This is a genomic window from Streptomyces canus (assembly GCF_041435015.1).
Lineage (GTDB): Bacteria > Actinomycetota > Actinomycetes > Streptomycetales > Streptomycetaceae > Streptomyces > Streptomyces canus_G.
On record NZ_CP107989.1, the window covers coordinates 7,245,981 to 7,301,478 of the forward strand.

The window sequence follows — 55,498 nt, forward strand, 5'->3', positions numbered from 1 at the left end:
CGTGCTCGACAGCCCCTCCCAGGCCCGCACCCGGGAGTTCCTCGCGTCGTACGGAACCGCGTCATGACCGGTACGCCGGCTCTCACCGGCGACGGACCCGTGGTGGTCGTCGGGGGCGGTGTCGTAGGACTGTGCACCGCGTACTACCTGGCGGCGGCCGGGCTTCCGGTGGAGGTCGTCGAGCGGCGCGGGCTGGGCTCGGGGGTGTCCCGGGGCAACGCGGGCTGGGTCTGCCTCAGCCACTCGACGCCCGTGCCGTCCCCAGGAGTGCTGCGCTACGCCCTGCGCTCCCTGGGCCGTCCGGACTCGCCGCTCTATGTGCGGCCCCTTCCCGACCCGGCGTTCCTGCGCTGGCTGTGGCGGTTCTGGCGCAGCAGCGCACCGGCCGCCTTCCGGCGGGGCTACGCGGCGATCGCCGACCTGAACCACGACACCTTCGACCTCTTCGACGGGCTGCGCGAGGCCGGGGTGGCCACCACCCTGACCCGGCCCGGCATGGTGCACGCGTTCCTGTCGGCGGCCGAGGCCCGTCATCACCTCGCGATCCAGCGGGAGATGGCGGAGGGCCACTATCCGATGCCCGACGACATCACCACGGGCGACGAGGCCCGGCTGCTGGACGGCGCGCTCTCGTCCAAGGTGCGCGCGGCCTACCTCGTCGAGGGCGAGGGCGTGGTCGATCCGGAGGGGTTCGCCCGCGGGCTCGGCGAGGCGCTCGCCGCCGCGGGGGTGAAGGTCCACGAGAACGCGGAGGTCACCGGATTCCGGTCCGGGACGGGGCGGGTGACCGCACTGAGGACCGACCGGGGCGAGATCCCCTGTTCGGCCGTCGTCGTCGCGGCCGGAATGCGGTCCCCGGCGCTGCTGCGCGCGCTCGGACACCGGCTGCCGCTCCAGGCCGGCAAGGGCTACAGCTTCGCGGTGGACCTGGACCCGGCACCCCGGCACACCCTGTACTTCGGCGAGCGCAGGGCCGTCGCCTCACCGATCGGCACCACCACCCGGATCGGCGGCACGATGGAGCTGAGCGGCAACAACAACCGTCTCGACTGGCGCCGGATCGTCGCGGTGGCGCTCGCCAGCCGCCACTACCTGGGCCGCTGGTTCGACGACCCCGACGACCTGGTGAGCCTGATCCGCGACCCCTGGGTCGGCGGCCGGCCCTTCCTCCCGGACGGCCTCCCGGTGATCGACCGGCTGCCGGGCCTGGAGAACGCCTTCGCGGCCACCGGCCACGGCATGCTCGGCGTCACCCTGGGCCCGGCCACCGGCCACCGGCTCGCCGAGTACATCCGTACCGGCCGCCGCCCCGAGGTCCTCGCCCCGTTCGGCTTCGACCGGCTGCGCGGCTGAGGAGGCACGGCGGCCGGAGCTCTCACGCCACGATCGCCATCCCGCGATCCGTGGCGTTGAGCCGCCTCCCCCCGTCCGCCGTGCACGTCACGACGTCCGCGACCCGTACGCCGAAGCGGCCCGGCAGCCGCACCCCGGGGCCCATCGAGAAGCACATGCCGGGAACGAGGAAGGTCTCCTCGTTCCCGGTGAGGTACGGCGGCTCGTGTGCGGTGACTCCGATGCCGTGTCCGGTGCGTTCGGCGGCGTAGTCGGCGTACCCCGCGTCCTCGATCCACCGGCGTGCCCCGCGGTCGATCTCCTGGCAGGTCGCTCCGGGGCCGATCGCCTCGAAGGCCGCCTGCTGGGCCGTACGGACGAGGTCGTGGACCGTGCGTTCCTCCTCCGTCGGTTCGCCCACGTGGACCGTGCGGGTCAGGTGTGAGGCGTAGCCGTCCTTCAGGCCGCCGAAGTCCAGGATCACCATGTCGCCCTTCTTCAGCGTTCGTTCGCCCGTCCGGTGGTGCGGGTCCGCGCTGTTCCGGCCGGAGGCCACGACCGTGACGACCTGGCTGTGGCCCTGTTCGTGGAGCAGGCGGGCCAGGTCGGCGGCCACTTCGGACTCGCGGCGGCCGGTGAATCGTACGGAGAGGATCTCCTCGTACACCACGTCCGCCGCCGCTGCCGCCGACGCGAGGCGGGTCACCTCGTGGTCGTCCTTCACGGCGCGCAGTAGCGGGAGTACGACGGTCAGGGGGCGGTAGGTGGTGAGGGGGAGGGCTTCCTGGAGGCCCAGCAGGTGCAGGGCCCAGGTGGTGTCGGCGACGCCGTAGCGGCCGTTGGGGAGCAGGAGGCCGGTGGCTGCGGAGTAGGGGTCCTGGCCGTCGCGCCAGTCGGAGATGCGGACGGCGTCCGCGCCGGGTGCTGCCTCCGCGTCGGGGCGTTCGAGGGACGGGACCAGCAGACGGGGTTCGGATCCGGGGGTCAGGACGAGGAGGGTGAGGCGTTCCGTCGTCGCGGTGGGGCGGTAGCCGCAGAGCCACGTCAGGTCGGGGCCGGGGGTGATGAGCAGTCCGGACAGGCGGGTCTCGGCCGCGTCCCTGGCCGCCCTGGTCATACGGGTCGCGTAGTCCTCTTCCGTGAAGGGGGCGGGGGTGTCGTCCATGGGGCTCCTCCGACCGCTGCCGTCGTCCGGTTCATCGTCCGAGGAGTGAGGTGCGGGGTGCCCGGGGGCGTAGGCCGACCGGGTGAGGGTTCAGGCCGCCCCGGGGCCGAGTGAACGCTCCGTCACCCGGGCCAGATGGTGGTGGAGGACCTCGCGGGTGTCCGGGGTCAGCGTGCGCAGCGCCACCAATGCGGTGATCACCACGTCGCACAGCTCACCCTGCACGTCCTCCCAGGTGTGGCTGACACCCTTGCGAGGGTTCTGGCCGATCGCCCCGATGACGGCCTCGGAGACCTCGCCGACCTCCTCGGAGAGCTTCAGCATGCGCAGGAGGAGGCCTTCGCGGCCGCTCACCGGCTGATCCGTCTCCAGCCAGGCCCACAGGGCGTCGACGGACTTCCAGAGGTCCGGAGAGGGCATGCCGTGATCACTCATGCGGAGCAGCTTCCCACGGCGCGGGGTCCCGCTCGGCTACTCCCCGAACAACGCCTCCTCCTCGTCGAACAGCGCCGTCTGGGCGTCATCGCCCCCGCTCTCCTTCTCCCGCAGTCGCAGACCCCGCGCCCCCACCACCGCCGCGGTCACCAGCCCCGTCGCCGCGAGGGCCACCGGCACCATCCATCCCCGGTTGACCGTGTGGCCGAGGGCGTGGTCCAGGGAGATCCGGCCCGGCCCCGTCACCGCCAGGCCCGCCGCCGTGAGACCCAGCGTGGCCGCGTACTCGTAGCCGCCGCCCGCGTTGAAGAAGCCGTTGGGGGCGTGTACCGCGGACGCGCCGGCCATCGCGCCGGCCGCCGCCGCGCCCGCCGCCGGGGTCGCCAGGCCCAGTGCCAGCAGGGTGCCGCCGCCCGCCTCGGCCAGCCCCGCCGCCGTGGCGCTCGCCCGGCCCGGTGTGTAGCCGACGGACTCCATGAACTGGCCGGTCCCCTCGATGCCGCCCCCGCCGAACCAGCCGAGCAGTTTCTGCGCGCCGTGGGCGGCCAGCACACCCCCGGTTCCCAGCCGGAGGAGCAGCAGGCCCAGATCACGTCGGTCGTATGCGGTCACGATGACTCCCAGCGCAAGAAGTGGAACGAGACCCCCCTCGCGTTTCCACCGTCGCACCGCTCACACCTGTCCGGAATGCTCGAGCGGCCGTTCGGGTGGCGGCCCCGGGGGCGCGGTGTGAGTCTGGCTGGCATGACGATTCAGACCGCCAGACTCAGCGACCCGGCCGTCCGCGCCTTCGTCTCCGCCGTCAACGCCCATGACCGCGAGGCCTTCCTGTCCCTGCTCGCGCCCGGCGCGACCATGGCGGACGACGGCAGCGACCGTGACCTCGACGAGTGGATCGACCGGGAGATCTTCTCCTCCCACGGCCACCTCGACGTCGACAAGGAGTCCAACGGCGGCCGTTCCCTCCTCGCCCACTACAGCAACGACACCTGGGGCGAGATGCGCACCCGCTGGGACTTCACGGTCGCGGAGGACGGCAGGATCTCCCGCTTCGAGACCGGCCAGGCCTGAAACCCCGAGAACCCCCTTGCCGGACCCCTTGCCCTGAAGCGCACTTCAACTCCTAGCGTTCAGGCATGGAGATCACACGCACTCTCGGTCGCTCCGGCATCGAGGTCAGCGCTCTCGGCTTCGGCTGCTGGGCGATCGGCGGCGAATGGCAGGACGCGGACGGCCGGCCCCTCGGCTGGGGCAAGGTCGACGACGAGGAGTCCGTACGGGCGGTGCACCGCGCCCTCGACCTCGGCATCACCTTCTTCGACACCGCGGACACCTACGGCGCCGGACACAGTGAACGGGTGCTCGGACGGGCGCTGGGCAAGCGCCGGGACGACGTCATCGTCGCCACCAAGTGGGGCAACGTCTTCGACGAGGAGACCCGCACCCGCACCGGCGTCGACGACACCCCGGCCCACGCCCGCCGCGCCCTCACGGCGTCCCTCGACCGGCTCGCCACCGACCATGTCGACCTGTACCAGCTGCACCTGAACGACCTGGACCCCGAGCGCGCGGCCGAACTCCGGGACCTGTGCGAGGAGTTCGTGGGTGAAGGGCTGATCCGCGCCTACGCGTGGAGCACCGACGACCCGGCCCGCGCCGCGGTGTTCGCGCAGGGGGAGCACTGTACGGCCGTGCAGCACGCGCTCAACGTGTTGCAGGGCACGCCCGAAATGCTCTCCCTGTGCGAGAAGTTGGGCCTGGCCAGCATCAACCGCAGTCCCCTCGCGATGGGGTTGCTGGCCGGCAAGCGCCAAGGGCCCAAGGACGCCGGCGACATCCGCAGCAAGCCCCCGGCCTGGCTCCAGGGCTTCGGCGACGGTACGTCCGCCGATCCGGCGTGGCTGTCCCGCATCGACGCGCTGCGGGAGATCCTCACCAGCGAGGGCCGCACCCTGGCTCAGGGCGCCCTGGCCTGGCTGTGGGCCCGGAGCCCGCGCACGATCCCGATCCCCGGCTTCCGGTCGGTGGCCCAGGCGGAACAGAACGCGGGGGCGATGGAGAAGGGGCCGCTCACCGCGGGGCAGCTGACCGAGGTCGACAGCCTTCTGGGACGGTGAGCGGCCCCGCCTCGAACGGCTCCTACCTCTGAGTCAACGACTGTTCGGTCAACGTGAGTTGCCCGGCCTTGATGGTCGCGAGGCGGGGTGCCCGACGAGCGATCGACGAGTCATGGGTGACCAGGACGAACGTCAGCCCGTACTCGTGCCACAGCCCCTCCAGCAACGCCATGATCTCGTCGCGCATCGACTCGTCGAGGTTGCCGGTGGGCTCGTCGGCGAGCAGCACCTTCGGCTTCTTGACCAGTGCACGCGCGATGGCCACCCGCTGCTGCTGGCCGCCGGACAACTCGGAGGGCGCGTGGGTGAGCCGCTCACCCAGCCCCACCGAGCGGAGCGCCTCCGCCGCCCGCTCACGCCGTTCCGCCGGCTTCACTCCCAGCGGGACCAGCGCCGTCTCGACGTTCTCCTGAGCGGTCAGGGTCGGGATGAGGTTGAACGACTGGAAGATGATGCCGATCTTCTCGGCCCGCAGCCGGGTCAGCCTGGCCTCGCTGACCTTCGCCAGATCGACGCCGTCCAGTTCGACGCTGCCCTCGGTCGGGCGGTCCAGGCCGCCGATCATCTGCAACAGCGTGGACTTGCCGCCACCGGTGGGGCCCTGGATGACCAACTGGTCGCCGTCCTCGATGGTGAGGTCGACGCCCCGCAGCGCCTCCACCGTCTCCTTGCCGCGCGAGTAGCGCTTGGTGACGCCGGTGAGTCTGTACATGAGAACTCCGTAGAGAAGAAGAAGTGGGGAAGGCGACAGCGGACGGCGCTCGGGTCGCGCAGGCCGACGGTTTCGTCTACGACACGCTGCGCAGCGCGTCCGCGGGCCGCATCCGCGAGGCCCGCCACCCGCCCATCGCCCCGGCGATCAGCCCGCCGGTCACCGCGAGGCCCACCGCGAGCGCGATGGTGGTCATCGATACGGGCGCGGAGAGCGCGATCTCCATGGTGTTCCGGGTGGCCTGCTGTCCGGGGCCGCCGCCGCCCGGGCCGCCGCCCATGCCGCCACCGCCGCCGGTGCTGCCGAGCTGCGCGGTCAGCTTGGGGCTGATCGCGGTCACCGTGTACGCGGCCGCGAGGCCGAGGCCGATGCCGAGGGCGCCGCCGAGCAGGCCGTTCACGATCGACTCGCCGACGACCTGCCGGGTGACCCGGCGGCTCGGCCAGCCGAGCGCCTTCAGGGTGCCGAACTCGCGCACCCGGCGGGAGACCGCCGAGGAGGTCAGCAGCGCGGCGACCAGGAAGGCGGCGACGAGCACGGCGATGGACAGCCACTTGCCCACGCTGGTCGCGAGGTTGGAGGCGGTGGACAGGGACCCGGAGACGGTCTCCGCGAGATCGGCGGAGGTCGTGACGGTCGTACCGGAGATGTTCTTCTGGATCGCCGACTTGACCGAGTCGATCTGCTGGGAGTCGGTCGCCTTGACGTAGATCGTGGTGACCTGGTTCTTGGCGTCGGCCAGCGTCTGCGCCTGCTTCAGCGGCAGGTAGACGTCGGTGGTGGACTCACTGCTGTCCGGCGTCGCGATGCCGATGATCGTGTACTTGGTGCCGGAGATCTTCAAAGTCTTGCCGACCTTGAGGGAGTTCTCCTTGGCGTACGCCTTGCTGACGACGGCGACCTTCGCGTCGGTCTGCGCGGCGGTGAAGGTCTTGCCGATGGTGATCTTGGAGCCGGCCAGCGGGCCGAGCGTCTGGTCGGTGACGTCCACGCCGGCGACGGAGTAGGAGTTCACGTCGAAGTTGGCGCCGCCGCCCTGGACCTGGGGCGCGGCGGTGCTGGTGCCGCCGGAGCCGCCGCCCGGACCGCCCTGGCCGCCGTTCCCGGTGTTACCACCGGAACTCTGCGCCTTGCCCTGGGTGAAGGAGCCGTCGACCTTGGTGACGTTCAGGGTCAGCGCGCCCACCGCGCTCGCCACGCCACTCTGCCGGGAGACCTTGGTGACCACGCTCGACGCCAGGGCCTGACCGCCCTGGGTCATCACGCGGTCGGAGCTCTGTGTGTCGTCACTGTCGTTGGAGTTGGCGTCGAACCGGAAGTTCGGTCTGCCCGAACTTCCGGACGTCGGGGCCGACCTCGCCTTGGTGACGGTCATGTCGGTGCCGAGCCCGTAGAGCGACTTCAGGACCTTGTCCTGAGCCTGTGTCATGCCGGCCGACACCGAGTTGACGGTGATGACCAGCGCGATACCGAGCGCCAGACCCAGAGCGATGACCAGGGCCGCCTTCTTGCGCCGGCCCAGCTCGCGCTTGAGATAGATGCCAAACATCCCGTTCCTCGAGGTTCTTGGCGCCCGCTGTGGGCGCGCCCTCAAGGTAGGGACGCAGCATTGCGGGGCCGTGAGGAAGGGATATGTGCCGGCTGAGAAGGGATGTGCGCGAGCTGAGAATGTGCGCGGCGGCCGTCCACGGACCGGTGCGTACCTCGCGGTCCCACGCGAGATCCACCCCCACCCGGTCCATGGATGGCCGCCGCGCTCCCCCCTCGGATGCGGTCGGCGGAACGCCACCCCCCAAGTGTGAAGCTCTTGTGGAGGGCGTGTGATGAGCATAAGCCGCCAACCGGCCGCAGTGGGGGTGGAAGCAGATATTCCGCTTGGGGAGATCGGCTGCTCAGCCGCGCCCCACATACGGCATCGCCGTCGCCAGTACGGTCGCGAACTGCACGTTCGCCCCCAGCGGCAGCTCCGCCATGTGCCGCACCGTGCGCGCCACATCCGCCACGTCCATCACGGGTTCCGGCGCGACCTCCCCGTTGGCCTGCAACGCCCCGGTCCCCATCCGCGCGGTCATGTCGGTAGCCGCGTTCCCGATGTCGATCTGCCCCACCGCGATGCCGTACGGCCGCCCGTCCAGCGACAGCGACTTGGTGAGGCCGGTGAGGGCGTGTTTGGTCGCGGTGTAGGCGACGGAGTGCGGCCGGGGTGTGTGCGCCGAGATCGAGCCGTTGTTGATGATCCGTCCGCCCTGCGGGTCCTGCTCCTTCATCTGCCGGTACGCCGCCTGCGCGCACAGGAACGCCCCGTTGAGGTTGGTGTCCACCACATGCCGCCAGGCGTCGTACGGCAGCTCCTCCACCGGCACCCCGCCGGGACCGAACGTCCCCGCGTTGTTGAACAGCAGATCCACCCGCCCGAACCGCTCCACGGCGGCGGCGAACAGCGCGGCCACGTCCTCGGGCCGCGAGACGTCCGTCCGTACGGCGAGACAGGCGCCCTCGGGCACGAGTGCCGCCGTCTCCTCCAGGGTCTCGGTCCGCCGCCCCGCCAGCGCCACCGACCAGCCCGTACGCAGCAGTTCCACGGCGACCGCACGCCCGATCCCGGAGCCCGCTCCGGTCACCACGGCGGTCTTCACGTTCTTGGTGTCCATGCATCCGCAGCGTAGGTGAGGCAGGGGCTCACGCCGGCGTGAGGAGCTCTCCCGGGTAGCGCACGCCGATCCGGTCCCGTACCGCGTCGAGCGTCCGCATCACCGCGAGGGTGCCCTCCAGCGGCACCAGCGGCGACTGGCTCTCCCCGCCCCGCAGCGCCCGCATGACCTCGCGGGCCTCGTGCTTGAGGCTGTTGCGCGGCCCGTCGGCCGGGTCGGCGACGAACTCCTCCGGGTCACGTCCGTCGCGGTGCAGAACGAAACGGTCCGGGTGGAAGAAGCCGTTCGGGATGTCGATCCGGCCCAGCGAGCCGGTGACCGACGCGATCGTGGCGGTGCCGCCGGTCAGGGAGCAGTGCAGGGAGGCGAGCGCCCCGCTGTCCCAGGACAGCAGCGCGCCCGTCTGGAGGTCCACGCCCTCCTCGGAGAGCACGGCCTTCGCCGTGACGTCCGAGGGCTCCCCGAGCAGCAGATGCGCGAACGACACCGGGTACACCCCGAGGTCGAGGAGCGCGCCCCCGCCCTGCGCCGGGTCCCGCAGCCGGTGCGCGGGCGGGAAGGGCCCGGCGAGCCCGAAGTCGGCCTGCACCGTGCGGATCTCACCGATCGCGCCGTCGTCGACGAGGGCCTTGAGCCGCCGGATCAGCGGGTTGCAGTACATCCACATGGCCTCCATGAGGAAGCGGTCGTGCTCCTTCGCGAGCGCGACCAGCTCCTCGGCCTCCCGCGCGTTCAGCGTGAACGCCTTCTCGCACAGCACGTTGCGGCCGGCGGTCAGGCACAGCCCGGCGGCCGCGCGGTGCGCCGCGTGCGGGGTGGCGACGTACACGACATCGATGTCCGCGTCCTCGGCCAGGGCGCCCCAGTCGCCGTACGCCCGCTCGATCCCGAACCGCTCCGCGAACACCTTCGCCGAGGCCTCGGACCGCGAAGCCACCGCGACCACCTCCGCGTCCGGCAGATCGACCAGGTCCGCGGTGAACGCGGCCGCGATCCCGCCCGTCGCCAGAATCCCCCAGCGCACGCTCTGCTCCGTCATCCCGGCTCCACCCTCGCTCACGTGACCCTCGCCACTCTGTACGAGCTGAGAGCATAGGTGGCCGGGGGGGCCGGGCGTTGCCCCCGGGACAGCGCAGCACTCGGAGAGGGAGGGGCACATGCCCGAGCAGGGGCCACCGACACCGCACCTGGAGCAGCGGGCGGCCGCGGCGGGCAAGGAACCACCCACGGTCGCCGTCCGCCGCACCGGCCTGCTCGTCACCCTGCTCCTCGGCGGACTCACCGCCACGCCACCGCTGGCGATGGACATGTACCTCCCCTCGCTGCCGGAGGTCACCGACGCCCTGCACGCGCCCGCCGCCACCGTCCAGCTCACCCTCACCGCCTGTCTGCTCGGCATGGCCCTCGGCCAGCTCGTGGTCGGCCCGATGAGCGACCGCTGGGGCCGCAGGCGCCCGCTGCTCGCCGGTCTCGCCGTGTACGTCGTCGCCACCGCGCTGTGTGCCGTCGCGCCGACGGTGGAGTTCCTGGTCGGCTTCCGGCTGGCGCAGGGTCTCGCGGGCGCGGCGGGCATAGTGATCGCCCGGGCCGTGGTCCGGGACCTGTACGACGGCGTGGCGATGGCCCGCTTCTTCTCCACCCTCATGCTGATCGGCGGGGTCGCACCGATCGTCGCGCCGCTGATCGGCGGGCAGATCCTGCGGGTGACGGACTGGCGGGGGGTGTTCGTGGTCCTGACGGTCATCGGGGCGCTGCTCGCCGCCCTGGTCTGGGCGCGGCTGCCCGAGACCCTGCCGGCGGCCGAGCGGCACACCGGCGGCGTCGGCGAGGCCCTGCACTCGATGCGCCGCCTCCTCACCGACCTGCCCTTCACCGGCTACCTGCTCACCGGCGGCTTCGCCTTCGCCGCGCTGTTCGCCTACATCTCGGCCTCCCCGTTCGTGATCCAGGAGATCTACGGCGCCTCCCCGCAGACCTTCAGCCTGCTGTTCGGCGTGAACTCCGTCGGGCTGGTCGTCGTCGGCCAGATCAACGGCAAGGTGCTGGTGGGCAGGGTGAGCCTGGACCGGGTCCTGGGCGTGGGCCTGCTGGTCGTGACCGCGGCGGCCGCGGCGCTGCTCCTGATGGCGACCGGGGTGTTCGGCGAGGTGGGCCTGGCTCCCGTCGCCGCCGCGCTCTTCGTCCTGATGTCGGCGATGGGCGTCACCCTGCCCAACGCCCAGTCCCTCGCGCTCCTGCGCACCAAGCACTCCGCCGGCTCCGCCTCCGCCCTGCTCGGCACCTCGTCCTTCCTCATCGGTGCGATCGCCTCCCCGCTGGTCGGGATGGCCGGGGAGGACACGGCCGTCCCGATGGCGGTCGTCCAACTGGCGGCAGCACTGGTAGCGCTCACCTGTTTCATGGCAATGTGCCGTTCTGGGAACAGGCGTGCGACTACGGAAGGAGCGGGGAGCTGAGCGCACCGAGACTGCGCATCGACACACCGGAACGGGCCGGGCTCGACACCGGGGAACTCCGGCTTCTCGTCCGGGAGTTCCATGCCCTCACCGCCGGCGCACACCCCTGGGCCCCGGGTGCCGTCCTGGCCGCCGGGCGCGGCCCGGTGATCGCCGTGGAGGAGGCGTCGGGCTGGGCCGTCCGCTACGCGTCCTACGACCCCGAAGCCGACGCGGGCGTGGAACTGCCCCCGGACGCACGCGTCCCCGTCCGGGTGGACACGCCCTTCGACCTCGCCTCCCTCACCAAGCTGTTCACGGCCGTGGCCGCGGTGCAGCAGATCGAGCGCGGCACGCTGGGCATAGACGCGCGCGTAGGCGCCTACCTGCCCGACTTCACGGCGGCCGCGACGCACTCCGTCACCGTCCGCGAGCTGCTCACCCACACCTCGGGACTGCGCCCCGAACTCCCTCTCCACGACTGCGACAGCGACGAGGAGCGCCTGAACCTCCTGCGCGCCGAGCCGCCCATCGGCGTCCCCGGCACCTACACCTACTCCGACCTCAACCCGCTCCTCCTCCAGCACGTCCTCGAACGCATCACCGGCCGCCCCCTCGACGTCCTCGTCCACGAGGGCATCACCCGCCCCCTCGGCATGACGTCCACCCGCTTCGGCCCCTGCCCGGGAGCGGCGGCCACGGAGGACCAGCGCCGGCCGTGGGCCAAAGCGGACCGGGGGATGCTGCGGGGCCTGGTGCACGACGAGAACGCGTGGTCGCTGGGCGGAGTGGCAGGCCACGCGGGCCTCTTCTCGACCGCACGCGACCTCGCGATCTTCTGCCGGGCCCTGCTGGCGGGCGGCGCGTACGGCCCCGCCCGCATCCTCGGCCCGGACTTCGTGGAGCTGCTGCTGACCCCACCGGGGCTGGGCTTCGCCATCGACCAGACGTGGTTCATGGGCGAGCTCGCGGGGCACGGGGCGGCGGGCCACACGGGCTTCACGGGCACGTCCCTGGTCCTGGACCCGGCGACGGACACCTTCGTGGTCCTGCTGGCCAACACGGTCCACCCGCGAAGACGCCCGCCGGACAACAGGCCGAGGGCACAGGCGGCGACGAGGGTGGCGCGGGCGGTGAGGGGGGCGTGAGGTCTTTGCAGGCGTCCGGCGTTTGAGACGAGCGACGGCGGGGCCCACCCCCATACCGGCCGCCCATGGAGTCCTTCGTGGTGCTGCTCGCCAACGCCCCCGGACAACAGGCCGAGGGCACGGCCGGCGACGAGGGTGGCGCGGGCGGTGAGGGGGGCGTGAGGCTTTTCAGCCTGTCCGGCGTTGAGAACGAGGCCCCTTCAGGGCCGATGGCGGTCTGGGGAAGCGCGGCCCGCAGCGGGGTCGAAGGGGCAGCGCCCCTGGGACGGGACGGGTAGGGGCGGCGGGGGCGAGAAAGCCGGCGAGGCCCACCCTCACCGGCCGCCCATAGAATCCTCGGGTGACCGCCCCCGCACCCCCGTCCGAAACCCTCCGCGCCGCCCTCGCCACCCTCCTCGACGGCCTCCCCCCGAAGCAGGCGGCCCAGGCGGTGGACCGCCTGATCGCCAACTACCGCGGGACCACCCCCACCGACGCCCCGATCCTCCGCGACCGCGCGGACGTGGCCGCCTACGCCGCGTACCGCATGCCCGCCACCTTCGAGGCGGTCCACGCGGCCCTGGAGGCATTCGCCGAGGCCACCCCCGACTGGATCCCCACCGGTCACACCGACATCGGCGGCGGGACCGGCGCCGCCACCTGGGCGGTCGCCGCCACCTGGCCGGGCGACCGCGCGGTCACCGTCCTCGACTGGTCCGACCCCGCGCTCGCCCTCGGCCGCGAGATCGCCACCGCGAACCCGGCCCTGCGCGACGCCCACTGGCAGCGCACCAGGATCGGCAAGGACCTCACCCTGCCGGCCACGGATCTGGTCACCGTCTCGTACGTCCTCAACGAGCTCACCCCCGCCGACCGCACCGCCCTCGTGGACACCGCGGCGGCATCGGCACAGACCGTCGTGATCGTCGAGGCCGGCACCCCCGCCGGATACGCCCGTGTCATCGAGGCCCGCGACCGCCTGATCACCGCCGGCTTCCGGGTCGCCGCGCCCTGCCCGCACAGCGCCGCGTGCCCGATCGTCCCCGGTGAGGACTGGTGCCACTTCTCGGCGCGGGTCAGCCGGTCGTCCCTCCACCGTCGGGTCAAGGGCGGCTCACTGCCGTACGAGGACGAGAAGTTCAGCTACGTGGCGGCGACCCGACTCCCGGCGACCCCGGCCCAGGCCCGCGTGATCCGCCGGCCGCAGATCCGCAAGGGACAGGTACTCCTCGACCTGTGCGAGCCCGACGAGCAACTGACCCGCCGCACGGTCACCAAGCGGCACGGTGACCTGTACAAGGCGGCGAGGGACGCGGCGTGGGGCGACGGATGGCCCCCGGCGGACCACTAGGCCCGATCCGCCGGGGGCCGCGGTCACGTCGACGCTTCCCCCGCCGCTTTCCCCGCCGCGTCCCCCTCCCGCTTCTCCTGGAGTTTCCGTAGCAGTTCCCGCTTGTGTGCCTGCGGGTCCCGCGCGGCGCCGACGCGGCCATCACGGTTGCCGCCGCGCAGCGCCTTGCGGCCGATGTTGCTGCGGGTCCCGCCGACTCCGAGCATGCCGCCCGTTCCACCTCGTGCCATGACCTGCCCCTTCACTCACTCGACACGAAACGAGACGTATCGTTTCGCTGAATGTCTCCCACTCTCCGGCGAGACGCACCGTCTTGTCAACCTGGTAGGTTCGCCCCATGGCCACGCAGAAGTCCAAGCAGTCCGCCCCCGACACCACCCGTCGTAGCGAGAAGTCCCGCCGGGCCATCTACGACGCCGCCCTCGACCTCGTCGCCGAGGTCGGCTACCCCAGGGCCACGATCGAGGGGATCGCCGCCCGTGCCGGGGTCGGCAAGCAGACGATCTACCGCTGGTGGTCGTCGAAGGCGGAGGTGCTGATGGAGGCCTTCCTCGACCTGAGCGAGCAGGCGGCACACGAGGCCGGCGCCGAGGAGACGTACACCATTCCGGACACCGGTGATCTCGCCGCCGACCTCAAGGCCGTACTGCGCCTCACCGTGGACCAGCTCAAGGACCCCCGCTTCGAGGCCCCCTCCCGCGCCCTGGCCGCCGAGGGCGTCGTCAACGAGCAGGTCGGCCGGGCCTTCATGGCCAAGCTCCTCGAACCGTCGCTCCAGCTCTACGTCGACCGGGTGCGCGCCGCCCAGGAGGCCGGCCAGGTGCGCCCCGAGATCGACCCGCGCATCGCCCTCGAACTCTGGGTCTCCCCCCTCGCCCAGCGCTGGCTCCAGTACACCGGCCCGATCACCTACGACTACACCGACACCCTCGTCGACTACGCCCTCCACGGCATCGCACCGCGCTGAGCCGCACACGAGACGCTCACTCACGCGCAAATCCGCTCAGGGCCCCCCGGAGCGGAGGAAGGTGGGACCATAAGGCATGCTGTTCCGCACGACAGCGAGGCGAGGGTGGTAGATGAGCGCGGAGTCGGGGGGCCTGACCGGCCTGCAGGGCAAACTCTCCCAATGGCTGCGCGGACGCCGGCCGAAGGAGGCCGCCGCCGGGGACGAAGGCGGCCGTGAGGCCCTGCTGCTGGCCGCTGCCTCAGCGGGACTCCCGCTCGCGCCCGCCGCGCATCCCGCCCCCGGGTACCGGTGTTCCTGCGACCGGGTCGGATGTCCCACGCCCGCCCGTCATCCCGTGTCCTTCGCCTGGCAGACCCAGTCGACCACCGACCGCGCGCAGATCGAGCGCTGGGCCCGGCACCAGCCGCAGGCCAACTTCATCACCGCGACCGGCATGGTCCACGACGTCCTCGACGTCCCCCTGGAGGCCGGGCGGGAAGCGCTCGAGCGGCTCCTGGGCTCCGGGATCGAGGTCGGACCCGTCGCCGAGAGCGACGACGGCCGGCTCCTGTTCTTCACCCTCACCCGCGGCACCCCCGAGGACGAGGACGAGTGGTGGCCGTGCGAACTGGACTGCCACCCCGAGACGGCCGACGAACACCCCGGCCTGCGCTGGCACTGCCGAGGCTCCTACGTCCTCGTACCGCCCGCCCGGCTGCCCGGCGACCAGGCCGTGCACTGGGTCCGCGGCCTCGAACACCCGCTGCCCGACCCGCTGAGCCTCCTGGAAGTCCTCACCGACGCCTGCTCCCGCTACGTCGGCGAGGAGCCGGACCACGAGAACGCGGCCTGGCCCCTGCGCCGGTAGCGAGCCGACCGGTCTCTACGAACCCTTCGCGGACGTCAGTCCCTGGATCCGGCCGAGCACGGTGACCTGCTGCTTGCCCGCGCCCTTGGGCGGATCGACGGCCACCGAGTTGGAGACGATCTCCATCGTCAGGGACTGCTTGATCTCGCCGGTCGTCAGGGCCCGCACGGCATCGTTGGTGGGGATCGAGGTGCCCGGGGCGGCCGTCTGCTTCGTGTAGAGGTGCGTGGCGAAGAACACCAGCGCCCCGCCGTCCTTGGTGCGCAGGGCCAGTGGTTGGTAGTCGCCGCTCGTCATCGGTTCGTCGATGTACTGGGTGACCAGGCCCGGCCGCTTGCCGTCCTTCTCGCGCGCCGCACGCCACGTGCTGGTGTACGCGCCGTCCGCGAAGGTGTCGCCGCCGCTCTTGAGGTAGGTCGCGTACTCCTGGCCCACCTCACCGGGCGGGACGGCCAGTTCGGCCGAGTTCACCGGCACCGTCTCGGCCCAGCCGTCCGCGTCCTTCTTGAACTGCGGCACCTTGCCCTCGGCCACCAGCGTCAGATACGCCGCCTGGAACGGCTCGCCCAGGCCGTTGCGGGTGAACACGAGCAGCCAGCGCGCGGAACCGCCCTTGTTGCCGGCCGCGTCGGCGACGAACCAGCGCGGCCAGCCCGCCTTCTTCGGGATGGTGTACGTCACGTCCGACAGCTTCAGCGGTGTGTGCGTGGCATTGCCGCTCGGGCTGTTGACCTTGCCGGCCTTCAGCCGCGCCGCGTCGATGGCGCCGAGCGCCCCGGTGACGTGGGTGGCGTCCAGCGAGCCGTCGTACGCCTTGTCCGCCGCGTTGTACGCGTTCGTGAACTGCTGGAGCGCCTTGGCGGCCTCCGCCTTGGTGGTCGCGGGAAGCACCTCCCGCTCGCCGTGCACCACCATGCATCCGCTCGCCGTCAACGACAAAGCGGTCACAGAGGCTGCTATCAGTGCGCTCCGGTCAAGCCTGCGGAGCCTTCGAGGGCCGCGATCCCTGCTCATCAGGTGCCTTCACCTTCCCCTTCCCGGAGGCGAACCCTACCGGGGCGAGGAAGAGCGCGAGCGTCGGGATCAAGTACAGCAGCCACACCGTGACCTGAAGGACCGTCGGGTCCGGCTGGAAGTTGAACACGCCCTTGAGGAGCGTGCCGTACCAGCTGTCCGGCGGGATGGTGTCGCTGATGTCGAAGGCCCTGTCGGTCAGGCCCGGCAGCCAGTTCGCCTCCTGGAGGTCGTGGAAGCCGTACGCCAGCACACCCGCCGCCACGACGACCAGCATGCCGCCGGTCCAGGTGAAGAACTTGGCCAGGTTGATGCGCAGGGCGCCGCGGTAGAACAGCCAGCCCAGGAAGACCGCCGTGGCGATACCGAGGGCCGCGCCGACCAGCGGGCGCGGGGTGCCGTCGCCGGCCGCGTGCACCGACGCCCACACGAACAGGGCGGTCTCCAGGCCCTCCCGGCCCACCGCGAGGAACGCGGTGGCGACCAGGGCGGCGGTGCCCATCTGGAGGGCGGCGTCCAGCTTGCCGTGCAGCTCGGACTTCAGGTGCCGGGCGGTGCGCCGCATCCAGAAGACCATCCACGTCACCAGGCCGACCGCGATGACCGACAGAGAGCCGCCGAGCGCCTCCTGCGCCTCGAACGTCAGCTCCTGGGAGCCGAATTCGAGCGCGCACCCGAAACCGAGGGCGAGCGCGACCGCGACGCCGATGCCGATCCAGATGGGCCTGAGGGCGTCCCGGCGGCCCGTCTTCACCAGGTAGGCGATGAGGATGCAGACGACCAGGCTGGCTTCCAGGCCCTCGCGCAGGCCGATCAGATAGTTGGAGAACACGGGTCAGGCCTCCTTGGTGAACAGCGTGCTGCCCCACCAGTCGTCCTGGTCACGGACGCCGGGCGGGACGGCGAAGACCGCTGAACCCACGTGCTGGATGTACTCGTTGAGCGCGTCCGTGGCCAGATGGCGCTGGATCCGGATGAAGCCCTCGCGGACGTCCTTCTGGTACGCGAGGAAGAACAGGCCCGCGTCCAGCCGGCCGAGACCGTCCGTGCCGTCGGTGAAGGAGTAGCCGCGGCGCAGGATCGTCGCCCCGTGGTTGGAGTCGGGGTGTGCGAGCCGGACGTGCGCGTCGGGCTTCATCGCCGGCAGGAACGGCTTGTCGCGCTCCTTGGCCTTGCCGACCGGGGCACCCTCGCCCTTGTCGCGGCCGAAGACGTCCTCCTGCTCCTGCAGCGAGGTGCGGTCCCAGGTCTCGATGTGCATACGGATGCGGCGGGCGACGAGGTAGGAGCCGCCGTGCATCCACGGGGCGTCCTTGGCGTCCTTGGCGGAGTCCGCCCACACGAACTTCTTCAGGCGGTCCGTCTCCGTGCCCGCGATGTTGCGGGTGCCGTCCTTGAAGCCCATCAGGTTGCGCGGGGTCTGCGCGTCGGGCGTCGTCGAGGACGTCTTGCCGAAGCCGAGCTGCGACCACCTGATGACGACCTTGCCGAAGCCGATCCGGGCGAGGTTGCGGATCGCGTGCACGGCGACCTGCGGGTCGTCCGCGCAGGCCTGGACGCACAGGTCGCCGCCGCTGCGGTTCTTGTCGAGGTTGTCCCCGGCGAACTGGGGGAGGTCGACGAGCGCCTCGGGGCGCCGGTCGGCCAGGTCGAACTTCTCGAAGAGGGAAGGACCGAAACCGATCGTCAGCGTCAGCCGCGACGGCTTGAGCCCGAGCGCCTCCCCGGTGTCGTCCGGCGGCGCTTCGGCCAGACCGCCGTACGCGCCTTCCCCGACCGCCTTGCCCGCGGTCATCCGCCGCGCGGCCGCCGTCCAGTCCTTGAGCATCTGCACGAACTCGGCGCGGTCCTCCGTCGTCACGTCGAACGCGGCGAAGTGCAGCCGGTCCTGCACGGGGGTGGCGATGCCCGCCTGGTGGGTGCCGTGGAACTCGACGGCGGCCCCGGCCTCGGCCGCGGTCGGTTCGATGTCGTCGCCGGTACGGGTCATCGCGACCGCGCCACCGGCAGCGGCGGCACCGAGCGCGAGCCCGGCCCCGCCCCAGCCGATCAGCGCACGGCGCGAGGGAGCCGGGTCCTTTGCCGCGTCCTTTGTTGCGTCCGTCATGATCCCCGCCTCAGGAAGACTTGGTGACGACGACGGCGGCGGCGAGCTTGGACAGCGGCTCCGCGAGCGCGTTCACACCGTCCGACAGCTGCTTGCGATCGCTGTCACCGACCTTGTCGTACGAGGTGAAGTCGTACGACGTCTTGTCGGCGCGGTACGTGTCCAGCAGCGTGTTCAGCGCGGCGAACTGCTTGTCGAGCTCGGTGACCAGGGCCGCGTCGTTCTCCTTGGCGACCGGCTTCAGCAGCTCGTAGGACTTCTCGGCGCCCTCGACGTTGGCCTTGAAGTCGACGAGGTCGGTGTGCGAGTAGCGCTCCTCCTCGCCGGTGACCTTGCCGGTGGCGACCTCGTCGAGGAGCTCCTTGGCGCCGTTGGCCATCGAGGTCGGGGTGATGTCCGCCTTGCCGACCCGGTTCTGCCAGTCGGTGAGGTCGGTGATCAACTGGTCGGCGAGGGTCTTGTCCTCGGCGGTGATCTTCTTGTCCTGCCAGAGGGACTTCTCGAGCCGGTGCCAGCCGGTCCACTTCTGCCCGCCCTCCAGCCCGTCGGCCCGCACATCGACCTTCGGGTCGATGTCACCGAAGGACTCGGCGACCGGCTCGGTGCGCTCCCAGCCGATCCGGGAGGGGGCGTAGGCCTTCTTGGCGGCCTCGAGATCGCCGGCCTTGACCGCGGCGGCGAAGGTCTTCGCGAGCGGCAGGGTGGCGTCGGCCTGCTCCTGCGCGTACTTGCGGTACGCGGCGACGGCCGAGTCGAGGCGCGGGTCGCGCTGGGCCACACTCCCGCCGGTGGCCTTGACCTCCTGCCGGATGCCGTCGCCCTTCATGCCGGGCTTGCAGGCGATCGTGTAGTCGCCGGCCTTCACCTCGGCGGTGACCTTCTGCTTGGTGCCGGGGCCGATGTTCTCGCGCTCGGTGACGATCCGGTCGTCCGGGAAGAGGACGTAGACCTCGGTGACCTTGGAGCCCTTGTTCTCGATGGCGAGCTCCACGTGGCCCGCCGGGAACGCCTTCTTGGAGACCTCGCACTTGCTGTCGGTCGCGGTCACGTCGATCACGCGGTCGCTGTCGCCCGAGCTTCCCTTCTCCGTGCACCCCGTGACGGCGGTCAGGGCCGCCACGGCGGTGAAGGTGAGGGCGGACAGTCTGGCGGCACGCATACGAGCTCCTGAGGGTTGGTGAGGCTCGCCTAACTTATCTGAGGCTTATCTATCTATGGCGCAAAATAAACGTCAAGTAAGGGTCAAAGGAGATTCAAAGACTCCGCCCCGGAGGCACGTGGAGATGAGGGGCCCGGGCGGATGCTTCAATTCCTCCGTGAGTGACTACGACGTGCTGCGCGTCTTCTGCGCGCCGAACGGCGGCTACGGCAATGAGCTGGGCGTCGTCCGCGAGGGGTCCGTGATGCCGGACCGGGACGAACGGCAGGCGTTCGCCGCGAAGCTCGGGTTCAGCGAGACCGTGTTCGTCGACGATCCCGAGCGAGGGGTCATCGACATCTACACGCCCTCCGTGCGGCTGGCCTTCGCCGGGTATCCGTGCGTCGGGGCGGCCTGGTTGCTCGACGTGCCCGAACTCGTCACGCCCGCCGGGGTCGTCGGTACCCGGCTCGACGGGGAGTTCAGCTGGATCGAGGCGCGGGCCGAGTGGGCGGCGCCGCGGACCTTCCGCCAGTACGCCACCGCCGCCGAGGTGGACGATCTGACGGTCCCGGCGGCAGGGGAGTGGATCTACGCCTGGGCCTGGGAGGACGAGGCCGCCGGGCGGATCCGGGCCCGTGGCTTTCCGGGCCGGGGCGACGGTGTCGAGGAGGACGAGGCCACCGGTGCCGCGGCTCTCCAGCTCACCGCCGAACTCGGCCGGGCCCTGAACATCGTCCAGGGCGCCGGCTCCCAGCTCCTCACGGCTCCGCAGCCGGGGGGATGGGTGGAAGTGGGAGGCCGGGTCTTCCTGGAGCGCTGAGGCTCACGCCGGCTACGGCAGCGTCAGGATCTCCGCCCCCGTCTCCGTCACCACCAGCGTGTGCTCGAACTGCGCCGTCCGCTTCCGGTCCTTCGTGACGACCGTCCACCCGTCGTCCCACATGTCGTACTCGTGCGTCCCGAGCGTCAGCATCGGCTCGATCGTGAACGTCATGCCGGGCTGGATGACCGTCGTCGCGTGCGGGCTGTCGTAGTGCGGGATGATCAGGCCGCTGTGGAAGGAGGAGTTGATTCCGTGGCCCGTGAAGTCCCGGACGACTCCGTAGCCGAAGCGCTTGGCGTACGACTCGATGACCCGGCCGATGATGTTGATCTGGCGGCCCGGCCTGACCGCCTTGATCGCGCGCGCCAGCGACTCCCGGGTGCGCTCGACCAGCAGCCGGCTCTCCTCGTCGACGTCACCCACCAGGTACGTCGCGTTGTTGTCGCCGTGCACCCCGCCGATGTACGCCGTCACGTCGAGGTTGATGATGTCGCCGTCCCGGAGCACGGTCGAGTCCGGAATGCCGTGGCAGATCACCTCGTTGAGGCTGGTGCACAGGGACTTCGGGAAGCCCCGGTAGCCGAGCGTCGACGGGTAGGCGCCGTGGTCGCACATGTACTCGTGCGCCACCTTGTCCAGTTCGTCGGTGGTCACCCCGGGAGCGATCAGCTTCGCGGCCTCCGCCATCGCCCGCGCCGCGATACGGCCGGCGATCCGCATCGCCTCGACGGTCTCCGGAGTCTGCACCTCCGGACCCTTGTACGGCCTCGGCGCGGGCTTGCCGACGTACTCGGGGCGACGGATGTTTCCGGGCACGGAACGGATGGGGGAGAGTTCCCCGGGCACGAGCAGCGACTGGCCAGACATGGCGACGAGTCTATCCAGCGGCGATGGGGGAACATGTCCCTGGCGAGAGGAGCAGGTCATGCCCTTGTTCAAGAAGCGCGCGGGCGGCAAGCCGGGCGAGTGGTACTACTGCCTGGAGCACAAGAAGGTCGAGGAAGGGCCCCAGTGCCCGGCCAAGGACCGGTTCGGGCCCTACGCGAGCCGCAAGGAGGCCGAGCAGGCGATGGAGACGGCACGCGAGCGCAACCTCGAATGGGAGAACGACCCCAAGTGGCACGACGCCCCGGCGGGGGGCCGGGAGGACGACTGATCACACCTGGGCCGCGGCTCTCTGGTCCCGCACCCGTGCCGCGTGCTTGTCCGTGCGTGCGTCGTAGGTCATCAGTTTCGGCAGGCACAGAGCCAGCAGGCCCACGGCGCCCGCGCACAGCACCCCGCCCGACCAGACCGACGTCCGCACACCCCACCACGAGGCGAAACCGCCGGCCCTGACCTGGCCGACCGTCGGGCCCACCGAGTACGACAGCAGTTCGATCCCGGCGAGCCGGCCGCGCAGCTCGTCCGGGATCGTCTGGTTCCACATGATCCCCCGGAAGATCCCGCTGACCATGTCACAGCCTCCGGCCACGGTCAGGAACAACAGCACCAGCCAGACGTTGCTCATGGTCCCGGCCGTCGCGATCGCCAAACCCCACAGGGCTGCCGAGAGGACGACCATCCGCCCGTGCCGGTGGATCCGCGCGGTCCAGCCACTGACCAGGCTCACCAGCAGCGCGCCGAGCGGGACACTCGCGTACATCAGGCCCAGCGACCACTCCGCGTCCAGCTCGTCCGCGAGGAACGGCAGCAGGGCCAGCGGCATCGCCAGGAACATCGCGGCGAGGTCGACGGCGTAGGTGCCGAGGAGTTCCTTGCGGCTCCAGGCGTACCGCGCGCCCTCCGCGATGGCCTTCAGCGACGGCTTGGCCGCCTCGTGGGAGGCGGGGGAGGCCGCGATCCGTACGACGAGGACGACGGACACGGCGAAGGTCAGCAGGTCCGCGCCGTACGCCCAGCCGAGGCCCGCGTAGGCCACCACCACGCCCGCCAGTGCCGGGCCCGCGACCCCGCCGACCGTCCAGCGGAAGGAGTTCAGCGAGGCCGCCGCCGGAAGGTGGTCGTGGGCCACGATCCGGGGCCAGAGGGAGTCGAGCGCGGGGCGCTGCACCGAGACCAGGGCGGAGGACAGGGCGGCGACGACGTACAGCGGCCAGACGGCGGGGTGCGGCAGCAAGGCGTTGAGCAGCAGGGCCACGCTCAGCAGGCCCTGCCCCACCTCCGTCCACACGATCAGCTTCCGCTTGTCCCACGCGTCCGCGAGCGCGCCGCCGTACAGCCCGAAGACGAGGAGCGGGATCAGCTCCACGGCCCCGATCGCGCCCACCGCCGCGGCCGAACCGGTCAGGTCCTTCAGCTGCACCGGCAGCGCCACGAAGGTCAGGAAGCTGCCGAAGTTCGAGATCAGCCCCGCGTACCACAGCCGCCGGAAGTCCCGGGAGGCCCGCCAGGGGGCGAGGTCGGGGAGCATGGCGCGAAGGCCGGAGGGGGGTTCGGGGGCGTCGTCGGTCACGACCGGTCATGGTCGGGGGAGGCATCCCGGTCCGGCAACCGCTTTTCGCGGCTACCAGCGGGCGGGAGGCGGCGCGGTCAGCTGGTCGGCCAGTCGCGACAGCCGGTCCCGGAATCGCCGCCGACCCCTGGGGGTGGGCACGGCGTTCTCTCCGGCCGCCGCGCTCACCAGGTGCTGCACGGTGTCCAGGTCCAGGTCCGTGCCCTCCGGTACGGCCAGCGACTCGTGGGCCATCGCGGCGAGTTCACCCTCGCCGGGACCGAGGGAGAGGATCGTCGCGCCGGCCCGTCGGGCGTCGTACACGTGCTCCAGAAGCGGGGTGTCCGGCCGGTCCGGGGACACCACCAGCAGGGTCTCGCCACGCCGGGCCGCCGCGAGCCGGCCAGGGCCGACCGACAGATGCGCGGGGTCGGTGGGGCGCGCGTTGTGGCGTACGAGCGTGGGGGCCAGCTCCGGTGTGCCCGACCAGGCGGCCTCGTCGACCAGATGGGCCGCCAGGTGCCACGGTTCGTACGCGGGCGTGCCGACCAGGAGCAGCCCGCCGCCGTGCGAGACCACGGACCCCCGCAGTACGCCCGCGAAGCGTCGCGTGGCTCCCCACCACTCGGTCCCGGCGAGCACTTCGCGCAGCAGCGCGACCCGTACGGCGTCCATGGGGTCGCATCCTGCCGCAAGCGGACGTCCGCGACCGGTGGTTCACCCCGAATTCGCCCGAACCGGGCAGAGAGCCACGGAGGACGACGGATCACCGTCGGGCGGGGGCCCGTGACCCCGCTCACCCGACCGGCCGGGGCGAGCGGGGCGGACGTAAAGTCGGGCCCATGACCTCTACCGACAGTGCTGCACAGAAGGCTCCCGCCAAGGACCCCTGGGACCTTCCCGACGTCTCCGGACTCGTCGTCGGCGTGCTCGGCGGGACCGGGCCGCAGGGCAAGGGCCTCGCCTACCGACTCGCCCGTGCCGGGCAGAAGGTGATCATCGGCTCCCGGGCCGCCGACCGCGCACAGGCCGCCGCCGACGAACTCGGGCACGGGGTCGAGGGCGCCGACAACGCCGAGACCGCGCGCCGCAGCGACATCGTGATCGTCGCCGTGCCGTGGGACGGCCACGGCAAGACGCTGGAGTCGCTGCGTGCGGAACTCGTCGGCAAGCTCGTCGTCGACTGCGTCAACCCGCTCGGCTTCGACAAGAAGGGCGCCTACGCGCTGAAGCCGGAGGAGGGCAGTGCCGCGGAACAGGCGGCGGCCCTGCTCCCGGACTCGCGGGTCACCGCCGCCTTCCACCACCTGTCGGCCGTGCTGCTCCAGGACCCGGAGGTCGAGGAGATCGACACCGACGTCATGGTGCTCGGTGAGGAGCGGGCGGACGTGGAGATCGTGCAGGCGCTGGCCGGCCGTATCCCCGGCATGCGCGGCATCTTCGCGGGCCGGCTGCGCAACGCCCACCAGGTGGAGTCGCTGGTCGCCAACCTGATCTCGGTCAACCGGCGGTACAAGGCGCACGCGGGGCTGCGGGTCACGGACGTGTGAGCCGATGGGGGACACTGGTCGGCGAAGCACCGCAGTGTCCCCCCGACAGGAGCCCATGGAAATGCCCCGCCTCGCCCTCTACGCCCTCGCCGTCTGCCTGCTCGCCGTCGCGGCGGCGGTCGTCTCCTTCACACAGGGCAGCTGGCTGGGGATCGTGTGGGTGCTGCTGGCGGGGCTCTCGTCCAACATGTGCTGGTACTACGTCAAGCGCGGCAAGGCCGACGCCTACCAGAAGCGGTAGAGGCTCCAGCCGTTCGACGCCTCCGCCTCGCTGACCCCGAGTCCGTTCAGGACCGCGTGGACCAGGTCGAAGAACACGCTGTTGATCTGCGGCACCCACAGCAGTGCGAACACGAACAGCAGGCCGAAGGGGGCGAAGGGCTCGATCTGGCGCTTGACGTCGTGCGAGAGCCAGGGCTCGATGATGCCGTAGCCGTCCAGGCCCGGGACCGGCAGGAAGTTCAGGATCGCGGCGGAGATCTGGAGCAGGGCGAGGAAGGCCAGCGCGTAGCGGAACTCCCGGGGTACGCCGTCGAGGGAGTCCAGCCAGAACGGGGCCGTGCAGGCGATCGCGAACAGGACGTTCGTGAGGGGGCCCGCCGCGGAGATCAGGCTGTGCCGCCAGCGGCCGCGGATCCTGTCGCGTTCGATGAACACCGCGCCGCCGGGCAGCCCGATGCCGCCCATGATCACGAAGATGACGGGGAGCACGATGCTGAGCAGGGCATGGGTATAGGCGAGAGGGTTGAGGGTCAAGTAGCCCTTCGCCCCTATTGAGATATCGCCACTGTGCAGGGCGGTGCGGGCATGCGCGTACTCGTGCAGACAGAGGGACACGATCCAGGCGCCGGTCACGAACAGGAAGACGGCGATGTCCGTCCGCTCGGCGAATCCGGTCCAGGTGGCCCAGCCCGTCACCGCCGTCACGGCGACGATCCCGATGAAGACCGGGCTGATCCGCCGGTCGCTGTGGCGGGTGGTGGCGGTGGTCATGGGGCTCCCTGGACTGGACCTGCGCGCGGTGGGACGGCCCGACGGTACCGGGCCCAGGTGAAAACGTCTTGGGGCGGGGCGGAGGTTCCGTGGAAGGGTGGGGACATGGGGCTGTGGCATGTGTTCTACGCGGATTGGCAGCTGGAGTGTTGCGGTACGCCGTTCTCGGTGGGGGAGGAGGTGCGCTGGCCGCTGCTGTTCCATGCCGCCGCCGACGTCCTCGGGGGCGGCTGGCGGGACCAGCTCACCGAGCTCGCGGGCCCGGTGGAACAGGGCGCCGAGCGGGTGCTGCGGGACCGCAACGGCCTGGTCGTCGGGGTCGGGGAGAGTGCTGCGGCACCGGGCGGCTCGGACCGGCTCGTCGGGCTGCTCACGGTCGAGACACACGGCGGCCGGCTGCCCGAGGTCCGCGGCCAGGTGCGGTGCGTGCAGGTCGTGACACAGGAGTACGGCGAGACGGAGCCGGGTTCGAGGACCTGGGAGCCGGTGCCGGGGCGCCGCTCGCTGCGGTCGGTGGACGCGAGCCCGAAGTGGTTCGCCGGCGGCGGGGACGCGCGGTCCGAGGCGGGGATCGTGGTCACCCTGGAGGTCCCGGACACGGACTCGGCGTTGTCGCACACCGTCCGCAGGACCCGGGGCATCCCGCCCGGCTCGCCGCCCGGTACGGAGACCGAGGGCCTGCCGGCCGACGAGCTGGCCGCGCTGCTGGCAGGGCTGAGCAGGGCGTGAGTCCGTGGGGCCGCGGCCGCGTGCACTGCGACTGCCCGGACCCGGACCGGCCCCATCCATCCGAGGGCGTACGACCCGTCAACACCCCGCGAGCGGAACCCCGTGACCGGCCCCGACCACACCGGAGACAATGCACCCGTGCGCTATCGCATCCTCGGCACCACCCAGGCACTCCGTCCCGACGGTACGTCCGTCCCGGTCGGCGGCACGCGGCTGCGCGCGCTGCTGACCGTGCTCGCTCTGCGGCCCGGCCGTACCGTCCCCGTGAGCCTTCTCGTGGACGAGGTGTGGGGTGACGACCCGCCGGCCGACGCGACCGGCGCGCTGCAGGCGCTGGTCGGGCGGCTCAGGCGCGCGCTCGGGGCGGATGCGATCGCCTCGGTGGAGGGCGGCTACCGGCTGACGGCGGGGCCGGACGACATCGACCTGCACCGTTTCGAGCGGCTCGCCGGCGACGGCATGCGGGCGCTGGCCGACGGTGACCCCGCGAAGGCGGCCGTGGTCCTGGACGACGCCCTCGCTCTGTGGAGGGGTCCGGCCCTGGCCGATCTGCCCGACCGTACGGCCGAGGCGGCGCGCGCGGCGGCCCGCCGTCTGGACGCCCTGCGCGCCCGTCACACCGCCGCGCTCGCCCTCGGCCACGCCGACCAGTCCCTCCCCGAACTGACCGCCCTCTGCGACACCCACCCCCTCGACGAACCCCTCCAGTCCCTGCGTCTGCGCGCCCTGCGCGACACGGGCCGCACGGCGGAGGCGCTGGCGGCGTACGAGTCCGTACGGCAGATCCTCGCGGACCAGTTGGGAGCGGACCCGGGCGCCGAACTGCGGGCGTTGCACGGGGAGTTGCTGCGTCCGGAGCCGTCCGCCGCGGACGGCCGGGGCGGACTGGGCGGCCAGGGCGGAAAGGACAGCCGGGTGTCCGGCGTCGGCTTCGGGCGGAGCGGGGCGACCGGGTCCGGTCAGGAGGGCGGTCGCGGATCCGCCGCCGACGCCGCTCGTCCGGCCGCCGTTCCCACTCCGCCCTCCGGCAACCTCCGTGCCCGTCTCACCTCCTTCGTCGGCCGGGAAGCCGACATCGATGCCATCCGCGAGGACCTCGCGGCCGCACGGCTCGTCACGCTGCTCGGGCCGGGCGGGGCCGGCAAGACGCGGCTTTCGCAGGAGGCCGCCGAGGCGGTGGGGGACGTGGTGCGGGACGGGGTGTGGCTGGCCGAGCTCGCGCCGGTCGACGACCCGGACGCCGTGCCCGAGGCCGTGCTCACCGCCGTCGGTGCCCGCGAGACCGTGCTGTACGGCGCCGGTGCCGAGGCGATGCGCGCCGCAGGGAGCGAGCGGCTCGACGACCCCGTCGAGCGGCTCGCCGAGCACTGCGGCCGGCGCAGCATGCTGCTGATCCTCGACAACTGCGAGCACGTGGTCGACGCGGCCGCCCGTCTGACGGAGACGCTCCTGGAGCGCTGTCCCGGGCTGACCGTCCTGGCCACCAGCCGTGAACCCCTGGGCGTACCGGGGGAGTTGCTGCGGCCCGTGGAGCCACTGCCCGAGCCGGTCGCGCTGCGGCTGTTCGCCGACCGGGGGGCCGCGGCCCGGCCCGGTTTCCGGGTCGATGGCGACGAGGGGACCGCGGCGGCCTGTGCGGAGATCTGCCGGCGCCTCGACGGGCTGCCCCTCGGTATCGAGCTCGCCGCCGCCCGGCTGCGGATGCTGACGCCACGTCAGATCGCCGACCGGCTCGACGACCGCTTCCGGCTGCTCACCTCCGGCAGCCGTACCGTGCTGCCCCGCCAGCAGACCCTGCGGGCCGTCGTCGACTGGTCGTGGGACCTGCTCGACGGCGAGGAACGGGACGTCCTGCGGCGGCTGTCGGTGTTCGCCGGCGGCTGTGATCTGGCCGCCGCCGAGGCCGTCTGCGGGCCCGCCGCGCTGGACGCGCTCGGCTCGCTCGTCGACAAGTCGCTTGTGGTGGCCGCTCCTTCGGGGGAGGGCGAGATGCGCTACCGGCTCCTGGAGACCGTCGCCGAATACGCCGGCGAGCGCCTCGACGAGACGGACGGCTCGCGCGCCGACGCCGAGCGCGCGCACCTGGCGTACTACCGCGAACTCGCACGCACCACCGACCCGTTGCTGCGCGGACCGAGCCAACTCACCGCCATCGAGCGCCTGGAGCGCGAGTACGAGAACCTCCGCACCGCCCTGCGTCGTGCCGTCGCCGACCGCGACGAGCAGGAGGGGCTGTGCCTGGTGCTGTCACTGGCCTGGTACTGGCAGATGCGTGACCTGCGCATCGAGGCCCGCAACTGGTCCCGCGACGTCCAGGGCCTCGGCCCCGACCCCTTCACCGAGCCGGTCCGCCCCGCCGCGCCGGTGTGGGAGCGCTGCACGGACACCCCGCCGCCGTGGACAGGCGAGGTGCTGGAAGAGGCCCGGCGCGGCGCGCACCTCGTCCATCTCGCCTGCATGGACACCGAGTTGGACGCCTGGCAGAACCAGCACGCGCAGGCGAAGCTGCGGGCCATCGCCGCCACCTACGAGCCCGGCATGGCGCAGACCTGCCGGATGCCGGGCTCCCTGTGGTTCTTCGCCATCATGCTCACCGGGGACATGGAGCGGCTGCGGAAGGTCATCCAGGCGACCGTCGACACCTGCCGGGCCACCCCGGGCTACGACTGGGAGCTCGCCGCGGCCCTCCAGTGGCGGGCCAACCTGCTCGCCAACCGCTCCGACTGGGCCGGCGACGCCATCCAGGACGCCGAGGAGGCGCTGGAGATCTACGAGCGGATCGGCGATCTGTGGGGCACCGCCGAAGCGCTCTCCGCACGTGCCGAAGCCCATGAGCGCAAGGGCGAGTGGCGTGCGGCCGCCGACGACTACGAGAGCGCGATCGAGCGGGCCGAACAACTCGGCGCCCGCGCCCAGAAGTCCGTGCTCAACGCCCGGCTGGGCAGCGTGCTGCTGGAGACCGGGGAGGCCGAGCGCGGCGAACTGCTGCTGCGCGAGGTGATCGCCGACCAGGACGGCGCCCGCAACGAGGCGATGCCCGCCTCCCGGATGTTCCTCGCGGGCCGGCTCGGCCTGACCGGCCGGATTCCCGAGGCGCGCGAGCAACTGCGGCTGCTGCGTGAGCAGTTCGGCATCGCCCACTTCGTCATCTTCGACGCCTTCATCCTCGGCTCGGAGGCCTGGCTGGAGGCGATCGACGGCTGCTACGAGGAGTGCCTGACGCTGACCCGCCGGGCGCTGGAGAAGTCCGAGGACCCGCTGGCCCTGACTATCGCCCCGCACATGCGCACCATGTACCTGCACACCGCCGGGCTCGCCCTCGCCGGGGCCGACGGCGGCGCCCGTGCCCGCGACGGAGCCCGCTGCCTCGGGGTCGGGGACGCGCTGCTGCCGCGCAACCATGTCCCGACGACCGTTGAGCGGACCGTGCGGGGCGACGCCGAGCGGGAGTTGCGCGCGGTGCTCGGCGACGCGGCCTACGAGTCGGCGTACGCGGAGGGCGACGGCCTCTCCCCGCAGGAGGCCGCCGCCCTGGTGTGACGCGCACCGACGCCGAACGTCAGTTCTTCGTACGGAACTTGTGAATCGCGTACGGTGCCGCCACCGCCGTGATCGCCGCCGACCAGCCGAGCGTCACCCACAGGTCGTGGGCGACCGGGCCGCCCACCATCAGCCCGCGGGCCGCGTCGGCGAGCGTGGACAGCGGGTTGTAGTCGGTGAAGTGCTGGAGCCAGCCTGGCATCGAGTTCGTCGGCGCGAAGATCGAGGAGCCGAACTGGAGCGGGAACAGCACCAGGAAGCCCATCGCCTGCACGGACTGCGCGTTCTTCAGGATCACGCCCAGGGTGAGGAACACCCACATGATCGAGGAGGCGAACACGGCCGACAGGCCGACCGCCGCGAACAGCCCGGCCCAGTGATGGATGTCGAAGCCGACCAGGACGGCGACGATCATCAGCACGGTGGTCGCGAACAGCATCCGCAGCAGTTCCACGTAGATCTTGGCGAACAGCACCGAGCCGCGCCCGATCGGCAGGGACCGGAAGCGGTCCATGACACCGGAGTTGAAGTCCTGGCTGAAGCCGGTGCCCACGCCCTGGGACAGGGTCATGCTCATCATCGCGATCATGCCCGGGATGACGTACTGGACGTATCCGTCCTGCCCGCCGCCCAGGGCCTGTCCGATCGAGCCGCCGAAGACGAAGACGAACAGCAGGGTGAAGACGACCGGCATCAGTATGGCGTCGAACATCGACTCCGGGTCCTGCCGGATCCACAGCAGGTTGCGGCGGATGAGGGCGCCGGTGTGCCGGAGATGCCCGCGCAGCGGGATCCGGGCGTCGGCGTCGATCGTGGTGGCGGTTGCGGCGCTCATACGGCGACCTCCTCGCGGGTGTCGGTGGGGACGGTGTCCTGCGGGGCACTGGCGCGGTGGCCGGTGAGGGACAGGAACACCTCGTCCAGGCTGGGCAGTTCGGTCGTGATGGAGGAGAGGGTGATGCCACGCGCGGTGACCGCGCCGACCACGGCGGTCAGCTGCTCGTCGCTGAGGATCGGGACGATGACGGTGGCGCTCTCGGTGTCCACGGTGGAGGTGGCGAGCCCGGTGATGCCGAGCTCGTCGATCCAGCCGGCGAGCGGCTGCAGCTGCAGCGGGTCGACGGGCCGTACCCGCAGCGAGCGCCCGCCGACCTTCGCCTTGAGCTCCTCGATGGCGCCGTCGGCGATGACCTTGCCGTGATCCACCACGGTCAGCTCGGAGGCGAGCTGCTCGGCCTCCTCCATGTACTGGGTGGTCAGCAGGACGGTGACCCCGTCCCCGACCATCCGCTTGACCTCGGCCCACACCTCGTTGCGGGTGCGCGGGTCGAGACCGGTGGTCGGCTCGTCCAGAAAGAGCACCTGGGGCCGGCCGATCATCGAGGCGGCGAGGTCGAGCCGGCGCCGCATACCGCCGGAGTAGGTACTCGCCGGCCGCTTCGCCGCGTCCGTGAGCGAGAAGCGCTCCAGCAGTTCGTCGGCCCGGGTGCGGGCCTCCTTACGGGGCAGGTCGAGCAGCCGCCCGATCATGTAGAGGTTCTCCCAGCCCGGCAGCTTCTCGTCCACCGAGGCGTACTGCCCGGTGAGCCCGATGACCCGCCGCAGCTGACGGGGCTGCCGTACGGCGTCGTACCCGGCGACGGTGGCGTGCCCGGCGTCCGGGGAGAGGAGGGTGGACAGAATGCGTACGAGGGTGGTCTTGCCGGCGCCGTTCGGCCCGAGCACACCCATCACGGTGCCCTCGCGCACGTCCAGGTCGACGCCGTCCAGCGCCTTCGTCTCGCCGTAGTGCTTCACCAGCCCCCGCACGGAAACGGCGGAGTCCCCGCTCTTGGGGTTCTTGTCGATTCGCGTCATACCGAGGACGGTGCCAGCCCCCACCGACAAACCACCGACAGGCCGCCTACACGGGCCTACAGGACGCCGACAGAGCAAAAGAGACAGAGCAAAAAAGGAGGCGCCCGGCGTGCACCGGGCGCCCCTTCGCGTCGTACGACCGCTCAGTACCGTACGGCTTCCGCCTGCTCCGGCAGATGGGTCGCGACCACACGCTCCCGCCCGGGCGACACGTCCACGCGCCGCCGGTCCACGACCGCGGCCACCGCGGCGACCCCGAGGCCGAGCACGGCCAGGGCCGCACCCGTCAGCGCCGGGGACGTCGCGCCGAGGCCCGCGGCCAGGGCGAGGCCGCCGATCCAGGCGCCGCCGGCGTTGGCCAGGTTGAAGGCGGCCTGGTTGGCGGAGGAGGCCAGGGAGGGGGCGGCCGAGGCCTTCTCCATGACCATCAGCTGGAGCGGGGAGCCGGTCACGAAGGCCGCCGTGCCCAGCAGCACGACCGCCACCGCCGCGCTCCACTGCGCCGACATGAGTACCGGGAACAGGGCCAGGACCACGATCAGCGAGGTCAGGCCGCCGAACAGGGTGCCGCGCAGCGAGTGGTCGGCGAGCCGTCCGCCGACCAGGTTGCCCGCCGTCGCGCCCACGCCGAACAGTGCGAGCAGCAGCGTCACGCTGGAGTCGGCGTAGCCGGCGGAGTCCGTGAGCATCGGCGTGATGTAGCTGTACGCGGAGAACAGCGCGCCGAAGCCCGCGACCGTCGTGCCGAGCGCCAGCCAGACGGGCACCGACTTCAGGGCGACCAGTTCGCGGCGCAGGCCCACCGCGGGGGCGTGCGCGTGGTCGTGCGGGATGAGGAGCGCCAGCGAGGCTATCGCCGCCAGGCCGATCGCGCTGACGCCGAGGAAGGTCGCCCGCCAGCCCAGGTGCTGGCCCATGAGCGTGGCGACGGGCACGCCCGCGATGTTGGCGAGGGTCAGGCCGAGGAACATCAGGGACACCGAGCGGGCCTTGCGCTCCGGCGCCACCATGCCGGTGGCGACGACCGCGCCCACCCCGAAGAAGGCACCGTGCGGCAGTCCGCTCAGGAAGCGGGCCGCGAGCAGCCAGTGTTCGCCGGGGGCGAGGGCGGAGAGCGCGTTGCCGGCCACGAACAGGCCCATCAGGCCGATGAGGACCTTGCGACGGGACATCCGGGCGGTGACCGCGGCGAGCAGCGGGGCGCCGATCACCACGCCCAGCGCGTACGCCGAGACCAGATGACCGGCGGTGGGGATCGAGATGCCGAGGTCGCTTGCGACGTCGGGCAGCAGGCCCATCATCACGAATTCGGTGGTGCCGAGACCAAAGGCGCCGACGGCCAGTGCGAGCAGGGCCAAGGGCATGAAGAGCCGAGCCTTTCAGGGGAGAGCGGAGTTCCGTACGCGTGTATGTTCAAGTACGGAACAAACCTGCCCGGGCCCGGTATTCCAGGGGCTGCCGTGGGCTACGACGAGGTGGCGAGGCTCACACGGGCCGCCACCGGCAGATGGTCGCTGCCGGTCTCGGGCAGCGTCCACGAGCTCACCGGCTCCACGCCCTGCACCATGATCTGGTCGATCCGCGCCATCGGGAACGACGCCGGCCAGCTGAACCCGAAGCCGCTGCCCGCCGCGCCCTGCGTGGAGCGCATCTGGGAGGTGACGGCGTTGAGCGCGCGGTCGTTCATCGTGCCGTTGAGGTCGCCGAGCAGGATCTTGCGCGGGAGCTTCTCGTCGGCGATGGCCTCGCCCAGTGCGTCGGCGCTCTTGTCGCGCTGCCGGGCGGTGAACCCGGCCTCCATCTTCACCCGCACGGACGGCATGTGGGCGACGTAGACCGCGACCTGCCCGTCCGGGTCGGCCACCGTGGCCCGCATGGCCCGGGTCCAGCCCAGCTTGATGTCGACGGCCTTCACGCCGGTCAGCGGGTACTTGCTCCACAGCCCCACGGTGCCCTCGACCGCGTGGTACTTGTACGTCGACGCCAGCGCCTTCTCGTACACCGGCACCGCCGAAGCGGTCAGCTCCTCCAGGGCGACCACGTCCGCGCCGGAGGCGGCCACGTCCCGGGCGGTGCCGGACGGGACGGGGTTGTCGGCGTTGACGTTGTGGGTGGCCACCGTGAGGTCGCCCCCGGTGGCGGACTTGTCGGAGAGCAGCCCGCCGAAGAGGTTCAGCCACACGGCCGCCGGGAGCAGCACCGCGATCAGCGCGGTGGCGGACCGGCGGAGGAAGCCGCACAGGAGCAGCACCGGGACGAACAGGCCCAGCCAGGGCAGGAAGGTCTCGATGAGACTGCCGAGGTTGCCGATGGCGTTCGGGATCTGCGCGTGCAGCAGCATCACCAGCGCGAGGATCACCGCGAGGGCGGTCAGGACGAGACCGCGGCGCCAGATCCTCCGGTCACCGCGCCAGCCCTCGAGTGGGCGGCCGAGCAGGCGCCGGAACCGGTCTCTGCGGTGCTCGGGTCCCGAGCCGCCTTCCGCCGTTTCCGTCACGTATGCCTGCTGCGCCATACCGTCGCCTCACTACCTGCCGTGCAGCCGTTCGCCCCGTTGCCGTGGGGTCTCAGACCCCCGTACGACCCTAGGGGATGATCGGCCTCCATCTCGTCGTCCCATGACGACCGTACGGGGGCGATGACGTACAAGTCGCCTTTCCGAGTTCCCTGTCGCGATGGGGAAAGCGCCCTCTGTGACGAAACGCGCACATGCGGACCGCGGGTCCGGGCCGGCCCTAGGAACTGACGGGGCGTAGGCCTTCCAGGACGGTGTCGACGATCTGTTCCGAGAGGCCCTCCGGCAGCGCGGCGTTGGGCTGCATGATGGTGCGGAAGAGCATGGGGCCGATGAACAGGTCGTTGACCAGCTCGACGTCGATGTCCGTGCGGAGCTCGCCGTTGGCCTGCCCCCGGCGCAGGATGGCGACCTGCTTGCGGCGCCGGGGCGCGATGACGATCGCGTGGTAGGCGTCCCACACCTTCGGGCTGCTCTTCATCTGGGCGAAGACACTGTGCAGCAGCGCCGAGGAACGGGTCATCAGCCCGCGCTGGCGCAACTGCTCGAGCAGCGCCACGAGATCGTCGCGCATCGAGGTGCCGGGCAGTTCCGCGTCCGGGGGCTCGGCGGTGCGCACGACATCGACGAAGAGCTCCTCCTTGCCGTTCCAGCGGCGGTAGATGGTGGCCTTGCCGACGCCCGCGGTACGGGCGATGCGCTCGATGGACAGTTCGGCGAGCGGCACGCCGTCCTCGAGCAGCTCGATGACGGCCTCGATGATGGACCGCTCCACGGCCTCACTGCGGGGCCGGCCCCGTACGGGCCCCGTCTGCCTGCGCTGACTCTCGGCGAGGCCGCTCACGTCGCTTGGTCCTCTCTGTGGGATGAGGATGATTCTCCCTGCCCTACGGCGGCGCGGAGGGGCGGGGTTCGGCCGTTGTCCAGAACGGGACCGGTCCGAGCCCGCGCCGGTCACCTCCTCGTTTCCCGGCCCCGACGCGTTGGGCCGGCGGCCCCGTATCTCTCGGGCGTTACCTCGGTGCCGCCGCGTCCGGCTGCTACCGGCTTCCTGCTTCCGTCCGGCCCGGGCGCCACCGCCCCGGCCGGGTCACTCGCTCGCGGGTACCAAGTCCTGTTCCTCCTGTCCCTGCTGAGGCTCCGTCGGCCGGCCCGGCAGGAACAGGGCCACCACGACGGCGCCGACGAGGGCCACGCCCGCTCCGCACAACGCGGTGACGTGCATCGCGTGCAGGAAGGCGTCGTTGGCCGGGCCGACCAGGGCGTCGCCCCGGGGGCCGAGCTTCGCGGCGACGCCGAGGGTGGCCTCGATGGACTCGCCCGCGGTGTGCCGTACGCCTGCCGGAACCAGCGCGAGATGGGACTCGATGCCGTTGCGGTAGGCCGTGGAGAGCACCGAGCCGAGGACGGCGATGCCGAGCGCGCCGCCGACCTGCCGGAAGGTGTTGCTGAGCGCGGACGCGGAGCCGGCCTTCTCGCGCGGCAGGGCCTGCATGATGACGACGCTGGTCGGCGTCATGATGTGCGCCATACCGGTGCCCATGAGGAAGAAGATCACCTCGAGGAGCCAGATCGGCGTGTCCGCCTCCAGCCCGGCGAACGCGACCAGCATCGCGGCGATCAGCAGCATGCCCCCCGTGGTCGTCGCCCGGTTGCCGAAGCGGTCGACGACCAGCCGGGCGCGCGGTGCGAAGATCAGCTGCGCGGCGGCCAGCGGCAGCATCAGCAGACCGGTCTGCAGCGGCGAGTAGCCCCGCACGCTCTGGGTGTAGAAGACCGAGAAGAAGGTCACGCCCATCAGCGCGAAGAACACCAGCCCTATGGCGCCGATCGCGGCCGAGAAGACCTTGTTCTTGAAGTAGGTGACATCGATCGACGGATGGTCGCTGCGCTTCTCGAACACCACGAAGGCGACGAGCACGGCGAGACCTGCACCGATGGTGGCCAGCACGGTCGCGTCCGTGAAGTCGGCGAGCTGACCGCCCTTGATGATGCCGTAGACGAGCAGGACCAGGCCGATGACCGACAGCACGACACCGACGGGGTCGATCCGGCCGGGGTTCGGGTCACGGGAGTCGGGCACCAGCCACAGCATCAGCCCGAGGGCGAGCACCACGATCGGCACGTTGATGAGGAAGACGGAGCCCCACCAGAAGTGGTCGAGGAGCACACCGCCGGTGATCGGCCCGATGGCGATGGCGAGTCCGACGCCACCCGCCCAGATGCCGATGGCCTTCGGCTGCTCCTCGCGCTCGAAGACGTTCATCAGGACGGCGAGCGTGGCCGGCATGACGAACGCCGCGCCGAGGCCCATCAGCGCGCGGAAGGTGATCAGCTGGACCGGCGATCCGGAGAAGGCGGCGAGGGCGGAGCCGGCGCCGAACACGACCAGACCGCCCAGCAGCACCTTCTTGCGGCCGAGCCGGTCGCCGAGCAGGCCCGCGGTGAACAGCAGGCCCGCGAAGACCAGGGTGTAGGCGTTGATCGCCCACTCCAGCTCGCTCTGGGTGGCGCCCAGGCCGGTCGGCGCGGGAGTCGAGATCGTCTTGATCGCGACGTTCAGGATCGAGTTGTCGAGCACCACGATCAGCAGGCTCAGCATCAGCACGCCGAGAATTGCCCAGCGGCGCCGGTGCACCGCTTCCGGTACCCGGGAGTCAGGGACTGCGGTAGTCATGCGATCGAGCTTAGCGCCATTACGATACGGGACCGTCTCGTATCGTAAGTCTTTACCGAGACCTTACGTGCCTGAACGGTCACATCCACCACCCCTGGCCCTGACCGGCACGAGGTGCCACCATGGAGGTGATCCGGGGACGCCGTGAGGGCGCCTCGAGATGACGTAAGGAGCCGTTGCAATGACGCAGCTTTCGGCTGCCCACACCAAGCCCTCCGACGGCAGCAAGGCGCTGTACGGGGGGAAGGGCACCCGCCGCATCACTGTTCGGGACATCGCCCTCGCCAAGGAACGCGGCGAGAAGTGGCCCATGCTCACCGCCTACGACGCGACCACCGCGTCCGTCTTCGACGAGGCCGGCATCCCGGTCATGCTCGTCGGCGACTCGGCGGGCAACTGCCATCTCGGGTACGAGACCACCGTGCCCGTCACGATGGACGAGATGACCATGCTGTCGGCGGCCGTCGTACGGGGCACCTCGCGCGCCCTGATCGTCGGCGACCTGCCCTTCGGTTCGTACCAGGAGGGCCCGGTGCAGGCGCTGCGCTCGGCGACCCGGCTGGTCAAGGAGGCGGGCGTCGGCGCCGTGAAGCTCGAGGGCGGCGAGCGCTCCCACGAGCAGATCCGGCTGCTGGTGGAGTCCGGCATCCCGGTCATGGCCCACATCGGTCTGACCCCCCAGTCCGTCAACTCCATGGGCTACCGCGTCCAGGGCCGCGGCGAGGAGGCGGCCCAGCAGCTGCTGCGCGACGCGAAGGCCGTCCAGGACGCGGGCGCGTTCGCCGTCGTCCTGGAGCTGGTCCCGGCGGAGCTCGCGGCCGAGGTCACCCGGGTCCTGCACATCCCGACGGTCGGCATCGGTGCCGGACCGGAGACCGACGCGCAGGTCCTCGTCTGGACCGACATGCTCGGCCTCACCGGCGGCCGGGTACCGAAGTTCGTCAAGCAGTACGCCAACCTGCGCGAGGTCATGGGCAACGCGGTGAAGGCCTTCGCGGAGGACGTCGTCGGCGGCACGTTCCCGCTGGACGAGCACTCCGTCCACTAGAGCCACAGCGGCACCACGGCGCCCCGCCGATCTTCCCCCGTCGGCGGGGCGTTCCGCATGCAGGCCAGGAACTGACCTATTGCGCTCCTCACGTCGTGGTCGTCGACAGCCGACAGCCGCGAAGGAGCCGACATGTCCGAGCAGACCAGCGCCGCGCCCGAGGGCTACACCACCGTCGCGCCCTGGGTCGTCACCGACGACACAGGAGCCTTCCTCGACTTCGTCACCGAGGTGTTCGGCGGCGAGGAGCTCAGCAGGGTGGCCACCGAGGACGGCTCGATCGGTCACGGCGAGATCCGGATCGGCGACACGGTCGTCCTGGCCTTCGACCGGCGCGCGGACTGGCCGGTCATGCCGAGCCTGCTGCGGGTCTTCGTCACGGACGCGGACGAGACGTTCTCCCGGGCGGTCGCGGCCGGCGCCCGAATCGTCACGTCCCTGGCGGACAGTGCCTTCGGGCAGCGCGGCGGGCGTATCAAGGACCCCTTCGGCACCATCTGGTGGGTGGTCGCCCAGGTCGAGGACGTCGCCGAGGAGGAGATGTGGAAACGGCTGCGGATGCCCGAGTACGCGAAGGCGATGAAGGTGGCGCAGGAGACCTTCGACGCGGAGATGACCGGGCGGAGGAGCGGGCGCAGCAGCGCACCGGTCAGTACGGACGGCTGAACCGCAGAGCCGCCCGCCCCACCGACCGGCCTAGTCGAACCGCTTCAGGTCCCGTAGCCAGGCCCCCGCCGAACCGTCCGACGGCGCCCGCCAGTCACCGCGGGGCGACAGCGAACCGCCCGCCGAGACCTTCGGACCGTTCGGCATCGCCGACCGCTTGAACTGCGCGAACGCGAAGAAGCGCTTGCAGAACACCTCCAGCCACCGCCGGATCTCGGGCAGGTCGTACGTGCCGCGCTTGGCCTCGGGGAAGCCCGGAGGCCAGGCACCGGCGTCGACGTCGTGCCAGGCGTGCCAGGCGAGGAAGGCGATCTTCGACGGCCGGAAGCCGTAGCGCAGCACATGGAAGAGCGTGAAGTCGTGGAGCGCGTACGGGCCGATCTTGGACTCGGTGGACTGCATCTCCTCGCCCGGTACCAGCTCCGGGCTGATCTCGGTGTCGAGGATCGCGGCGAGGATGTCGCCGGTCTCCTCGTCGAACTGCTCGCTGCTGATGACCCAGCGGATCAGATGCTGGATCAGCGTCTTCGGCACACCGGAGTTGACGTTGTAGTGGCTCATCTGGTCGCCCACGCCGTACGTGGACCAGCCGAGCGCCAGCTCGGAGAGGTCGCCGGTGCCGAGCACGATCCCACCGCGCTGGTTGGCCAGCCGGAACAGGTAGTCGGTGCGCAGGCCCGCCTGGACGTTCTCGAAGGTGACGTCGTAGACCGGCTCACCGGAGGCGAACGGGTGGTCCATCTCCTGGAGCATCAGCCGTGCGGTCGGCGTGATGTCCAGCTCGGCCGCGGTGACGCCGAGGGCCCGCATCAGCCGGTGGGCGTTGCCCTTGGTGTGGTCGCTGGTGGCGAAACCGGGCAGCGTCCAGGCCAGGATGTCGCTGCGCGGGCGGCCCGCGCGGTCCATCGCGCGGGCGGCGACGATCAGCGCGTGCGTGGAGTCGAGGCCGCCGGACACCCCGATGACGACCTTCGGGCCGCCGATCGCCGCGAGCCGCTGCTGGAGGCCCGCGACCTGGATGTTGTAGGCCTCGTAGCAGTCCTGGGCCAGCCGTTCGGCGTCGGCAGGCACGAACGGGAAGCGCTCCAGGCGGCGCTTGAGACCCAGGTCGCCCGACGGCGGGCCGAGCTCGAACGGCACCGTCCGGAAGTCACCGGTCCGCCCCTGATGGGTACGCCGGTTCTCGTCGAAGGTGCCCATCCGCATCCGCTCCTGCCGCAGCAGGTCCAGGTCCACGTCGGCCACCGCGTACTCGTCGCCGAGCGGGAACCGGGTCGTCTCGGCCAGCAGCGCGCCGTTCTCGTAGACCATGGCCTGGCCGTCCCAGGACAGGTCGGTGGTCGACTCGCCGAGACCGGCCGCCGCGTACACGTAGGCGGCGAGGCAGCGGGAGGACGCCGAGCGGCACAGCAGCTTGCGGTCCTCGGCCCGCCCGACCGTGATCGGGCTGCCGGAGAGGTTGACCAGGACGGTCGCACCGGCGAGGGCCGCCTCCGCGCTGGGCGGCACCGGCACCCACATGTCCTCGCAGATCTCCGCGTGCAGCACGAGCCCGGGGACGTCCTCGGCGGCGAACAGCAGGTCCACGCCGAACGGCACGCTCCCGCCGCCGACCCGGATCGACCCGCCGCGCTCGTCGGCGCCGTCGCCGATCTGCCGACGCTCGTAGAACTCCCGGTAGTTGGGCGGGTACGACTTCGGTACGACACCGAGGACCCGGCCGCGGTGCACGATCACCGCGCAGTTGTAGACCCGGTTGCGGTGGCGCAGCGGAGCGCCGACGACCAGCACCGGGAGCAGGTCGGCCGACCCGGCCACCACCTCCGCGAGCGCCGCCTCGACCTCGTCGAGCAGCGCGTCCTGGAGCAGCAGGTCCTCGATGGAGTAGCCGCACAGCCCCATCTCCGGGAAGACGGCGACGGCGACCCCCTCGTCGCCGCACCGGCGCGCGTGACGCAGAACCGCTTCGGCGTTGGCGGGCGGGTCCGCGATGACGGTGTGACCCGTACACGCGGCGACGCGTGCGAACCCGTGCTGATAGATCGACCAGAAGTTCAAGGCAGACACGCGATCAGTGTAATCGTCAGAGCGACGCGATAGGAGAGGGGGCCGTGCACCGCCGCTTGCCGGATGGTCATGATCTTGCGTTCAATGAGCGGCATGACCGGCATGAGCGGTACGCGAGACGACGGCCCGGGCCGTGCGGCGGGATGGGGCTGGTTCCTGGCCTGGCTCCTCGTGGGAGCGTGCGCCGGCATCGGCCTCGCGGCGATCCTGACGGTGGGCGCGGCCTTCGTCGTACTCGCCGCGGTGGCCGCGGTGTTCCTGCTCCGCAGGGGACCTGGACGCGCTGTCCTGGGCGGCGTCTCGGGAGTGGCCCTGCCGCTGTTCTACCTCGCGTACCTGAACCGGGGCGGTCCGGGGGAGGTGTGCCACGCGGTGCCGGGCGGGCAGGCCTGCACCGACGAGTACACGCCCGTTCCGTTCCTCGTCGCCGGGGTGCTCGTGCTGGTGGCGGGTTGCGTGATCCACGTGATGGCCGGCCGCCGCGGGCGAGCGGGCCGCATGCCGGGAAGGTAGCCGGGCGGGACATGCGCGAGGGCCCGGCCCCGAAGGTTCTCACCCTCGGGACCGGACCCCTGTGGACGCGCGTCCGGGTCAGCGCTTGCCGAACGACTGCACGTAACCGTTCGCGGGCGTACCCACGCCGGTGACGTCGTCGTATCCCTTCACCGCGGACAGCGAGCTGTCCTTGCCGAGGCTGCGGACCGAGACGGTCAGACCACCGGTGGCGTCATAGCCGTTGACGAAGTCGGTGCGGGCCACCGCGAGTCCGGACCCCGTGGGGTTGTCCGTGACGTCGTGGAAGGCCTTCGAGCCGTACTTCGCGTAGATCGACGGGTTGGCGAAGCCGATCGCCTTGCCGCCCCGCGCCTGCTGGGCGAGCGCCTGCACGGCCGCGATCACCGGCGAGGCCAGCGACGTGCCGCCGATGCGGTACTCGCTGTACTGCTGCGAGCCGTCGGGGAACGTCTGCGTCTGACCCACCAGGAAACCGGTGTTCGGGTCGGCGATCGCGGAGATGTCCGGGACGACACGGTTGCCGGCGGCGTTGTTGGCCGTGGCGAGCGCATTCGGGACGACACCCTTCTGGTAGAAGGGCTCGGCGACCGTCTTGCTGGTGCCGCCGCCCGCACCGGAGGTGAACGCGCCGGGGAAGTTCGTCCAGCTCTTGCCGTCCGCGGACAGCGTGGCCTTCTCGGTGCCCCAGCCGGTCTCCCACAGGTACTTGTCGCCCTTGCCCACGGCGAGGGAGGTACCGCCGACCGCCGTCACCCACGCCGAGTTGGCCGGGGTGTCGACCTGCTTCGTCCCGGTGTTGGCGACCTCGTCGCCGTTGTCACCGGAGGAGAAGTAGAAACCGATGCCCTCGACCGCGCCGAACTGGAAGACCTGGTCGTAGGCGGCCGCGAGATCCGGCGTCTGGTTGGCCTCGATGTCGCCCCACGAGTTGGAGACGATGTCGGCCAGGTGGTTGTCGACGACCTTGCTGAGCGAGTCGAGCAGATCGTCGTCGTAGCAGGACGCGGCACCCACGTACGTGATGTTCGCGTCCGGCGCGACCGCGTGCACGGCCTCGACGTCGAGGGTCTCCTCGCCGTACCAGCCGGACGCCCCGCACTCCTCGGTCTTGGTGTAGCCGTCGGGCAGCACCTGCCTCAGCTGGCTGCTCTTGTAGGCCGCGTCACCGTTCTTCTTCGCGTAAGTGGCCGCGTCGAAGGCGATGGTCGGGGAGGCGTAGGCGTCGGTGATGGCGACGCGCACTCCCTTGCCGGTGTACTTGCCCGCGCCGTAGGCGGCGCGCAGCTGCTTGCCCGTGTAGCCCTTGATCGCGTACGGGATCTTCGAGCCGTAGGCCGCGGGCAGCGTGCTCGCGGTGTTCGAGCCGTAGTACGAGGAGAACGGCCCGGCGTTCTTGAACACGGCGTCCGGCGGCGGCAGTTGTTCCTTGCTGCTCGCCTTGTGCGGCGCGTTGTCCAGGCCCGTGACGGTCAGGACGGCACCGTCGAGGGCGGCCGGCGCGGAGGCGGCCTTGGCCGGGGCGTGGTAGGTCTTCGAGCCCTTGGCGTAGTTGTGCAGCTGGGTCCCGAAGGCCTTCTCGACGGCGGCCACGTCACCGCTGACGGCGACGTAGTGCTCGGTCACGTCCGTGACCTTCAGTCCGGCGGACGTCAGCCAGGACTTGACCGCTGCGACCTGGGCGGTGGTGGCGCCGAAACGCTGCTTCACCTGCTGCGCGCTCAGGTACTTGCCGTACGACGCCGAGCTCGGGTCGGCCACGGCCTTCGCGTAGGCGGCGAGCCCGGTGGCGTCCTTGCCTGCGAGGTAGACCCGGGCGGAGACCTTGGAGCTGTCCGCGGTGGCGCCCTTGTCGGCCTTGGCCGTGGCCCACGCGGGCTTGGTCCCGGCCAGCGTGTCCCGGTTCGGGCTGTCCGCGGCGTGGGCCGCGGGTATACCGAGCGCCAGCGCGCCCGCGAGCATGGGCAGTGTCGCCGCCATGCTCACTCCGGCGCGCACCTTGGCGCGATTGGATCTCATGGAACCCCCTGTGCGGTTCGTCGCGAGTGATCACTCGACCGTCGTCACTCTTTCGATGAACGGTTCATGCCAGGGGAATGCGAGTACCAAGAAGAGCCCAATTAACCTAATGACAAAGCCATTTGAGGATTAAGACGCTGCGAAGACCGAGGGATAACCCTCTGCGACCCTCTAGGAACGCGCTTTCGCGCCCCGCTCCTTCAACATGCCCGCCATCAGGTCGATCTCCGACTGCTGCGCGTCGACCATTCCCTGCGCGAGCCGCTTCTCCACACCGACCGTGCACCTTTCGACACAGCCCTTCGCCATGTGGATGCCGCCCTTGTGATGGTCCGTCATCAACTGCAGATAGAAGATCTCGGCCTGCTTGCCGTTCAGCGTGCCCAGCTTCTTCATCTCGCTGTCGGTGGCCATGCCCGGCATCAGAGAACCCTCGCCCGCCGACGGCATGTCCCCCATGTCCATCCACGTCATCGGCGGATCCGCCGACACCTTCGGCAGCTCCCACAGATCCAGCCAGCCCAGCAGCATGCCGCGCTGGTTGGCCTGGGTCTGCGCGATGTCGTAGGCGAGCCGCCGCACCTCGACGTCCTTGGTGTGGTCACGCACGATGTACGACATCTCGACGGCCTGCTGGTGGTGCACGGCCATGTCACGCGCGAAACCGGCGTCCGCGGACCCGGCGGACGGAGTGTCGGCCGAGCCGCCGTCCTCGGCCACGGCATAGGTGATCGCGCCGGCCGCGACGAGCACACCCGCCACGGCGACGGCCACTCCCGCGAACCTCACTGCGACAGACCGTTCGTGCACGCCGCGCCCGGCTCGGGCGTCTGCGCGCCCTGCACGAACTTCTCGAAGAACTTGCCGACGTTCGGGTCGTTCGCCCCCGTGACCGTCCGCTGGTGGCCCCACGCCGACAGCATGATCGGGTCCTTCTGCTTGTCGTCGGGGCTCATCAGCGTGTACGGCGTCTTCTTCACCTTCGCCGCGAGCGCCTCGACGTCGGACTTCTTGGCCTTGTCGGTGTACGTCACCCAGACCGCGCCGTGCTCCAGCGAGTGCACGGCGTTCATGTTGTTGAGCGCCTTGGAATAGACGTCGCCGTTGCAGTTCATCCAGACCTGGTTGTGGTCACCGCCGACCGGGGGCTCCATCGGGTAGGCCACCGTCTTGGCGACGTGGTTGCGGCCCAGCGTGCCCTTCCAGGTCTTCACACCGTCCGAGCCCGTGACGAAGTGCCCCTTCCCCTTGCCGTCGGCCGCCGTGCTGTCGTCGGACTGCGACTGCACCAGCACGATGCCGCCGACGACCAGACCGGCGACGACGACCACGCTCGCGGCGATCGTGAGGATCCGGTTGCGGCGCTCTCTGGCCTGTTCGGCGCGCCGCATCTCCTCTATACGCGCCTTGCGTGCCGAGGCGGTGCTCTTCTTGGCGGAACCCATGAGGTGTGTCCTTCTGGGGGAAAGGGCGGTCGGATGGTGACGATCGGTCTGCTGATCGTAGTGGGGCGGGGGTGACTTCTCGCAGGGAGCCCACAGGAAACCCGGGCGCGGGGTGAGACGGGAGGGGCCGGGCATTACGTATGTCGGTCCGAGCAGGCAAGATGGGCGGCAGAGCAGTACATCCGCCGCACGTGAGGCGTTCACTCCCGGGTCGCCGGGACGATCAAGGTCGGCAACGCGCACGAAATGCTGTTGTGGTGTGATGCTCAGGTGCCCGACCGCCTCCTGCGGGACACGGAGACAGGCGGCCTGACCAGCAAGGATGGGGAAGCGGAAGATGGACAAGCAGCAGGAGTTCGTGCTCCGGACCTTGGAGGAACGCGACATCCGGTTCGTACGTCTGTGGTTCACGGACGTACTGGGCTTCCTCAAGTCCGTGGCCGTGGCCCCGGCGGAGCTGGAGCAGGCGTTCGACGAGGGAATCGGTTTCGACGGCTCCGCGATCGAGGGCTTCGCCCGTGTATACGAGTCCGACATGATCGCCAAGCCGGACCCGTCGACCTTCCAGGTCCTGCCGTGGCGGGCCGAGGCCCCCGGTACGGCCCGGATGTTCTGCGACATCCTCATGCCGGACGGCTCCCCGTCCTTCGCGGACCCCAGGTATGTGCTGAAGCGCGCCCTGGCCCGCACCTCCGACCTGGGCTTCACGTTCTACACCCACCCGGAGATCGAGTTCTTCCTGCTGAAGGACCGCCCGCTGGACGGCTCGCGCCCGACCCCGGCCGACAACTCCGGCTACTTCGACCACACCCCCCAGAACATCGGCATGGACTTCCGCCGTCAGGCGATCACCATGCTGGAGTCGATGGGCATCTCGGTCGAGTTCTCCCACCACGAGGGCGCCCCGGGCCAGCAGGAGATCGACCTCCGCTACGCCGACGCGCTCTCCACGGCGGACAACATCATGACGTTCCGCCTGGTCATGAAGCAGGTGGCGCTGGAGCAGGGCGTCCAGGCGACCTTCATGCCGAAGCCGTTCTCCGAGCACCCCGGCAGCGGCATGCACACGCACCTCTCGCTCTTCGAGGGCGACCGCAACGCGTTCTACGAGTCGGGCGCGGAGTACCAGCTCTCCAAGGTCGGCCGCTCCTTCATCGCGGGCCTGCTGAAGCACGCGGCGGAGATCGCCGCCGTGACGAACCAGTGGGTGAACTCGTACAAGCGCATCTGGGGCGGCTCGGAGCGCACCGCGGGCGCCGGCGGCGAGGCCCCCTCCTACATCTGCTGGGGCCACAACAACCGCTCCGCCCTGGTCCGCGTCCCGATGTACAAGCCCGGCAAGACCGGCTCTGCCCGTATCGAGGTCCGCTCCATCGACTCCGGCGCCAACCCGTACCTGGCGTACGCCCTGCTCCTGGCCGCCGGCCTCAAGGGCGTCGAGGAGGGCTACGAGCTCCCGCCGGGCGCCGAGGACGACGTCTGGGCCCTCTCCAACTCCGAGCGCCGCGCCATGGGCATCGAGCCCCTGCCCCAGAACCTGGGCGAGGCCCTCACCCTGATGGAGCGCAGCGACCTGGTGGCCGAGACCCTGGGCGAGCACGTCTTCGACTTCTTCCTGCGCAACAAGCGGCAGGAGTGGGAGGAGTACCGCTCCGAGGTGACCGCGTTCGAGCTGCGGAAGAATCTGCCGGTGCTGTAGCGGTTCCCTGCCGGAGGGGGGCGCGGAGGACCGCGCCCCCCTCCGGCGTTGCTACTGCGCCGCCTGCTCGGCCAGTACCTGGTGCAGCGGCTCCGTCTCGCGGCGCTTGTACTCCTGGATCGCCCAGCCGTTGCCGTCCGGGTCCTTGAAGTACATGAAGGTGGCGCCGTCCTGCGGGGCGAACTGGACCGGTTCGCTGACGTCCAGGCCGCGGGAGGTGAGTTCCTCGTACGCCGCCTTCGCATCCGTCACACACAGTTGCATGCCGTGGTACGTCCCGGGCTGCGGGGCGCCCGTCGGCACCTGGAGGCCGTCCACGAGGGCGATGGAACAGCCGGAGCCGGGCGGGGTCAGCTGGCAGATGCGGACGCCCTCCATCACCTCGCCGTCCAGGTCCACGTGGAAGCCGACCTTGTCGCGGTAGAACTCCTTGGCGCGGTCGACGTCCGTGACCGGCAGCAGGATGACTTCGAGGCTCATGTCCATGGCGTGACTCCCTTGTCGACGTCAGTACAGAGGGCCGTTCGGGCCGTTCTCAGAAGCGCCACCGCGTCTGGCTGAACGGCTGTCCCTTACCGAAGCCGAAAACCGTGCGCGGCGCCACCGCATAGACAAGGGCGTGTCCCGGTCCGTGATGGAAATAGCCGTTCCTCACCTCGAAGCGCCAGAAGTCGCCGTACTTCGCCTCCCACGCGGCGGCCAGCTCCCGGAGACGCGTGTCGTCGGACACCCGCACCGCCTCGCCCTCCACCACCAGGTCGTAGCCCTTGTCCCAGATGTTGGTACCGGTCGTCAGCGTCACGTGCGCGTTGTGCGCGAGGTTCTTCGCCTTGCGCTCCTCGGGGCCGGTGCAGAAGTGCAGCGCCCCGTGCGCCCACACGCCCGGCAACGGCGTGACGTGCGGGCGCCCGTCCGGTCGTACCGTCGAGATCCAGAACAGCTCGGCGGCGGCCAGCAGCGACTCGGCGTCGGCCCAGGAGTGCGCCGTCGCGTCGGGGTCGCTGTAGCGGGGGTCGAGATGGGTCTCGGGTTCCTGCTCGGTCATCACAGAGCCTCCGGCTCGGGGAACGCCCGGGCCACCGCGGCGGTCCGGCTCGACACCCCCAGTCTGCCGAAGGCGTCCTCCGGATGCTTGCGTACGGTGCCGGCGGAGACGACGAGCTGCCCGGCGATCTGCGTTGCGCGGATCGCGGTGGGTGAGGCGCGCGGCGTCCTTGTGGAGCTCGTGACCCAGGGCCCGGACGGGTCGGCGGAGCGTCGTTCACGCTGGGCGCCCGCGCGGTGACGTCCAGGTCGCCGGCACATCCCATACGGCGGTCACGCGGGCCGGGGACCGCGCGGCGGCACTGGTCGCCGGGGCAGCGGGCCGCACGCGACGCGGTGCGCCTGCTGCTGCCGCCGCCGGACGACGGGCTCGCCCGTGCGCGTCCCCCCGCGACCCCCGCCCGGGATCACCCGCCCCGCCGAAGCCCCCACCCCCAAAATCCCCCCACCCGCGCCCCGGCGCTCATCCCCGACTCTCCGGTTAGGCTCAATCGATACGACCTTGATCGGACGGGAGGCCGGGGATGACGGCGGCGCCGGGGCGCAGGAGCAGTACCTTCACGCGGCTTCTGCGGCACGGTTTCACCGATCCGTCGGCCGCCGAGCGGCTGCTCGACAGCGCGGAGCTGAGCGGCGTACGCAATGACCCGGTACTGCTGGAGGCGCTCGGCGCGACCGCCGACCCCGACCTCGCCCTGCACGGTCTCGTGCGGCTCCTCGAGGAGCAGCCCGACCGGGAACTGCTCGACACCGTGATAGCGGCGAAGCCGCTGCGCGACCGGCTGCTCGGGGTGCTCGGCGCGTCCGCCGCGCTCGCCGAGCATCTCGCCCGGCACCCCGGCGACTGGCAGGCCCTCGTCACCTACGAGCCGCGCGATCTGCACCCCGGCGTCGAGGAGTTCGAACGCGGGCTCGCCGAGGCCACCGACCCCGTCGCCCTGCGCGTCGCCTACCGCCGCTGTCTGCTGTCGATCGCCGCCCGTGACGTGTGCGGCACCACCGACCTCGCCGAGACCGCCGCCGAGCTCGCCGACCTCGCCACCGCGACCCTGCGCGCCGCGCTGGCCATAGCGCGGGCGGCCGCACCCGACGACGCCGCGCTGTGCCGGCTCGCGGTGATCGCGATGGGCAAGTGCGGGGGCCACGAGCTGAACTACGTCTCCGACGTGGACGTGATCTTTGTCGGTGAGGCCGTCGACGGGGCCGACGAGGGCAAGGCCCTGCGCGCCGCCACCAAGCTCGCCTCGCACATGATGCGCGTCTGCTCCGAGACCACCGTCGAGGGGTCCATCTGGCCCGTCGACGCCAACCTGCGGCCCGAGGGCAGGAACGGCCCGCTCGTCCGCACCCTCGCCAGCCACCTCGCCTACTACCAGCGCTGGGCCAAGACCTGGGAGTTCCAGGCCCTCCTCAAGGCCCGCCCGGTCGCCGGCGACCTCGAGCTGGGCGAGGAGTACGTCGCCGCCCTCGAACCGCTGGTCTGGAAGGCCGCCGAGCGCGAGAACTTCGTCGCCGACGTGCAGAAGATGCGGCGCCGGGTCGTGGAGAACATCCCCGTCGCCGAGCTCGACCGGCAACTGAAGCTCGGCCCCGGTGGGCTCAGGGACGTCGAATTCGCCGTACAGCTCCTGCAGTTGGTGCACGGCCGCGAGGACCGTTCGCTGCGCAGCGGCACCACCCTCAACGCCCTGCAGGCCCTCGTCGCCGGCGGCTACGTCGGCCGTGCCGACGCGGCACAGCTCGACGAGGCCTACCGCTTCCTGCGCTCCATGGAACACCGCATCCAGCTCTACCGACTGCGCCGCACCCACCTGGTCCCCGCGGACGAGGACGACCAGCGCCGCCTCGGCCGCTCCCTCGGTCTGCGCGCCGACCCGGTGACCGAGCTGAATCGCGAGTGGAAGCGGCACACCTCCGTCGTACGACGCCTGCACGAGAAGCTCTTCTACCGGCCGCTGCTGGACGCCGTGGCCCAACTCGGCCCCGGCGAGATCAGGTTGAGCGCCGGTGCGGCGCGCGAGCGGCTCGTCGCGCTCGGGTACGCCGACCCTGCCTCCGCCCTGCGGCACCTGGAGGCCCTGGCCTCCGGCGTCAGCCGCAAGGCCGCCATCCAGCGCACCCTCCTTCCGGTCCTGCTGGGCTGGTTCGCCGAGTCCGCCGACCCGGACGCCGGACTGCTCAACTTCCGCAAGGTGTCGGACGCGTTGGGCAAGACCCCTTGGTACCTACGGCTGTTGAGGGACGAGGGCGCCGCCGCCGAGAACCTCGCACGCGTCCTGTCCGCCGGACGCCTCGCCCCCGACCTGCTGATGCGCGCACCCGAAGCCGTGGCGCTCCTCGGGGACGGCGACGGCGGCGGACTGGCTCCGCGCGGGCGGCCCGGTCTCGAACAGGAGATACTCTCCGCGGTCGGCCGCGCCGACGGCGCCGTCCAGGGCGTCACGGCGGCCCGTGGCGTCCGCCGCCGCGAACTCTTCCGTACGGCCGCCGCGGACATCGTCGGGTCCTACGGCACCGAGACCCAGCCGGCCGAGCCGGACCAGGGCGCCCTGGTGGAGCGCGTCGGCGCCGCCGTGTCCGACCTGACCGCCGCGACCCTCGCCGGCACCCTGCGCGCGGTCGTCCGGGAGGGCTGGGGCGACACCCTGCCCACCCGATTCGCCGTCATCGGCATGGGCCGCTTCGGCGGTCACGAACTCGGCTACGGCTCCGACGCGGACGTCCTCTTCGTCCACGAGCCCCGCGAGGGCGTCGAGGAGCGGGCGGCCTCCGAGGCCGCCAACAAGGTCGTCTCCGAGATGCGCCGCCTGCTCCAGATCCCGAGCGCCGACCCACCGCTGCTCATCGACGCCGACCTGCGCCCGGAGGGCAAGTCCGGGCCGCTGGTCCGCACGTTGACGTCGTACGCGGCCTACTACCGCCGCTGGTCGCTGGTCTGGGAGGCTCAGGCCCTGCTGCGGGCCGAACCGGTCGCCGGGGACGAGGAGTTGGGCCGCCGGTTCGTCGAACTGATCGACCCCCTGCGCTATCCGGCGGCGGGCCTCGGCGACGACGCCGTACGCGAGATCCGGCGGCTGAAGGCGCGCATGGAGTCCGAGCGGATGCCTCGCGGCGCCGACCCCAAGCTGCACACCAAGCTCGGGCCCGGCGGGCTGTCCGACGTCGAGTGGACGGTCCAGCTCCTCCAGATGCGGCACGGTGCCGGCGAGCCGGGGCTGCGGACCACCCGCACCCGGGCGGCGCTCGCTGCCGCGCGGGCGGCCGGGCTGATCTCCGAGGAGGACACCCAGGTCCTCGACGAGGCGTGGGTGCTGGCCACGCGGGTGCGGAACGCGGTGATGCTGGTGCGGGGGCGGGCCGGGGACACGTTTCCGACGGAGACGCGTGAACTCGCTGCGGTGGGACGGTACTTGGGGTATGAGGCCGGGCACGTGGGGGACATGCTGGACGACTATCGGCGTACGGCTCGGCGGGCTCGGAGTGTGGTGGAGGAGTTGTTCTACGGGGCGTAGTTCTTCGCCGGGCGGGCCAAGGTCTTCGGCTGCGGGCCGGTGGGGGCCTGCCGCACCCCGCGGCGGAGCCGCGTATCGGCACAGCCCCGCGCCCCTTTGGGGCGCGTGAGCGCCACCCCTGTCAGCACGATCGCCATGCCCACCAGCACTCTCAGCCCTACCCGCTCGTCCAGCAGCACCGCGCCCAGGGTCACCGAGACGACCGGCAGCAGGTAGCCGACCGTCGCCGCCGTCACCGGGCCCTCGTCCGCTATCAGGCGGTAGTTGAGGTAGAAGGTCACCCCCGTGCCCAGCACCCCCAGGGCCGTCACCGCCGCCAGCCCGATGAGGTCGGTGTCCACCGGACCCGCCACCGGCACCGACAGCGTGGTCCACGCCGTCGCCATGAGGAGTTGGGCGGCGGAGTACGCCAACGGGGCCTGCCCGGAGGTGAGTGTGCGGGCCATGTACGCGAAGGCCACGGCGTAGCTCGCGGCGGCGGCCAGGAGGGCCAGGGCGCCCCAGGTCAGCAGACCCGAGCGGTGCCAGGGGGCGAAGATCAGCACGGTGCCTGCGAAGCCGAGGAGCAGGCCGGTCAGCCGTAGGGGGCGCAGGCCGTGGTCGGTGCCGAGCAGGAGGCCGATCAGCAGGGACCACAGCGGGGTCGTCGCGTTCAGGACGCCCGCGACGCCGGAATCGACGCTCTGCTCACCGATCGCGAACAGAGCGAAGGGGATGGCGTTGCAGAACAGTGCGGCGACGATCAGATGACCCCAGGTGGAGCGGGAGCGGGGCAGCGGCTGACCTGCCGCGCGGGCCAGGAGGAACAGCACCGCCGTGCCCAGCACGCACCGCGCGATCGTGATCTGGGCGGGGGAGAGGCCGTGGTCGAGGGCGAGCTTGATCCAGAGGAAGCCGGACCCCCAGAGGAGGGCGAGGACGGCCATACGCAGAGTGGAGGCGGGGGACATGTCCTCCACGGTCTCCCGGCCCAACCCATCAGGACAAGTGAAAGATAATGGAGTCATCGTTAAGCTGGAGTACATGCTTGATGTGCGACGCATGCAGATGCTGGCGGCCGTGGTGAGCAACGGCTCGGTGACGGCGGCCGCGGCCCGGCTCGGCTACACGCCCTCCGCGATCAGCCAGCAGGTGGCCGCACTGGAGAGGGAGGCCGGGACCGAGCTCCTCGAACGGGTCGGGCGAGGTGTGCGGCCCACGGCCGCCGGGCTGTTGCTCACGGAGTACGCGGACGCGATCGGCCGGCAGGTCGCCGAGGCGGAGACGGCCCTCGGGGATCTCCTCGCGGGCCGCACGGGCCGGCTCTCGGTGCGCTACTTCGCCACGGCCGGAGCCCATCTGGTCGCCCCCGCGGTGGCGCGGCTGCGGGCCGAACAACCCGGCGTGCAGATCGATCTGAAGCTGACGGGACCCGACCCGCTGCCGGACGTGCGGGAGGGGCGGGCGGACCTGGCGCTGGTGGTGGGACCGTCCGACGAGGACGGCGTACGGCTGCTGCATCTGCTCGACGACCCGTACCTGGCCGTGCTCCCCGCGGCGCATCCCCTCGCGGGCCGCCGATCGATCCACCTGACCGACCTGGCCGACCAACCCTGGGTCGGCAGCGAGTGGCCCGGCCCCTGCCTCGACGCTCAGCTCACCGCCTGTGCCACGGCAGGGTTCCACCCGCGCTTCGTCGTGGACAGCGAGGACTACGCCACGGCCCAGGGCTTCGTGGCGGCGGGACTCGGGGTGACCCTGATCCCGCGACTGGGGCTCGGGGGCCGGCATCCGGACGTGGCGGTACGGCAGCTCCGGGGCCCGGAGCCGGCGCGGGCGATCTACGCGGCCGTACGGCAGACCGCGCTGCCGCAACCGGCACTCGCGGCGTTCGTCGAGGCACTCCGAGAGGCAGCCGCGGGCTAGTGCCCCGGCGGCCGGCGCCGGCCCGTCGAGGACCGGCGACTCGAGGCACCGCCTCTGCGGGAGCGTGCCGGGCGTCTTGGACGAGGCACAGGGTGCCTGCCCGGGTACTGGCGAGGCCTCGTCGGGCTGTGGCGTGCGGTCTGTGGGGGGTGCGGCGCGTGGGGCACCGCCTCTGCGGGAGCGTGGCGGGCGTCGTGGACGGGGCACAGGGTGCCTGCCCGGGTACTGGCGAGGCCTTGTCGGGCTGCGGCGTGCGGCGTGCGGCTTGGCGGGGTGCGGCGGGTGGGGGCGTCACCCTTGGGGCAGCGTGTCGGGTGTCGGGGCGGGGCGCAGGGCGTCTGCCGGGGTACTGGCGTGGCTGCGGCGTGCGGTCTGTGGGGGGTGCGGTGTCCGGTGCGGCGGGTGGGGCAGCGCCCGTGAGGGAGCCCGCCGGGCGTCGCGGCGGGGCGCAGGGCCCGGGGCACTGGCGAGGCCGTGTCGGGCTGCGGCGGCCGGGGCGGCGGGTGGGGTATCGCCTCTGCGGGAGCGTGCCGGGTGTCGGGGCGGGCGCGGGTGCCTGCCGGTGTGCCGGCTAGGCCTTGACGGGCCGCGGAGTGGCCTTCGCCTTCGGCGGTACCACTTTCGGCAAGGCGTACGGCAGCGCCCCGTGCCAGATCCGCGCCACCATGAAGCCGAACAGCAGGCACAGGATGCCGCCGACCGCGTCGAGCCAGAAGTGGTTGGCGGTGGCCACGATGACCAGGAGCGTCACCGTCGGGTAGAGGAGGCCCAGCACACGTACCCACGGCACCGACGCCAGCGCGAAGATCGTCAGGCCGCACCACACGGACCAGCCGATGTGCATGGACGGCATCGCGGCGTACTGGTTGGACATGTGCTTCAGGTCGCCGGAGGCCATCGAGCCCCAGGTCTGGTGGACCATGACCGTGTCGACGAAGTGGCTGCCGTTCATCAGCCGCGGGGGTGCCAGTGGATACAGGTAGTAACCGACCAGCGCCACACCCGTGGTCGCGAAAAGCACCAGACGCGTCGCCGCGTAGCGGCCGGGGTGGCTGCGGTAGAGCCAGACCAGGACGCTCAGCGTCACGATGAAGTGCAGCGTCGCGTAGTAGTAGTTCATGCCGACGACGAGCCAAGTCACGGAGTTCACCGCGTGGTTCACGGACTCCTCGACCGCGATGCCCAGATGGTGCTCCATCCGCCAGATCCAGTCGGCGTTGCGCAGCGCCTCCGTCTTCTGCTCCGGAACCGCGTTGCGGACCTGTGAGTACGTCCAGTAACTCACCGCGATCAACAGGATCTCGAACCAGATGCGCGGGCGGCGCGGGGTGCGCAGGCGGCGGAGGAATGCCGGCCGGTCCGCGGCCGTGAGGGAGTCCGGAGCGGCCGCGGTCTCGCGGTCTTCCAGGCTGGTCACGGTCGAGTCACCCATAGACCTAAAGTCTGCCAGAAATGCCTTACGCCACCGATCATCCCGCGGTCGGGTTCGGGCCGCATGTCCTACGACGGGAAGACTGTCCCGTTCTCCTACCCGCGCACTGGTGAAAGCCCGGCGTCTCCGCCCTACGGACGAGTGCGATCCCCAGGTGCCGAAGCCGTCGAACCCCGCACCACCAGCTCCGGCATGAACACGAACTCGCTGTGCGGCGCGGGTGTTCCGCCGATCTCCTCCAGCAACGTCCGTACCGCCGCCTGCCCCATGGCCGGCACCGGCTTGCGGATCGTCGTCAGCGGCGGGTCGGTGAAGGCGATCAGCGGGGAGTCGTCGAAACCCACGACCGAGACGTCCCGCGGCACTTCCAGACCCCGCTGCCGAGCCGCCCGTATCGCGCCCAGCGCCATCATGTCGCTCGCGCACACCACCGCCGTGCAGTCACGGTCGATGAGCGCCGTCGCGGCCGCCTGGCCACCCTCCAGCGTGTAGAGGGAGTGCTGGACCAGGTCCGCCTCGACGGTCGCCGCGGCCAGCCCGAGCAGGTCCTGCATGGTGCGGACGAAGCCCTCGATCTTGCGCTGGACCGGCACGAAGCGCTTCGGGCCGAGGGCGAGGCCGATCCGCTTGTGCCCCAGCGACACCAGGTGCGTCACCGCCAGTGCCATCGCCGCGCGGTCGTCGGGGGAGATGAACGGCGCCTGCACCTTCGGCGAGAACCCGTCCACGAGCACGAACGGCACGCCCTGCGCCCGCAGCTGCTCATAGCGCTGCATGTCCGCGGAGGTGTCCGCGTGCAGCCCGGAGACGAAGATGATGCCCGCCACGCCCCGGTCGACGAGCATCTCCGTGAGCTCGTCCTCCGTGGAGCCGCCCGGGGTCTGGGTGGCGAGGACCGGGGTGTAGCCCTGCCGGGTCAGCGCCTGGCCGATCACCTGGGCCAGGGCCGGGAATATCGGGTTCTCCAGCTCCGGGGTGATCAGGCCCACCAGGCCCTCGCTGCGCTGCCGCAGCCGGACCGGGCGTTCGTAGCCCAGCACGTCGAGTGCGGCCAGCACGGTCTGGCGGGTGGTGGCGGCGACACCCGGCTTCCCGTTGAGGACGCGGCTGACGGTCGCTTCGCTCACGCCCGCCTGAGCAGCGATGTCGGCTAGCCGTGTGGTCACGGCACCGGACTGTACCGGCCGTATCGTCATCGCGGTCCCTCTGTTCTGGTCGGCGCCCCTTGTCCCGTAAGGGGATGATTCCCGTCCGGGAGGGGGATGGCAAGAGCTTGCAGAGTCTTGCACACCCCGTAATCGTCCCGCTCAGCCCCGTAAAACAAGGGTCTCGTGACGGTCGACGAGGGATCACGAGGGGGTAACTTCCGCAGTCTCTTGCACTTTTTTGCTGCAAGCTCTTTCGCAAGCCTTGCATCGCTGTTACGTTCCCACTCGCCCGGCGGCCGCAAAGGCGCAGTCGGCAGACGGGGAGGGCAGACGGGACCTCTCCCCGCAGCACACGGGCTTTCACCCTCAAGGAGAACTCATGCGGCGTGGCATAGCGGCCACAGCGCTGGTGGCGTCTTTCGCCCTCGCGGCGACGGCCTGCGGCGGAAGTGACAGCGGCGACAAGGCCGACGGTCCG

The 55,498-nt window shown here is 71.2% G+C and carries 55 protein-coding genes (2 of these 55 only partly in view); 23 read left to right on the forward strand and 32 right to left on the reverse strand.

Features of this window, described 5'->3' with window-relative positions; translation table 11 throughout:
* A protein-coding gene (locus OG841_RS33060; RefSeq protein ID WP_328638036.1) for an amino acid ABC transporter ATP-binding protein crosses the window boundary here: on the forward strand, positions 1–67 show its 3' end. The gene continues 728 nt to the left of window position 1, outside the view; only the last 67 of its 795 coding nucleotides appear in the window; its start codon lies off the left edge, out of view; the stop codon is at positions 65–67.
* Entirely contained in the window at positions 64–1,353 is a 1,290-nt protein-coding gene (locus OG841_RS33065) for an NAD(P)/FAD-dependent oxidoreductase (RefSeq protein ID WP_328638035.1), read from the forward strand. Before OG841_RS33060 ends, OG841_RS33065 begins: the two co-directional genes overlap by 4 nt.
* Before the next feature lie 22 nt (positions 1,354–1,375).
* Here OG841_RS33065 and OG841_RS33070 read toward each other — a convergent pair whose 3' ends face one another.
* The 3 genes from OG841_RS33070 to OG841_RS33080 form a co-directional block, all read right to left on the reverse strand.
* Positions 1,376–2,497: an aminopeptidase P family protein gene (locus OG841_RS33070; protein ID WP_328638034.1), complete on the reverse strand. Its 1,122-nt coding sequence runs from the start codon at positions 2,495–2,497 to the stop codon at positions 1,376–1,378.
* 90 nt (positions 2,498–2,587) lie between these two features.
* Entirely contained in the window at positions 2,588–2,932 is a 345-nt protein-coding gene (locus tag OG841_RS33075; protein ID WP_328638033.1) for a MazG-like family protein, read from the reverse strand.
* Positions 2,933–2,968: 36 nt separating this feature from the next.
* Positions 2,969–3,544: a DoxX family protein gene (locus OG841_RS33080; protein WP_328638032.1), complete on the reverse strand. Its 576-nt coding sequence runs from the start codon at positions 3,542–3,544 to the stop codon at positions 2,969–2,971.
* Positions 3,545–3,676: 132 nt separating this feature from the next.
* On the opposite strand from OG841_RS33080, the gene OG841_RS33085 reads away from it, so the two are divergent.
* Positions 3,677–4,003 (forward strand): nuclear transport factor 2 family protein, encoded by a 327-nt coding sequence (locus tag OG841_RS33085; RefSeq protein WP_365117238.1) that lies wholly within the window; start codon positions 3,677–3,679, stop codon positions 4,001–4,003.
* A gap of 65 nt (positions 4,004–4,068) precedes the next feature.
* Complete coding sequence (locus OG841_RS33090; protein WP_365117235.1) at positions 4,069–5,049, forward strand: aldo/keto reductase; 981 nt, start codon at positions 4,069–4,071, stop codon at positions 5,047–5,049.
* Between the two features lie 22 nt (positions 5,050–5,071).
* Here the strand turns inward: OG841_RS33090 and OG841_RS33095 are convergent, their stop codons facing one another.
* From OG841_RS33095 to OG841_RS33110, 4 genes are all read right to left on the reverse strand, one after another.
* Positions 5,072–5,761 carry an ABC transporter ATP-binding protein gene (locus OG841_RS33095; RefSeq protein WP_365117232.1) on the reverse strand — a complete coding sequence of 230 codons (690 nt, stop codon included), beginning with the start codon at positions 5,759–5,761 and terminating at the stop codon, positions 5,072–5,074.
* Between the two features lie 76 nt (positions 5,762–5,837).
* On the reverse strand, positions 5,838–7,310 hold the full coding sequence (locus OG841_RS33100; RefSeq protein ID WP_371567696.1) for an ABC transporter permease: 1,473 nt from the start codon (positions 7,308–7,310) through the stop codon (positions 5,838–5,840).
* Between the two features lie 343 nt (positions 7,311–7,653).
* Complete coding sequence (locus OG841_RS33105; RefSeq protein WP_371567699.1) at positions 7,654–8,412, reverse strand: SDR family oxidoreductase; 759 nt, start codon at positions 8,410–8,412, stop codon at positions 7,654–7,656.
* Between the two features lie 28 nt (positions 8,413–8,440).
* Positions 8,441–9,451, reverse strand: coding sequence for a Gfo/Idh/MocA family protein (locus tag OG841_RS33110; protein WP_371567702.1), 1,011 nt, complete (start codon positions 9,449–9,451; stop codon positions 8,441–8,443).
* Between the two features lie 118 nt (positions 9,452–9,569).
* On the opposite strand from OG841_RS33110, the gene OG841_RS33115 reads away from it, so the two are divergent.
* The 4 genes from OG841_RS33115 to OG841_RS33130 all read left to right on the forward strand — a co-directional run bounded on the left by OG841_RS33115 (position 9,570) and on the right by OG841_RS33130 (position 13,325).
* Positions 9,570–10,868 (forward strand): multidrug effflux MFS transporter, encoded by a 1,299-nt coding sequence (locus OG841_RS33115; protein WP_328638025.1) that lies wholly within the window; start codon positions 9,570–9,572, stop codon positions 10,866–10,868.
* Complete coding sequence (locus tag OG841_RS33120; protein WP_371567705.1) at positions 10,820–11,995, forward strand: serine hydrolase domain-containing protein; 1,176 nt, start codon at positions 10,820–10,822, stop codon at positions 11,993–11,995. Before OG841_RS33115 ends, OG841_RS33120 begins: the two co-directional genes overlap by 49 nt.
* A 65-nt stretch (positions 11,996–12,060) precedes the next feature.
* Entirely contained in the window at positions 12,061–12,273 is a 213-nt protein-coding gene (locus OG841_RS33125) for a hypothetical protein (RefSeq protein WP_371567708.1), read from the forward strand.
* Positions 12,274–12,335: 62 nt separating this feature from the next.
* Positions 12,336–13,325, forward strand: coding sequence for a small ribosomal subunit Rsm22 family protein (locus OG841_RS33130; protein WP_371567711.1), 990 nt, complete (start codon positions 12,336–12,338; stop codon positions 13,323–13,325).
* A gap of 23 nt (positions 13,326–13,348) precedes the next feature.
* Here the strand turns inward: OG841_RS33130 and OG841_RS33135 are convergent, their stop codons facing one another.
* Positions 13,349–13,555 (reverse strand): DUF6243 family protein, encoded by a 207-nt coding sequence (locus tag OG841_RS33135; protein WP_371567714.1) that lies wholly within the window; start codon positions 13,553–13,555, stop codon positions 13,349–13,351.
* Between the two features lie 107 nt (positions 13,556–13,662).
* Here OG841_RS33135 and OG841_RS33140 point away from each other — a divergent pair, with 107 nt between their 5' ends.
* Together OG841_RS33140 and OG841_RS33145 are read left to right on the forward strand one after the other, a co-directional pair.
* Entirely contained in the window at positions 13,663–14,292 is a 630-nt protein-coding gene (locus OG841_RS33140) for a TetR/AcrR family transcriptional regulator (protein WP_328638020.1), read from the forward strand.
* A 112-nt stretch (positions 14,293–14,404) separates the two neighbouring features.
* Positions 14,405–15,142, forward strand: a complete 738-nt coding sequence (locus OG841_RS33145; protein WP_328638019.1) for a bifunctional DNA primase/polymerase — start codon at positions 14,405–14,407, stop codon at positions 15,140–15,142.
* A 15-nt stretch (positions 15,143–15,157) separates the two neighbouring features.
* Here OG841_RS33145 and OG841_RS33150 read toward each other — a convergent pair whose 3' ends face one another.
* Genes OG841_RS33150 through efeO form a run of 4 tightly spaced genes read right to left on the reverse strand, consistent with a single transcriptional unit; the run spans position 15,158 to position 19,422 of the window.
* Entirely contained in the window at positions 15,158–16,156 is a 999-nt protein-coding gene (locus OG841_RS33150; protein WP_328638018.1) for a hypothetical protein, read from the reverse strand.
* Entirely contained in the window at positions 16,116–16,988 is an 873-nt protein-coding gene (efeU, locus tag OG841_RS33155; protein WP_328638017.1) for an iron uptake transporter permease EfeU, read from the reverse strand. Before efeU ends, OG841_RS33150 begins: the two co-directional genes overlap by 41 nt.
* 3 nt (positions 16,989–16,991) lie before the next feature.
* Entirely contained in the window at positions 16,992–18,263 is a 1,272-nt protein-coding gene (efeB, locus tag OG841_RS33160; protein ID WP_365117213.1) for an iron uptake transporter deferrochelatase/peroxidase subunit, read from the reverse strand.
* Between the two features lie 10 nt (positions 18,264–18,273).
* Positions 18,274–19,422, reverse strand: a complete 1,149-nt coding sequence (gene efeO, locus OG841_RS33165) for an iron uptake system protein EfeO (protein ID WP_365117210.1) — start codon at positions 19,420–19,422, stop codon at positions 18,274–18,276.
* 157 nt (positions 19,423–19,579) lie between these two features.
* Here efeO and OG841_RS33170 point away from each other — a divergent pair, with 157 nt between their 5' ends.
* Complete coding sequence (locus OG841_RS33170) at positions 19,580–20,224, forward strand: PhzF family phenazine biosynthesis protein (RefSeq protein WP_365117207.1); 645 nt, start codon at positions 19,580–19,582, stop codon at positions 20,222–20,224.
* A gap of 12 nt (positions 20,225–20,236) precedes the next feature.
* Here OG841_RS33170 and map read toward each other — a convergent pair whose 3' ends face one another.
* On the reverse strand, positions 20,237–21,094 hold the full coding sequence (map, locus tag OG841_RS33175; protein ID WP_371567721.1) for a type I methionyl aminopeptidase: 858 nt from the start codon (positions 21,092–21,094) through the stop codon (positions 20,237–20,239).
* 58 nt (positions 21,095–21,152) lie between these two features.
* On the opposite strand from map, the gene OG841_RS33180 reads away from it, so the two are divergent.
* A complete protein-coding gene (locus tag OG841_RS33180; protein WP_057613847.1) occupies positions 21,153–21,383 on the forward strand; it encodes a hypothetical protein in 231 nt (76 codons plus the stop codon).
* On the opposite strand, the gene OG841_RS33185 is transcribed toward OG841_RS33180, so the two are convergent.
* The gene (locus OG841_RS33185; protein ID WP_371567724.1) at positions 21,384–22,682 is read right to left on the reverse strand and encodes an MFS transporter; all 1,299 of its coding nucleotides are present in this window, start codon (positions 22,680–22,682) and stop codon (positions 21,384–21,386) included.
* A 51-nt stretch (positions 22,683–22,733) separates the two neighbouring features.
* Positions 22,734–23,336 carry a hypothetical protein gene (locus tag OG841_RS33190; protein ID WP_328638013.1) on the reverse strand — a complete coding sequence of 201 codons (603 nt, stop codon included), beginning with the start codon at positions 23,334–23,336 and terminating at the stop codon, positions 22,734–22,736.
* A gap of 167 nt (positions 23,337–23,503) precedes the next feature.
* Between OG841_RS33190 and npdG the strand changes: the two genes are divergently transcribed.
* Positions 23,504–24,211 carry an NADPH-dependent F420 reductase gene (npdG, locus tag OG841_RS33195; RefSeq protein WP_371567727.1) on the forward strand — a complete coding sequence of 236 codons (708 nt, stop codon included), beginning with the start codon at positions 23,504–23,506 and terminating at the stop codon, positions 24,209–24,211.
* 4 nt (positions 24,212–24,215) lie between these two features.
* Positions 24,216–24,452: a hypothetical protein gene (locus tag OG841_RS33200; RefSeq protein WP_307074843.1), complete on the forward strand. Its 237-nt coding sequence runs from the start codon at positions 24,216–24,218 to the stop codon at positions 24,450–24,452.
* Here OG841_RS33200 and OG841_RS33205 read toward each other — a convergent pair.
* Complete coding sequence (locus tag OG841_RS33205) at positions 24,437–25,204, reverse strand: site-2 protease family protein (protein WP_371567731.1); 768 nt, start codon at positions 25,202–25,204, stop codon at positions 24,437–24,439. The two genes, OG841_RS33200 and OG841_RS33205, sit on opposite strands and share 16 nt — an antisense overlap.
* 105 nt (positions 25,205–25,309) lie before the next feature.
* Here OG841_RS33205 and OG841_RS33210 point away from each other — a divergent pair, with 105 nt between their 5' ends.
* Positions 25,310–25,933, forward strand: coding sequence for a DUF6578 domain-containing protein (locus tag OG841_RS33210; RefSeq protein ID WP_328638010.1), 624 nt, complete (start codon positions 25,310–25,312; stop codon positions 25,931–25,933).
* Between the two features lie 138 nt (positions 25,934–26,071).
* A complete protein-coding gene (locus OG841_RS33215) occupies positions 26,072–29,473 on the forward strand; it encodes an AfsR/SARP family transcriptional regulator (protein WP_371567735.1) in 3,402 nt (1,133 codons plus the stop codon).
* 19 nt (positions 29,474–29,492) lie between these two features.
* On the opposite strand, the gene OG841_RS33220 is transcribed toward OG841_RS33215, so the two are convergent.
* The 6 genes from OG841_RS33220 to OG841_RS33245 form a co-directional block, all read right to left on the reverse strand.
* Complete coding sequence (locus tag OG841_RS33220) at positions 29,493–30,308, reverse strand: ABC transporter permease (protein ID WP_371567738.1); 816 nt, start codon at positions 30,306–30,308, stop codon at positions 29,493–29,495.
* The gene (locus tag OG841_RS33225) at positions 30,305–31,330 is read right to left on the reverse strand and encodes an ATP-binding cassette domain-containing protein (RefSeq protein WP_328638007.1); all 1,026 of its coding nucleotides are present in this window, start codon (positions 31,328–31,330) and stop codon (positions 30,305–30,307) included. Before OG841_RS33225 ends, OG841_RS33220 begins: the two co-directional genes overlap by 4 nt.
* A gap of 143 nt (positions 31,331–31,473) precedes the next feature.
* Positions 31,474–32,694, reverse strand: a complete 1,221-nt coding sequence (locus tag OG841_RS33230) for an MFS transporter (RefSeq protein ID WP_328638006.1) — start codon at positions 32,692–32,694, stop codon at positions 31,474–31,476.
* Between the two features lie 101 nt (positions 32,695–32,795).
* Positions 32,796–33,845 carry an endonuclease/exonuclease/phosphatase family protein gene (locus tag OG841_RS33235; protein ID WP_328638005.1) on the reverse strand — a complete coding sequence of 350 codons (1,050 nt, stop codon included), beginning with the start codon at positions 33,843–33,845 and terminating at the stop codon, positions 32,796–32,798.
* 220 nt (positions 33,846–34,065) lie between these two features.
* Positions 34,066–34,689: a TetR/AcrR family transcriptional regulator gene (locus OG841_RS33240; protein ID WP_328638004.1), complete on the reverse strand. Its 624-nt coding sequence runs from the start codon at positions 34,687–34,689 to the stop codon at positions 34,066–34,068.
* Between the two features lie 246 nt (positions 34,690–34,935).
* Positions 34,936–36,522 carry an MFS transporter gene (locus OG841_RS33245; RefSeq protein WP_328638003.1) on the reverse strand — a complete coding sequence of 529 codons (1,587 nt, stop codon included), beginning with the start codon at positions 36,520–36,522 and terminating at the stop codon, positions 34,936–34,938.
* Positions 36,523–36,703: 181 nt separating this feature from the next.
* Between OG841_RS33245 and panB the strand changes: the two genes are divergently transcribed.
* Positions 36,704–37,570 carry a 3-methyl-2-oxobutanoate hydroxymethyltransferase gene (gene panB, locus OG841_RS33250; protein WP_057611698.1) on the forward strand — a complete coding sequence of 289 codons (867 nt, stop codon included), beginning with the start codon at positions 36,704–36,706 and terminating at the stop codon, positions 37,568–37,570.
* Between the two features lie 132 nt (positions 37,571–37,702).
* The gene (locus OG841_RS33255; protein ID WP_371567745.1) at positions 37,703–38,236 is read left to right on the forward strand and encodes a VOC family protein; all 534 of its coding nucleotides are present in this window, start codon (positions 37,703–37,705) and stop codon (positions 38,234–38,236) included.
* A 30-nt stretch (positions 38,237–38,266) separates the two neighbouring features.
* Here the strand turns inward: OG841_RS33255 and OG841_RS33260 are convergent, their stop codons facing one another.
* A complete protein-coding gene (locus OG841_RS33260; RefSeq protein ID WP_371570892.1) occupies positions 38,267–40,294 on the reverse strand; it encodes an NAD(+) synthase in 2,028 nt (675 codons plus the stop codon).
* A 93-nt stretch (positions 40,295–40,387) separates the two neighbouring features.
* On the opposite strand from OG841_RS33260, the gene OG841_RS33265 reads away from it, so the two are divergent.
* The gene (locus tag OG841_RS33265; RefSeq protein WP_365117185.1) at positions 40,388–40,816 is read left to right on the forward strand and encodes a hypothetical protein; all 429 of its coding nucleotides are present in this window, start codon (positions 40,388–40,390) and stop codon (positions 40,814–40,816) included.
* 78 nt (positions 40,817–40,894) lie between these two features.
* Here OG841_RS33265 and OG841_RS33270 read toward each other — a convergent pair whose 3' ends face one another.
* The 3 genes from OG841_RS33270 to OG841_RS33280 form a co-directional block, all read right to left on the reverse strand.
* Entirely contained in the window at positions 40,895–42,835 is a 1,941-nt protein-coding gene (locus tag OG841_RS33270) for a S53 family peptidase (RefSeq protein WP_328637999.1), read from the reverse strand.
* Positions 42,836–43,006: 171 nt separating this feature from the next.
* Positions 43,007–43,609 (reverse strand): DUF305 domain-containing protein, encoded by a 603-nt coding sequence (locus OG841_RS33275; RefSeq protein ID WP_280857140.1) that lies wholly within the window; start codon positions 43,607–43,609, stop codon positions 43,007–43,009.
* An 11-nt stretch (positions 43,610–43,620) separates the two neighbouring features.
* Entirely contained in the window at positions 43,621–44,280 is a 660-nt protein-coding gene (locus OG841_RS33280) for a DUF3105 domain-containing protein (protein ID WP_328637998.1), read from the reverse strand.
* Between the two features lie 337 nt (positions 44,281–44,617).
* On the opposite strand from OG841_RS33280, the gene glnA reads away from it, so the two are divergent.
* A complete protein-coding gene (gene glnA, locus OG841_RS33285; RefSeq protein WP_057611816.1) occupies positions 44,618–45,979 on the forward strand; it encodes a type I glutamate--ammonia ligase in 1,362 nt (453 codons plus the stop codon).
* Between the two features lie 51 nt (positions 45,980–46,030).
* On the opposite strand, the gene OG841_RS33290 is transcribed toward glnA, so the two are convergent.
* The 3 genes from OG841_RS33290 to OG841_RS33300 are packed head-to-tail and all read right to left on the reverse strand — an operon-like array spanning position 46,031 to position 47,284.
* Positions 46,031–46,465 (reverse strand): VOC family protein, encoded by a 435-nt coding sequence (locus OG841_RS33290; RefSeq protein WP_328637997.1) that lies wholly within the window; start codon positions 46,463–46,465, stop codon positions 46,031–46,033.
* A 49-nt stretch (positions 46,466–46,514) separates the two neighbouring features.
* Positions 46,515–47,024: a pyridoxamine 5'-phosphate oxidase family protein gene (locus OG841_RS33295; RefSeq protein ID WP_371567751.1), complete on the reverse strand. Its 510-nt coding sequence runs from the start codon at positions 47,022–47,024 to the stop codon at positions 46,515–46,517.
* Positions 47,024–47,284, reverse strand: a complete 261-nt coding sequence (locus tag OG841_RS33300) for a LuxR C-terminal-related transcriptional regulator (RefSeq protein ID WP_371567753.1) — start codon at positions 47,282–47,284, stop codon at positions 47,024–47,026. The genes OG841_RS33295 and OG841_RS33300 overlap by 1 nt, the downstream gene beginning before the upstream one ends.
* Positions 47,285–47,547: 263 nt before the next feature.
* On the opposite strand from OG841_RS33300, the gene OG841_RS33305 reads away from it, so the two are divergent.
* Entirely contained in the window at positions 47,548–50,535 is a 2,988-nt protein-coding gene (locus tag OG841_RS33305; RefSeq protein WP_371567756.1) for a bifunctional [glutamine synthetase] adenylyltransferase/[glutamine synthetase]-adenylyl-L-tyrosine phosphorylase, read from the forward strand.
* Here the strand turns inward: OG841_RS33305 and OG841_RS33310 are convergent.
* Positions 50,523–51,485, reverse strand: a complete 963-nt coding sequence (locus OG841_RS33310) for a DMT family transporter (protein WP_371567759.1) — start codon at positions 51,483–51,485, stop codon at positions 50,523–50,525. The genes OG841_RS33305 and OG841_RS33310 overlap by 13 nt on opposite strands.
* Before the next feature lie 73 nt (positions 51,486–51,558).
* Between OG841_RS33310 and OG841_RS33315 the strand changes: the two genes are divergently transcribed.
* A complete protein-coding gene (locus tag OG841_RS33315) occupies positions 51,559–52,440 on the forward strand; it encodes a LysR family transcriptional regulator (RefSeq protein WP_328637993.1) in 882 nt (293 codons plus the stop codon).
* Between the two features lie 571 nt (positions 52,441–53,011).
* Here OG841_RS33315 and OG841_RS33320 read toward each other — a convergent pair.
* Both OG841_RS33320 and OG841_RS33325 read right to left on the reverse strand, forming a co-directional pair.
* Positions 53,012–53,872 (reverse strand): phosphatase PAP2 family protein, encoded by an 861-nt coding sequence (locus OG841_RS33320; protein WP_328637992.1) that lies wholly within the window; start codon positions 53,870–53,872, stop codon positions 53,012–53,014.
* A gap of 131 nt (positions 53,873–54,003) precedes the next feature.
* On the reverse strand, positions 54,004–55,038 hold the full coding sequence (locus OG841_RS33325) for a LacI family DNA-binding transcriptional regulator (protein WP_328637991.1): 1,035 nt from the start codon (positions 55,036–55,038) through the stop codon (positions 54,004–54,006).
* Between the two features lie 361 nt (positions 55,039–55,399).
* Between OG841_RS33325 and OG841_RS33330 the strand changes: the two genes are divergently transcribed.
* Positions 55,400–55,498, forward strand: partial view of an extracellular solute-binding protein gene (locus OG841_RS33330; RefSeq protein WP_328637990.1) — the beginning only. Its footprint extends 1,170 nt past the window's final position; only the first 99 of its 1,269 coding nucleotides appear in the window; its start codon is at positions 55,400–55,402; its stop codon lies beyond the right edge, outside the window.

Excerpts from the sequence above, each read along its gene's own strand:
- OG841_RS33205 (WP_371567731.1), bottom strand. The coding sequence starts at position 25,204 with ATGACCACCGCCACCACCCGCCACAGCGACCGGCGGATCAGCCCGGTC.
- OG841_RS33290 (WP_328637997.1), bottom strand. The coding sequence starts at position 46,465 with ATGGACATGAGCCTCGAAGTCATCCTGCTGCCGGTCACGGACGTCGAC.
- OG841_RS33090 (WP_365117235.1), top strand. The coding sequence starts at position 4,069 with ATGGAGATCACACGCACTCTCGGTCGCTCCGGCATCGAGGTCAGCGCT.
- map (WP_371567721.1), bottom strand. The coding sequence starts at position 21,094 with ATGTCTGGCCAGTCGCTGCTCGTGCCCGGGGAACTCTCCCCCATCCGT.
- OG841_RS33135 (WP_371567714.1), bottom strand. The coding sequence starts at position 13,555 with ATGGCACGAGGTGGAACGGGCGGCATGCTCGGAGTCGGCGGGACCCGC.
- OG841_RS33100 (WP_371567696.1), bottom strand. The coding sequence starts at position 7,310 with ATGTTTGGCATCTATCTCAAGCGCGAGCTGGGCCGGCGCAAGAAGGCG.
- panB (WP_057611698.1), top strand. The coding sequence starts at position 36,704 with ATGACGCAGCTTTCGGCTGCCCACACCAAGCCCTCCGACGGCAGCAAG.
- OG841_RS33255 (WP_371567745.1), top strand. The coding sequence starts at position 37,703 with ATGTCCGAGCAGACCAGCGCCGCGCCCGAGGGCTACACCACCGTCGCG.
- OG841_RS33280 (WP_328637998.1), bottom strand. The coding sequence starts at position 44,280 with ATGGGTTCCGCCAAGAAGAGCACCGCCTCGGCACGCAAGGCGCGTATA.
- OG841_RS33075 (WP_328638033.1), bottom strand. The coding sequence starts at position 2,932 with ATGAGTGATCACGGCATGCCCTCTCCGGACCTCTGGAAGTCCGTCGAC.
- OG841_RS33140 (WP_328638020.1), top strand. The coding sequence starts at position 13,663 with ATGGCCACGCAGAAGTCCAAGCAGTCCGCCCCCGACACCACCCGTCGT.
- OG841_RS33105 (WP_371567699.1), bottom strand. The coding sequence starts at position 8,412 with ATGGACACCAAGAACGTGAAGACCGCCGTGGTGACCGGAGCGGGCTCC.
- OG841_RS33265 (WP_365117185.1), top strand. The coding sequence starts at position 40,388 with ATGAGCGGCATGACCGGCATGAGCGGTACGCGAGACGACGGCCCGGGC.
- OG841_RS33115 (WP_328638025.1), top strand. The coding sequence starts at position 9,570 with ATGCCCGAGCAGGGGCCACCGACACCGCACCTGGAGCAGCGGGCGGCC.
- OG841_RS33070 (WP_328638034.1), bottom strand. The coding sequence starts at position 2,497 with ATGGACGACACCCCCGCCCCCTTCACGGAAGAGGACTACGCGACCCGT.
- OG841_RS33230 (WP_328638006.1), bottom strand. The coding sequence starts at position 32,694 with ATGCCCTTGGCCCTGCTCGCACTGGCCGTCGGCGCCTTTGGTCTCGGC.
- OG841_RS33065 (WP_328638035.1), top strand. The coding sequence starts at position 64 with ATGACCGGTACGCCGGCTCTCACCGGCGACGGACCCGTGGTGGTCGTC.
- OG841_RS33310 (WP_371567759.1), bottom strand. The coding sequence starts at position 51,485 with ATGTCCCCCGCCTCCACTCTGCGTATGGCCGTCCTCGCCCTCCTCTGG.
- glnA (WP_057611816.1), top strand. The coding sequence starts at position 44,618 with ATGGACAAGCAGCAGGAGTTCGTGCTCCGGACCTTGGAGGAACGCGAC.
- OG841_RS33150 (WP_328638018.1), bottom strand. The coding sequence starts at position 16,156 with ATGAGCAGGGATCGCGGCCCTCGAAGGCTCCGCAGGCTTGACCGGAGC.
- OG841_RS33145 (WP_328638019.1), top strand. The coding sequence starts at position 14,405 with ATGAGCGCGGAGTCGGGGGGCCTGACCGGCCTGCAGGGCAAACTCTCC.
- npdG (WP_371567727.1), top strand. The coding sequence starts at position 23,504 with ATGACCTCTACCGACAGTGCTGCACAGAAGGCTCCCGCCAAGGACCCC.
- OG841_RS33300 (WP_371567753.1), bottom strand. The coding sequence starts at position 47,284 with ATGTGCCGGCGACCTGGACGTCACCGCGCGGGCGCCCAGCGTGAACGA.
- OG841_RS33270 (WP_328637999.1), bottom strand. The coding sequence starts at position 42,835 with ATGAGATCCAATCGCGCCAAGGTGCGCGCCGGAGTGAGCATGGCGGCG.
- OG841_RS33190 (WP_328638013.1), bottom strand. The coding sequence starts at position 23,336 with ATGGACGCCGTACGGGTCGCGCTGCTGCGCGAAGTGCTCGCCGGGACC.
- OG841_RS33245 (WP_328638003.1), bottom strand. The coding sequence starts at position 36,522 with ATGACTACCGCAGTCCCTGACTCCCGGGTACCGGAAGCGGTGCACCGG.
- OG841_RS33200 (WP_307074843.1), top strand. The coding sequence starts at position 24,216 with ATGGGGGACACTGGTCGGCGAAGCACCGCAGTGTCCCCCCGACAGGAG.
- OG841_RS33210 (WP_328638010.1), top strand. The coding sequence starts at position 25,310 with ATGGGGCTGTGGCATGTGTTCTACGCGGATTGGCAGCTGGAGTGTTGC.
- OG841_RS33225 (WP_328638007.1), bottom strand. The coding sequence starts at position 31,330 with ATGACGCGAATCGACAAGAACCCCAAGAGCGGGGACTCCGCCGTTTCC.
- efeB (WP_365117213.1), bottom strand. The coding sequence starts at position 18,263 with ATGACGGACGCAACAAAGGACGCGGCAAAGGACCCGGCTCCCTCGCGC.
- OG841_RS33305 (WP_371567756.1), top strand. The coding sequence starts at position 47,548 with ATGACGGCGGCGCCGGGGCGCAGGAGCAGTACCTTCACGCGGCTTCTG.
- OG841_RS33220 (WP_371567738.1), bottom strand. The coding sequence starts at position 30,308 with ATGAGCGCCGCAACCGCCACCACGATCGACGCCGACGCCCGGATCCCG.
- OG841_RS33315 (WP_328637993.1), top strand. The coding sequence starts at position 51,559 with ATGCTTGATGTGCGACGCATGCAGATGCTGGCGGCCGTGGTGAGCAAC.
- OG841_RS33095 (WP_365117232.1), bottom strand. The coding sequence starts at position 5,761 with ATGTACAGACTCACCGGCGTCACCAAGCGCTACTCGCGCGGCAAGGAG.
- OG841_RS33295 (WP_371567751.1), bottom strand. The coding sequence starts at position 47,024 with ATGACCGAGCAGGAACCCGAGACCCATCTCGACCCCCGCTACAGCGAC.
- OG841_RS33320 (WP_328637992.1), bottom strand. The coding sequence starts at position 53,872 with ATGGGTGACTCGACCGTGACCAGCCTGGAAGACCGCGAGACCGCGGCC.
- OG841_RS33085 (WP_365117238.1), top strand. The coding sequence starts at position 3,677 with ATGACGATTCAGACCGCCAGACTCAGCGACCCGGCCGTCCGCGCCTTC.
- efeO (WP_365117210.1), bottom strand. The coding sequence starts at position 19,422 with ATGCGTGCCGCCAGACTGTCCGCCCTCACCTTCACCGCCGTGGCGGCC.
- OG841_RS33180 (WP_057613847.1), top strand. The coding sequence starts at position 21,153 with ATGCCCTTGTTCAAGAAGCGCGCGGGCGGCAAGCCGGGCGAGTGGTAC.
- OG841_RS33125 (WP_371567708.1), top strand. The coding sequence starts at position 12,061 with ATGGAGTCCTTCGTGGTGCTGCTCGCCAACGCCCCCGGACAACAGGCC.
- OG841_RS33235 (WP_328638005.1), bottom strand. The coding sequence starts at position 33,845 with ATGGCGCAGCAGGCATACGTGACGGAAACGGCGGAAGGCGGCTCGGGA.
- OG841_RS33110 (WP_371567702.1), bottom strand. The coding sequence starts at position 9,451 with ATGACGGAGCAGAGCGTGCGCTGGGGGATTCTGGCGACGGGCGGGATC.